Origin of the sequence: Litorerythrobacter xanthomarinus (genome assembly GCF_046254955.1) — a bacterium.
Lineage (GTDB): Bacteria > Pseudomonadota > Alphaproteobacteria > Sphingomonadales > Sphingomonadaceae > Qipengyuania_C.
Genome location: NZ_JBJXRG010000001.1, coordinates 1165822 through 1223492, shown reverse-complemented (window position 1 = coordinate 1223492; position 57671 = coordinate 1165822). Strand labels below are relative to the sequence as shown.

Genomic DNA, 57671 nt, shown 5'->3' with positions numbered 1-57671 from the left:
TGTTCGCGGTAGGACTGCCGCGCCATGTCGGCGGCGCTCATTTCCTGTGCCAGCTGGCCACGACTGGTCCAACCCAGCACGCCTTCGGTCGCCTGGTTCACCAGCGGCCATGCCGGATAGAGGATCGTGTAGATGATCCCCCAAGCGATCGTGGCGTAGAAGGTCCACAGCCACCAGCGCGGCATCGGCGTATCGAGCTCTTCGATCCCGTCCCACTCGTGGCCGACAAATTCGGTCCCCGTCGGTTGGTCGATCCGTTTTTCGTCGCCAGTTTCATTCGCCATCGTCTTGATCCTTGAAGATGGAGTGCGCGGCTGCCTGGTTGTGTGACTTCGAGCCAGGGCGGAATGGCCACGCGCACAGGCAGAGGAACAGGAGGAACATCACCACCAGCGCATAGCTGTCAGCGAAATGGCGCAGGGTTTCGTAGAAGCTCATCGGCCCGTCTCCTCAGCCAGCTCCTGCTGTGCTGCAGCGCTGTTGACGTCGACAAGCGTGCCCAGCATCTGGAGATAGGCGAGCAGCGCATCCATTTCGGTGACGCGGCTGGGATCGCCGTCGAAATCGCGGATCTGCGCTTTGGGATAGCGATCAAGCAGGTCTTCTTCGAACACGTCGGGATCGGCCTGTGCGATCAGGTCGGCCTGTGCCATCTCGATATCGTGATCAGTATAAGGCACGCCGACCCGGCTCAGCGCAGTCAGCATGGCTGCGGGATCGGCAATCTTCAGATCGGTTTCAGCCAGGAAACCATATTGCGGCATGATGCTTTCAGGAACGAGGCTTTGCGGGTCCTTGAAGTGCTGGACATGCCATTCATCCGAATAGCGCCCGCCAACACGCGCAAGGTCTGGCCCGGTCCGCTTGGAGCCCCACTGGAATGGGTGGTCGTACATGCTCTCGGCAGCGAGACTGTAGTGGCCATAGCGCTCGACCTCGTCGCGGAACGGACGGATCATCTGGCTATGGCAGGTGTAGCAACCCTCGCGGATGTAGATGTCACGCCCCGCCTGTTCGAGCGGCGTATAGGGCCGCATGCCCTCCACCTTCTCGATCGTGTTGTCGAGATAGAACAGCGGTGTGATCTGCACGAGGCCGCCGATGGCGACGGTGATCAGCGTTGCCACTGCCAGAAGCGTCACATTGCGTTCCAGCTTCTTGTGGCGCGAAAAAGGTGCGGAATTGTCGCTCATGATCTGCGCTCCTATTCGGCCGGAACGGCGCTGAGGGGACGGTCGGCGGCTTCGTCATAAGGAGCATCGCGCAGCGGCGGCTCTTCGCGCAGCCTGCCTGCGATTGTCATCCAGACGTTGTAGACCAGCACCACCGCACCGGCGAGGTAGAGCAGCCCGCCAAATGCCCGCATCACGAACATCGGTTCGAGCGCGGCGACGGTGTCGACAAAGCTGTTCACGAGGTAACCGTCCTCGCCGTATTCGGCCCACATCAGACCTTGGGTGATCCCGGCCACCCACATGCTGCCGGCGTAGAAAACGATCCCTGCCGTCGCGAGCCAGAAGTGCCAGTTGATCATCCGCAGCGAATACATCCGCTCGCGCTTCCACAGCCGCGGGACGAGGAAATAGATGCAGGCAAAGGTGATCATGCCGTTCCAGCCTAACGCTCCGGAATGGACATGGCCGATTGTCCAATCGGTGTAGTGCGAGAGGCTGTTGACCCACTTGATGCTCATCATCGGGCCTTCGAAGGTGCTCATGCCGTAGAAGGCGAGCGCGATGACCATCATGCGAATGATCGGATCGGTGCGGACCTTGTCCCACGCGCCGTTGAGCGTCATCAGCCCGTTGATCATCCCGCCCCAGCTGGGCATCCACAGCACGACCGAGAAAACCATGCCGAGCGTCTGCGCCCAATCGGGCAGCGCGGTATAATGCAGGTGATGCGGCCCGGCCCAGATATAGAGGAAGATCAGGCTCCAGAAGTGGATGATCGAGAGGCGGTAGGAATAGACCGGTCGCTCTGCCTGTTTCGGCACGAAGTAATACATCATCGCCAGGAAGCCGGCGGTGAGGAAGAACCCGACTGCATTGTGCGCGTACCACCACTGCGTCAGCGCATCCTGCACGCCGGCAAAAGCGCTATAGCTGCGCGAGCCCAGCAGGCTGACTGGCATCGCCAGGTTGTTGACGATGTGAAGCATCGCGATAGTGATGATGAAGGCAAGGTAGAACCAGTTGGCGACATAGATGTGCGGTTCCTTGCGGCGCACGATGGTGCCGACGAAGACCACAAAATAGGCGACCCAGACCACGGTCAGCCACAAGTCGACATACCATTCTGGCTCTGCATATTCCTTCGATTGGGTGACGCCGAGCAAGTATCCGCTCGCGGCGAGTACGATGAACAGCTGGTAGCCCCAGAACACGAAACGTGCGAGGCCAGGGAAGGCCAATGTTGTGCGACAGGTGCGCTGGACGACATAAAAGCTCGTCGCCAGCAAGGCATTGCCGCCGAAGGCAAAAACGACTGCCGACGTATGCAGCGGGCGCATCCGCCCGAAGTTGAACCAAGGCTCGAAATTAAGCTGCGGGAAGACCATTTGCAGCGCGATGAACACCCCTACCGTCAGTCCGGCGATCCCCCAGAAAATAGTCGCGATGACGCCCCAGCGGATCGGATCGTCGTCATAGCGCGAAGGCCCCTCGGGCATCCGAAATATGCTCTGCGCCCGGGCCAGCGGCTCATAGCGCCCCGCCGTGATCCAGATCAGCGCAAACGCCACGATCGCAATGATCAGGGCATGCGCCGCAAATCCCGCATCCTGGGCTCCGACATAGGCGATGAGCGCCAGCATCAGCACAACAAACCATAGGCCGATGCGGCCGAGTACTGCGTCCATGGTCAGCTTCCTCCTGTCTGTATGCGCGCTAGGCGGCACGCATCAGCGCGTCATTGATCCAGATCAAATTTCGGAAAGTTCGCTCATCTTGACTCTAGGCTGCGTAATGACCTGCGCATCGTGTGAGCATTTCAAGGTTTGGAATGGCGACCTGCGAGCGGCCTTGAGTCTCGACTAAGCCTGCCTCCCGCAAGTGGCTCAGCTGCCGGCTTACCGTTTCGATCGTGAGCCCGAGCGAGTCGCTAATATCACGCCGCGACATCGGCAACTCGATGATGCAGCCTGAACCTTCAAGACGTCCGATGCGCTCGGCCATAGCAATCAGGAACCCGGCAAGTCGTTCGGCGGCATTCTGGCGCCCTAGAGCAACCGCCTTGTCCCGGCAGCGGTGCAATGCCGATGGAAGGACGTCGAACAGGCGCCGAGCCATAGCCTCATCGCCCGCAGCAATGTCGAAGAACTCGCGCGCCGGAAAGACCAGGATTTCAGTATTTGCTAGCGCCGCGAGCAGATAGCTGTGTACTCCGTCGGCAGGGATCGAGATGATATCGCCGGGGAAATGAAACGCAACGATTTGTTCCCGATCATCCGATACGGCTGCGGCCAGCTTTGTGGCTCCGCTGAGGAGATAGACGATCTGGTCACGCGAGCGCTCGATCATCGCCGCCCGTCCCCGTTCGATCGCCATTGGCGCGGCGATTGCCTCCAGCCCTGAATTGCGCATGGCGCAGGGGTCTGCCCCGAAGGCGGCGCGGGTGAAATGTTCGAACGACGCGTGGATGCCCATGTCTTTCCTGCCTGAAATTGCAGGTGCGAAGCTGGATCAGACCTGATGCAAAGTCTTTGATCGAGATCAATGATGGGAGTGGGCATTGCGACCTATCGCATGCGGGACGTCATAAGAATCCTGGACCGCAAGGCGCGGTCGCTGCGGCGCTGGGACATAATCGATGAAACTTCTTACCACCGCAACAGTAACGGCAATCGCAGCGCTTGCTACTCCAGCAGCGGCACAGGACAATAACGGGCCGATACAAGTGAAACTGCTGGGCACCGGCGTATTGCCCGATGGAAAGATCAGCGCGGTGCGCACCGATATCGTCGGCCTGCCCGCCGATACGCAAACAGAAGCCAACGACAATTACGTGCCTACAATCGCTATCGAGTATTTCGTGGCCGAAAATTTTTCCATCGAAACGATCTGCTGCCTCACCCAGCATGATGTCGACGCCATCAGCGGTCTCCCCGGCGCAGAGCTTGTCTCCAACGCGAAACTTATCCCTGCGACCGTCACGCTCAAGTATCATTTCGACCTTGGGGGCGTGAAACCCTATGTCGGTGCGGGTCCTGCCTATTTTCTCTGGATCAGTGACAAGCCCGGGGCTGCAACATTGCCCCTGGGCGTAACCGACACCGATTTGTCGGATGAACTAGGCTTAGCCCTGCAAGCGGGCATCGATGTACCCCTCGGCGATAAAGGCTTTGGAATCTCCTTCGATGCCAAACGCTACTTCATCGGCACTACCGCGCGCTGGTTTGCGGGCGACACGCTGGCGATCGAGACCAAGCACAAGCTCGATCCGTGGGTGCTGAGCGCAGGCGTTAGCTACCGGTTCTGAGAAAGGAGATAGGGTCGTACCCGGAATTGCCGGTCCTTGACGAACCCGTTCGTCATCTTCTCAACAGATTTGCAAGAAACTATCGTCACGCGCGAGACACACGAGGCTCAGCCCTGCGGCGCGCGCGCGATCTACAGCCATGGTGGTTGGTAGCGAGACAGTGACAAGGCGCGTTCCTCCCGCCTTAACTACCTTCTCGACGATTTCGTAAGAGCAACGGGCGGTCGAGATTACTATGCCCTCGGCAATGTCCGTCCCGTTTGCCGCCAGTGCGCCGATGAGCTTGTCGACCGCATTGTGCCTCCCAACATCCTCGCGCACTTCGATCACGTTGCCCTCGAGATCCGCAAAGCCAGCGCCGTGGGCAGCTCCCGTCTGCCGATTGAGTGTCTGGCGCTCGCGCATTGCGCTGGCGGCTGCAAATACGGCCTTTTCGCTTGCCGCATCATGGCGCGCGACTGCCGGTAGCGGCTTGGCGACAATCTCCAGGTTTTCAACACCGCACAGACCGCAGGAGCTTTCAGCGACCCGCATGCGCACACGCTCGGACAACTGCTCAATCCCCAGGCCGGACAATTGCGCACGGGCGATGACGCCCAGGTCGGTCTCGGCAATAGCGATGGAGTCAATCTCTCCGATATCTGCCGCCAGCCCTTCGGTCAGAGCAAAGCCACGCACGAAATCTTCCAGATCGGTCGGGGTTGCCATCATCACGGCATAGGAAAGGCCGTTGAATTCGAGCGCCACCGGGACCTCAGGCACCCATTCGCGCTCGACCGGGCGCGAGGTTCCATCGCGCAAGACTTCGCGCGCGTTATCCAGCATCCGAGTTATGAAGTCCGCCATGGGTGGAAAAATCCGTCGCCCGGGTCTGTGAGCCCGGATCGCCCTTTTCCTCCAGATGCGCAATGGCATCGGCCGCGATCGGATCAAGCCCTGCCCTGTCGCCTGCGAAGATCGCCGCCTTCATCCGCGGATCCCAGAAACTCTCGATATGATCCGCCGTCGCCAGCACCGCCTTGTCATGACCGATCGCCACGAAGTTCTTCGCGATCTGGTTAGCGTAGCGCGTCACTCTTTCGAGCTGGTCGTAGCTCACTCGGCCGGCTCCCGCTCGGCTACGATCCGGCGCGATTTCTCGGACCAGCTTTCATAACTTTCCTGCCAGTCGGTCGGGCCGTTGGACGGCATGACCTGCACTGCGGTGACCTTGTACTCGGGGCAGTTAGTGGCCCAGTCCGAATAATCGGTCGTCACGACATTGGCCTGCGTCGCGGGATGGTGGAAAGTGGTGTAAACCACACCCGGTGCGACACGGTCAGTCACTGTTACCCGCAAAGTTGTCTCACCGGTGCGGCTCGCGAGCTTGGCCCAGTCACCGTCTTTGAGGCCGCGGTTCTCCGCATCAACAGGATGCACTTCGAGCAAGTCTTCCTCATGCCACACCGTATTGGCGGTGCGGCGCGTTTGCGCGCCGACATTGTACTGGCTGAGAATGCGACCGGTCGTCAGCAGCAGCGGGAATCGCGGCCCGGTCTTCTCATCGGTTGGCACGTAATCGGTGACGACGAACAACCCCTTGCCGCGCACGAAGCCTTCCATATGCATGACCGGGGAACCGTCTGGATGTTTCTCGTTTACCGGCCATTGCACGCTGCCGCGTTCCTGCAACATCTCCCAGCCGACACCCGCAAAACTGCCGGTGAGGCGCGCAATCTCATCGAGGATCTCGCTCGGATGCGAATAGTCCCAGCCCGCGTCCATCGCATTCGCGAGCAATTGGGTGACTTGCCAGTCTTCGTAGCCATTGGCGGGCTCCATCACCTTGCGGACCGGCTGGATCCGCCGCTCGGCATTGGTGAAAGTGCCGTTCTTCTCAAGGAAGGTCGAGCCGGGCAGGAACACATGTGCGTAGTTTGCAGTCTCGTTGAGGAACAGATCGTGCACGATCACGCAGTCCATCGCCGACAGGCCGGCGGCGACATGCTTCGTATTCGGGTCCGATTGGAGAATATCCTCACCCTGAATGTAGATCGCCTTGAAGCTGCCATCGACCGCGGCATCAAGCATGTTGGGAATGCGCAGGCCCGGCTCGGGATCGAGCGATACGCCCCAGTCCTTTTCGAACAGTTCACGGGTCACGTTGTCCGATAGGTGGCGGTATCCAGGCAGTTCGTGCGGGAAGCTGCCCATATCGCAGGCGCCCTGCACATTGTTCTGACCGCGCAGCGGGTTCACACCCACGCCCTTGCGGCCGATATTGCCCGTCACCATTGCGAGGTTGGCAATCGCCATGACGGTGGAGGAACCCTGGCTATGCTCCGTCACGCCAAGCCCGTAGTAGATCGCGCCGTTGCCGCCGGTGGCATAGAGCCGCGCCGCGCCGCGCAATTCCTCCGCAGGAACGCGGGTCACGGGTTCGAGCATTTCAGGGGAGTGGCGCTCGTCCGAAACGAAACGCGCCCAATCCTCGTAAGCTTCAACATCGCAGCGCTCGCGGATGAAATCCTCGTTGGCGAGCCCTTCGGTAACGATGACATGCGCCATCGCAGTCAGCACGGCGACATTTGTCCCTGGCTGGAGCGGCAAGTGATGACTCGCCTCAACATGCGGCATGCGCACGAGGTCGATCCGGCGGGGATCAATCACGATGAGTTTGGCGCCTTCTCGCAGGCGTTTCTTCAGGCGGCTGGCGAAGACTGGATGCCCGTCTGTCGGGTTGGCCCCGATCACCAGCGCGACATCGGTGTGTTCGACGCTGTCGAAGTCCTGGGTGCCCGCGCTGGTCCCAAAGGTCGTCTTGAGGCCGTAACCGGTTGGCGAGTGGCAGACGCGTGCGCAGGTATCGACATTGTTCGCGCCAAACACGCTGCGAACCATCTTCTGGACCAAGAAGGTCTCTTCGTTTGTGCAGCGGCTCGAGGTGATGCCGCCCAGCGCGCGGGGGCCGTGCTCTGCCTTGATCGCGTTCAGGCGATCGGCGGTGAAGGCAATCGCCTCCTCCCAGCTCACTTCGCGCCAGGGCTGGTCGATTGTGTCGCGGATCATCGGCGACGTGATGCGGTCTTGGTGATTGGCATAACCCCACGCGAAGCGCCCCTTCACGCATGAGTGGCCGCGATTGGCCTTGCCATCTTTGTAAGGCACCATGCGAACGAGCTGCTCGCCGCGCATCTCTGCGCGGAAAGTGCAGCCAACCCCGCAATAGGCACAGGTTGTGACCACCGCGCGTTCCGGCTTGCCGATGTCCTTGACCGCCTTCTCCTGCAACGTCGCGGTGGGGCAGGCTTGGACGCACGCACCGCAGCTCACGCATTCGCTGGAGAGGAAATCATCGCCCGATTGGCCGGCGCTGATCTTCGAAGCAAAACCGCGCCCGTCCATGGTCAGGGCGAATGTCCCCTGCACTTCATCACAAGCGCGTACGCAGCGCGAACAGGCGATGCACTTGCTCGGATCGAAATCGAAATAGGGGTTGGAGGTATCAGCCGCTTCGCCGAGATGGTTCTCCCCCTCGTAACCGTAGCGGACATCGCGAAGCCCTACTTCGGCGGCAGTATCCTGCAGTTCGCAATCGTTGTTGGCGCTGCAGGTGAGGCAATCGAGCGGATGATCGGAGATATAGAGCTCCATCACGCCGCGGCGCAGCTTGGCGAGCCGGGCATTCTGGGTATGGACGACCATCCCCTCTTCCGCAGGTGTGGTGCAGCTGGCGGGCGTTCCGCGGCGTCCGTTGATCTCGACCAGGCACATGCGGCACGAACCAAAGCTCTTCACATTGTCGGTGGCGCACAGGCTCGGGATATCGCCGCCGCTTTCGCGCGCGGCGCGCATCACGCTGGTCCCTGCAGGAACTGTGACTTCGCGGCCATCGATCGTCAGCGTTATGTGTTGGTCCGACCGGCTGGCGGGAGTCCCAAAGTCTGCTTGGGGCTGAAAAGTCATGCTTGTACCCTCTCGTAACCGGCTTCGCGCGACGACCCGTCCGGCACCAAATCTAATCCAGCGGATAGAGCGCTGATATGCTCAGGCCCTACACCGCAACAGCCCCCTATGATCGAGGCTCCCGATGCGACCCACTGCCTGGCAAAAGCCAGATATCGCTGCGGGCCAAGATCTTCGCGCATATCGCTCAACCCTTCATTGGCTGGCAATTCCGGCTCGTACTGATCAAATCCATTAGCATAGACACCGATCTGAACTGCGGCTCCGCCCAGCGCTTCACGAGCCTGCCTTACCGCCAGGTCCATAACCTCGGGCGCGCTGCAATTGAATAATAGCGCATCGACGTCCAATTCGCGAGCTAACGTCGCAGCGGCAACAATGCTTTCTCCTGAACGTAGCTGGGCCGGGCCTTCATCGTCGAGCGTGAAGGACAACCATAGCGGTCGCTGATCTTCCGCGAGCAGGTCGCCGGCAATCCGCGCTTCTTCGAGGCAACTCAGAGTTTCGGCCAGCCAGATATCGACATAAGGACCTAGACCCTTGATCAGGATTGAGAGGATCTCGCGCGCCGCATCAGCATCAAACAATTCCGGCTGGTACGAGCCCATTGCCGGAGGTAGCGATCCTGCAACCTTTAGCCCATGCCGATCAGCTACTTGGCGGGCGCAGTCTCCGGCCAGATCTGCCAGTTCCTGCCCGCTCTCCGCAAAGTACTCGTCACCGATGTGAAAAGGGACGACGGCATAGCTGTTGGTGGTGAGCACCTGTGCGCCAGCTTCGGCGAACCGCTCATGCGCATGCGAGACAAATTCGGGTGCCTCGATCAGCGCCAGCGCCGACCATTCGGGCTGGCGAAACGGCGCTCCCAGCCGGTGCAATTCGCGTCCCATGCCGCCATCGAGGATCAGCGTCATGCTCCGAAGTCCTCGGGCCAATGCTTGAGCGCGCTCATGACTGGATATGGCGTGAAGCCGCCGAGCGCGCAAAGCGAGCCGTCTTTCATCACCTCGCACAGGTCGGTGAGGAGTTCGATCTCCTCCGCCTTTCCGCGCGGCGCCTTCACCGTGTTGTGCATCTGCGGAGCCAGTTCGAGCCGGTCCGGCTCGCGGCCTCCGGCCCTTATGCGGTCGACGATCTCGACACCGCGCACCGCGCCGATCCGGCAGGGCGTACACTTGCCGCAGCTTTCCGCCGCGCAGAACTCGAATGCGAACCGCGCCATAGCGCCCATATCGGCGCTGTCGTCGAAGACCGTGATCCCGCCGTGGCCGATCAACCCGTCAGCAGCAGCATAGGCTTCGTAATCGAAGGGCAAGTCGAACTGGGAGGGATGAATGTAGGCGCCCAGCGGCCCACCCACCTGGACGGCCTTGACCGGCCTTCCTGATGCGGTCCCACCGCCGATATCGTTGACCAATTCGCCCAGCGTGATCCCGAATGCAGTTTCGTAGAGCCCGCCATACCGGATGTTGCCGGCAAGTTGGATCGGCATGGTGCCCTTGCTGCGCGCGATGCCCAGCCCTTCGTAGAGCGCTACCCCGCCTTCGGCGAGGATATGCGGCACAGCTGCCAAGGTCAGTACGTTGTTGACGACCGTCGGTTTGCCGAAAGCACCCTCCAGAGCGGGCAGTGGCGGCTTGGCCCGAACTTCGCCGCGCTTGCCTTCCAAGCTGTTGAGAAGGCTTGTTTCTTCGCCGCAAACGTAGGCACCTGCCCCCACACGGACCTCGAGCGTAAACGGCGAGACGACCCGAGATGACAGGGAGATCGCCTCCTCCATTTTGGAGATGGCATCGGGATATTCGCTGCGCAGATAGATGAAACCATGGCCTGCGCCTACGGCCAGCCCTGCAATCGCCATGCCCTCGATCAGCGCGTAGGGATCGCCTTCCATCAGCATGCGATCGGCAAATGTCCCGCTGTCGCCTTCATCGGCGTTGCAAACGATGAACTTTTGCTCCGCTTCGGCCTTGGCGACTGTCTGCCATTTGATCCCGGCAGGGAAACCCGCACCGCCCCGTCCGCGCAAACCCGATTGGGTGACCTCTTCCAGCACTCGATCTGCACCAATTTCGCGGGCGCGGTTGAGGCCCGCCCAACCGCCTGTTGCCTCGTAGTCCTCAAGGTTGGTCGGACGGGTCTTGCCGGCGCGCGCAAATGTGAGACGCTGCTGCCCGGCGATGAAGGGATGATCCTCGATCCGGCCGACTGCCTTGTCCGAAGTCCCATCGAGGATCGCTGCGACGTCATCGGCAGAGGTCGGGCCAAAACCCTCACCATCAATCTCGACTAGCGGCTCGAGCCAATGCATGCCCCAGCTCGAAACCCGCTCTACGCTCGCGCCTGCCTGCTCGAAGGCTGCAGCAACAGCATCGGCGCCGCACGCCTTTGCCAGGCTGTCGTCAGAGATCCGCACCCGGCTCATACGGCTTCGATCAATTGCTTGATGCTCGCACGGTCAAGGCGGGAATGCATGGCATCGCCCACCCGCGCATTGGGTCCAACACTGCATAGGCCAAGGCAATAGACCGTTTGCAGCCGCACCCTTTTGCCAGCCGACGCTTCTGCCTCGGGCATCAGGGCCTCCACCCCGCGCGCCTTACAGGCCTCGGCGCGGCAGATCTGGACTTGCGGACGCTCGTCGGGTGCTTGCTCGAAATCATGATAGAAGCTGACCACCCCGTGGACTTCGGCTCGGCTCAGATTGAGCGCATCGGCCACCACGCGCTCGGCTTCCTCGCTGATACAGCCGAATTCGGCCTGCAAGTCATGCAAGATGGGCAAAAGCGATCCCTTGCGACCGGCGTGCGCCGAGCAAATCTCTTCGATGCGAGCAACTGTACTCAAGTCAGGTCCAATCGGTTGTCGCGCAGTGCGGCCAAGTTTCGTCTGGGAGAAGTGACGCAAACGGCGCAGAATGACAATGAATTGCAGTCGCGGCGCGAAACGCACCCTCTCGCTTCACTGGCCTGAATTTGTTAATTTATCTATTGCAACCAATCTCTTAGATATCTTGATCTGTGGTCGAGATGATCCAAGATTAGTCAAATCTAACCTGCTGATTACTCAGCCTGCTTTTGCTGGCTCCGACCACCTGACTTTTTGCTCGAGCCAGGGATAAGCTGCAAAAAGAGCTATCAGCCCTACATTCTGGATCGCGCCGCAAATCGACGTCGTTAGTTTTGCTGGAAGGTCGCCAAACTCACCCCGGCGCGCGATCAAGGTGAAGTACCGGCGGAACTGCGCCTGGCGCATCGGCTCGACCCTAAGACGGTCGAAAAGAGCCGGATGACTTGCAAGGCACAGGGGCGTAGTAATGCCCCAGCCCAGACCCTCGCTGATGGCAGTCAATTGCTGCGCCGTTGAATCGACTTCGACGGAATTCTTAAGTCTGCTACGCATGCGCGAAAGCTGGCTTTCAATGCGCATTCCGATCGCCGATTGCAGTGAATACCGGATGAAGGGCAGTTCGGGGATATCGCCGATCTGATCGATTTCTGCGGTGTAGTTAGCCGGGAAGGCGAGGACGAATTCCTCATCAAAGATCGGGAGCTGGTCAAAATTGCCGGTCCCATCCAGATCGAAACTGGCCGTCACCAAGATATCGATCTTGCGATTGAGGAAATCTTCCTGCTGGGTGAGTGATGTTCCTGAGCGGATCAACCATTGTCCGGCATTGCCACCGAGCTCGCGCAGCAATGGAACCGTTACGAGATTTGCCATGCTCTCGGCCATCGCGATGGTGACACTATTCATCGGCAGGTTGCCGATACCCCTGATTTCTGTCGCAAGCCGCTTGGCATCAGCGACCAATCGGGCTCCGTCATTTAGCAGGTAACGCCCGCTAGCCGTAAGCGTTAGCGGGCGAGTGGTACGATCAAACAGGCGGGTATCAAGCGCGCTCTCCAGCTTTGAGACGATTTGCGAGACCGCCGACTGCGTCATGCCCAGGTACTCGGCACTCTGCGTCATTCCGCCGAGCTCAGCCGTCAGCATGAACACCTCGAGCGAGTGGATGTCGAAGCCTATCGGAAGTTTCAAATCGTGCCCTCCCCGCGAGCGAGCGACTCTAGGCGAGCGATCAGGAAAACTCCATCGCTGCATCGAAAAGCCAGTGACAGAAGGAGTCGGCAAAGCTATTGTAAACGAGCAGGTCGAAGCTTGAACTTCCCCGCTTCAGTGCAGTCAGTCCGATGTCATGGATCGAAGACTGAAATAGCGAGCCTACGGGAAACCGCGTTTCGTCAAGATCGATCGCTACGCCCTTCATCAAGAGCTTTGCGGCCTGCTGCCCTTCCAACCGGAAAGCCTCGCGACTGTGATCAAGCTGGACCATCGAAATAAGTTCTGGATCGCACTGTTCCCGCACCCGCTCATACAATGTGCCGGCATCCGCCAGGATCAGATAGCGCCCCGGGCTGAGGCAGGCTGCGATCCGGCCATCACGCTCGATAAAACGATTTGGCTCAACCGGGATCTCGGATTGCAAGGCAGCCGAGAGCTGCTGCGCGCCGTCAGCTACCGTGCTCCGCCACATGTTCGCCATGAATACGGTTTCGAAGTCGGTCGCTTCGATGGTTACGTCAGCCATGCATCCGCTCCCCTTGGGGATCATAGAAAACCGGATCGACCAGCTTCACCGATTGGGTTTCGCCTCGCATGGGAAAGCAGGACAGCATCTCGCTCCCAATGCACGCCCGTCCCGCAGATACCAGCGCGAGAGCAATAAACTCATTGAGCGCAGGGCTGAATGTGGTCGAAGTGATATGGCCGAGCGCTCGGTCGGGCTGTGCCGGATCGACGATCTGGGATCCAGCCAGCAGCGCCCGCTTGCTGGATGAAACCAGGCCGACAAGCTGCAAGCGATCTTCCTGCTGTAGCCCTTCGCGGTCGAGCAGGACCGAGCCGACATAGGCCTTGTTGCGCGAGGCCATCTTGCCCAGCCCGATATCGTCGAGTGTCGTGCGCCCGTCGAGCTCTGGTCCGCTGATATGCCCCTTTTCGATACGGAGTGTTCCAAGTGCCTCGGTACCGTATGGAGTGATTGCGAATTCTTCGCCGGCAGCCATAATCGATTCCCAGACGCGCGTCCCTTCATTACTTCCGCAATAGACCTCGTAGGCCAGCTCGCCGGAGAAAGAGAGGCGTGCGACCATCACGTCGATACCAACGATCCTGCCCGTGCCCACTGCCATAGAGGGGAAGGCCTCGTTCTCGATATCGAGTCCATCGAGTACCTTCTCCAAAGTGCGTCGGGCCTTGGGTCCGGCCACTGCCATGGCTGCCCACTGATCGCTGACCGAAGTGACGTGCACTCGCAGCTCAGGCCATTCAACGGCTAGCAGGCGCTCCATTTCAGCAAGCACGCCGGCAGCTCGCGCGGTAGTAGTGGTGGTGAGGAAGCGATCCTCCGCCAGCCGCCAGGTGGTCCCGTCATCGTACAGGATCCCATCCTCTCTCAGCATCGCGCCATAGCGCGCCTTGCCAACCGGCACCTTGAGAAAGGGATTTGCGTAGATACGATTGAGGAACTCGGCCGCATCGGGGCCCTGCACGTCGATCTTTCCGAGTGTTGTTACGTCGACAATGCCGACGCTTTCGCGGACCGCGCGCGCTTCACGCACGTAAGCTTCGAACAAGGTTTCATCGGCGTGGATGCGATAGACGCGCGGACGGACCCATAGGCCGGCATCGATCATCTCTGCCCCGTTTGAGACGTGCCAGTCGTGCATTGGCGTACGGCGCAGCGGTTTGAAATCCTGCCCGACTTCGCGCCCCGCCAGCGCGCCCAGCGCTACAGGGGTATAGGGCGGGCGGAAACGCGTGGTGCCGACCTGGTCGGGCGCAAGGCCCTGCAGCCCTGCCATAAGCGCTATGGCATTGACGTTGGAGGTCTTGCCCTGATCCGCCGCCATACCGAGCGTGGTATAGCGCTTGACGTGCTCGATCGACCGGAAACCCTCGCGGTGGGCGAGCTCGATGTCCTTGACGGTCACATCGTGCTGCAGGTCGACGAAGCTTTTGCCGGGTGCTGCTATGCAAGCCGGTGCGCCGGGATTGGCTTGAACAGGGCCGCCGGTCACTTCCGGAGCTGTTGAGTTGTCCACGCCAGCCACGGAACTTCCGGCAGCATGGCCCGATGCAATGGCCGCCGCGAGGTCCATGGCTCCATTTGCCGCGCCTGCCGCGATCCAGTCCTGCAGGGGCTCACCGGGCAGGAAACCGTCGATCTCAGCGTCGTACACAGGAGGCGTGCCAGCCTGGCTGCACAGATTGACCATCGGAGTGAAGCCACCCGAGACGAGCAGCGCATCGCAATCGAGCCGGATCGTGCCCCCGGACTGCACCGCGCCATCTGCAAACGGCTCAATCTCGATCGAGCTGAGCTCCTGGAAACCGCGCGCGCGGCGGATCGCGTGGCCAGCAAGAACGCGAATGCCGAGCTGTTCGATCCCAGCTGCAGGCTCTGCAGTTGGATCGGGCCGCATGTCGACGAGGGTCGTAACATTCATGTCCATTCCGGCAAGTGCCCGCGCGACGGCATAAATGCTGTCGTTATTGCCGGTCACAACCACCTTACGGCCAACAGCCACACCATAACGATTGGCATAGCGCAATCCGGCCTGCGCCAGCATCACGCCGGGCTTGTCGTTGCCAGGAAAAACCAGAGGCCGCTCGACGCTGCCGGTGGCGATGACAACCTTGCCAGCGTAGATCTTGAGGTGCCGCAATCGCGGTTGCCCAGCCTCAGGCGCCGCGACGTGATCCGCCACGCGCTCCACCCCGCCCAGCACATTATCGTCGAAGTAGCCGTAGACTGTGGTTCGCGGCATGACGGTGACATTCGCCAGCGCGTCGAGAGCTGTGGCGGACCAGTCGTGCGGGGAAAGCCCATCGATCTTCCCGGTATCTTCCGGCAGAGATCCGCCGATCGACGCATTCTCGTCGACCAGCAACACCTTGCCTCCGGCAGACGCAGCAGCACGCGCGGCTGCAATGCCTGCCGCTCCGCCTCCGATCACCAGCACATCGGCGAACAGGTTCGCGCGCTCGTAGCGGTCCGGATCAGGCTCGGTGCCCGCAGCTCCCATGCCTGCTGCGCGCCGAATGAAGCGCTCACAGAAGTGCCAGAAGCGCTGCCCCGTGCCCATGAAGGTCTTGTAGTAGAACCCTGCAACAAACAGCGGGGCAGCAAGCTGGTTGACTGCCATCAGGTCGAAGCGCGGCGACGGCCATGCGTTCTGACTGCGCGCCTCAAGGCCATCATAAAGCTCGATCGCGGGCGCCTTCGCATTGGGCTCGGTCCGACCGCCGCTGCGCAATGTGACGAGCGCATTGGGCTCTTCGTGGCCCGCGCCAAAGATGCCGCGCGGGCGGTGGTACTTGAACGACCGGGCGACAACCGTTTGGCCGTTCGCAAGGAGACCCGAAGCCAGCGTATCTCCGGCGAAGCCCCCAAGCTCCTTGCCGTCGAAGGAGAAGCGCAAGGGCGCCTCGCGATCAATTCCGATCCCGCCGGTAGGGAGGCGATAGCCCGCCATCAGCCCCACTCTCCTTCAAGCGCGACCGACACAATCTTGTGCGAGAGCGTATCGCGTTCGACCCGCAAGATGGCACGGCAGCCAGCACTGTGCTGCCAATGCTCCTGATGCAGACCGCGCGGATTGTTACGCTGGAACACATATTGGTTCCATGCTTCCATATCGGTCGAGCCGTGCTCAGGCCGCTTGACGCTGGCATCGCCGAGATATCCAAACTCGCCATAGTCGCGCAGACCGCAGTAGGGACACTGGATACGCATCAGTGAAGCCTCGGATGGGGGCCCATGCCCTTTTCATCGAGCGCCCGCCCAGCCGCGAAACGATCCAGCGCGAAGGCTTGATTGAGATCGTGCGGGCGGTCCTGCGCAATGGTGTGGGCGAAGCACCATCCGGCCGCCGGGGTCGCTTTGAACCCGCCGTAACACCAACCGGCATTGAGATACATTCCCGGCAGGGGGCCGACATCGATGATCGGGCTCCCGTCCATCGACATGTCCATAATGCCGCCCCAGTTGCGTAGCAGGCGAAGACGCGAAAGGTTCGGAAGAAGCGTCACAGCAGCGGCGGCGACATGTTCGAAGACCGGCAGATTTCCGCGGCTAGCATAGCTGTTATAACCATCGATATCACCGCCGAAAACCAACCCTCCCTTGTCCGATTGCGAAATATAGAGATGGCCCGCCCCGAAGGTAACAACGGTATCGATTAGCGGCTTGAGCGGTTCCGAGACGAAGGCCTGGAGGACGTGAGATTCGATCGGCAGGCGCTCGATCCCCGCCCTCCTCATGACTTCGGATGTGCTGCCTGCGACCGAAACGCCGACTTTTGGCGCGCGGATATCACCCTGATTGGTTTCGACCCCGACGACCCGTCCACCCTCGCGTATGAACCCGGTGACCTCGCAATTCTGGATAATGTCGACTCCCAGCGCGTCCGCCGCGCGGGCATAGCCCCAGGCCACCGCATCGTGCCTGGCGGTGCCCCCGCGCGGCTGGCACAGCGCGCCGAGTATCGGAAAGCGCGTATCAGTCCCGATATCGATCGAGGGCACGCGGCGCTTGATCTCTTGCGGTGACAGCATTTCGGCGTCGATGCCTTCCATCCGCATGGCATTGCCGCGCCGCGCAAAGGCATCGATCTGCGCCGGGCTATGCGCCAGATTGATGACGCCGCGCTGTGAGAACATCACGTTGTAATTGAGATCGAGCGAGAGCCCTTCCCACAGCTTCATCGCGTGTTCGTAAAAGCGGCTGTTCTCCGGCAGCAGGTAATTCGAGCGGATAATGGTCGTGTTGCGACCGATATTGCCGCCGCCCAGCCAACCCTTCTCCAGCACAGCGACATTGTGAATACCGTGCAGTTTGGCGAGGTAATAGGCGGCCGCCAGACCATGCCCGCCGCCTCCGACGATGATCACGTCATAGGATGGCTTGGGCGTCGGCGCACGCCAGGCCCGTTCCCAGTGGTGGTGTCCGGTGGCTGCATTCTTAAGCAGTGAGAGGATCGAATAGCGCTGCATCGATCTGCGAAATTACGCGCCGCGCAGAAGATAAGATAGCCGATGAGGCCATCTAAGTCGTTCCATTAGAGCGCCTAATTCAGTCTTTTAGGAGGCCCTATTCACCCGCCCCGCGCCGAGAATCCTCAGTCGCTTCGACCAGTATGCGATCCGCTACAGCGTTGAGCGCTGCAAGATCGCTGACTGGGATCCCGTTGCGCAGACAATCAGCATTGCAGTCCGCGAGCTGGCCAGGCGTTATCGTCGGCTCAGGCCATTGCGGATCGAGAGAGTTCATCGCTTCTTGCAGGGCATGCTCGTTGGCTGCACAGACCACGTTTAGCGAGACTAGTGCGCCGCAATCCTTCGTTTCTTGAAAGCCCGAAAGCACCGGGAGAAACGCAGAGCTCGAAACATGTGCGTACCAACTGGTGCCGTTGCTTGGGTTTGTGATCCGCGCAGCTGCAAAACGACCCGCCAGCGCCATGCGATGCAGTTGCGGGATGATTGCCTGGCCCTCGCGCAGATTGGCAATTTTGACCCTGCAACTCTCCCGATCTGCGCAGCGTGCGACAAGCAAATCGGCAAGCACGTCTCCGAAACAAAGTAGGCTCGCGCCGCCTGCATCCAAATCGTTCACCACGCTGTCTGCAGAGCTTGCCTCAATCAGCAAACCGTCGGAAGGATGCTCTTCGTTATCGAGCCGGTTAAGGCAAGCACAAAGCAGATCGAACCCGCCTAGGCCATGGCACTCGAGCCAAGCGATCTGTTCCGCCATGGCTTCGTAGTCGCAGCTCTTGCCGAAAATAGCTTCGAAAACGCGCCGCAGTAGAGCAAGCAACTCGTTGCGAGAAAGGGCATGGCGCTCGTTCACACCCGAACCAGGCATCACGCGAACTGCGGTTTAACCGGGAAATACCATTCGTCTTGGCCAGGCCCGCCCAGCTCCTCGGGCAAAGGAGCACCCTGAAACATGGTGTTACGGACCCACAGTCGTGAACGGGGATCGAATTTTCCTACACCGAAGAACGAGAGCTTGCAGCGTAGCAAATGGATAGGAAGGACCTGCCCATCGAGCAGGTTTGCGCGGATTTCGCCATATCGTGTTTGCGCCATGGTCTGGATGCGCCGCAAAATGCGCCGGTGCTCAGGGTGCGCAATGACGAAGGCTGCTACGCTGGTCGAATCTGCTGCCGCAGGGAACCTAACCAGGTCCGTGTGGCACTGCTGCACGGCATAGGCGATGCCGAGCATCATCTCGCGGTCCTCACCCGGTTCCTGCCCGCGCACACCCAGTCGCGGCTCCATCTTTTCTTCGGATCGGTACCAGAATGTCGCACGTGCATCGTCTTGCTCGAAATCATAGGCCAGTGCCCAGTCATATCGATCCTCGATCACGCGGCGCAGTTCATCGAGCGGCATCTCCGGGACGAGGCGATAGTCTTCGTCCTCGCATAGCCGGTTTTCCAGATCATCGACCAGTTCGGGATGCAACTCCATCATGATCGAACTGGCAAGCTCGCGCGCCTCGGTTCCGACAGTATCTTCGGCGAGATCCATAATCTCCTGCCACGAAGAGGGCGGCGTGCCCGTCTCGATCCGCGAGAGGAGAAGTGTCAGCTCATGCCTTGTACGATCATTGATCGCGTTCTGGTCGAGATTGTCGGTGGCAATTTCCTCAAGGTGCTGGATCGCTTGGCGAGCGATCCCACAAAAACGCTCGAAACGCCTCTCGTCGAACACGCCATCGCGCAGCATCCGAGCGAGCGCTGTTTCACGCGCTTCGACCCAGCGATTGATCAGCAAGGGGTGGTTGATCAGGTAAGGGGCCATGCCCAGACCTGTCGCATTGCCGATCCCGATGTAACGTTTCAGCGCCGGATCAAGCGGCGCATGCCTGCCGCCGGTGCGGTGATGTGCTATGTGTTCGGCCTGGTCGAGGCTGAACTGCCGGATCAGGTAACACACCAGCATTTCCGCCATGAATGGGCGCGAAAAATCGGGATATTCGGAATGGACCTTGCGCCAATCGGCTAGACCGAACTTGCCGCTGCCGTACACCGCCGTTGTGCGATAAAGGTATCCGACCTTGGCCAGGATATCGACCGAAGGCTGCACGCCTTCACAAAGGCAATCAACGACATAGTCGAAGTTTCGAACGCTCTTGTTGGCGCGCGAGAGAACCAGACATGTCGCATCGACCCGGCCGTTCTCTTGCAGCGGCACATTGGCACGTAAACGCTCGAGCCGTACCGCATCGACCTCGCCCTCACAGAGCGTCGCCGTCATGTCCCAGTCTTCTGCGATCACGCGATCACTGCGGCTCTCGGGCTCAAGATGCTTGGCAAAGGCGACGAAGCTGAAGAGCTGCCTTGGGGTCCGGATTTTGTAGATTACGTGGCCGTGGCCCCGAGGGTCCAACCCGTGGTCGGCGCGCGCAATTTGCCAATTCTCGCGCCCGATCTTGCGGATAAGCGAGCGCATGAAGCTGAGCCGGTAGGGGTGCAGCGTACCCAGCCGCTCAAGGTCCATCACGACAGCTGGAGGCCGCAGGTTTAGGCCCTCATCGGCATCGGGTTCGCGCTGCCTATCGAGCATCACATCATATCCCAGCGCGGCTCAGGAGCTCGCACCAGCAGCCGGAACAAAGGCATCGCGGAAAAACTCAAGCCAGTTCAGCCCCATGACCTTGCGCACTTCGTGGTCAGAGAAACCCGTTTCGCGCAAACCGTCGGCGATGTTGATGAAATCACGGCTGTCTCGGAACCAGTCCGGCTGGCGCGGCCAATCAGCATTCGCAGCGCTGCCTTCGCCGTAATCGGGCTTGAAGGTCCACTTTCCGCTACGCATCCATTCCAACGTTTCGTAACCCCAGTTCTGGCACAGGTCCGAGCCGATACCGACTCGGTCGATGCCCATAATATCGCAGGCATCGTATACCATCTGGCAGAATTCCTCGCGCGTGCAATCTGAACCATTGCGGAGGTGGAAGGGATACAGGCTGACGCCGAGCATGCCGTCCGATTCCGCCAAGGCCTTGAGCACAGTGTCCGACTTGTTGCGCAGGGCATCGTGGAAGCTAGCGGGGTTTGCGTGGGTGATTGCAATCGGGCGCTGCGAGTACTCGATGGCCTGCAGGGTCGATTTCTCGGCGCTGTGCGACATGTCAATCAGCATGCCCACGCGGTTCATTTCCTTGATCACCTCACGTCCGAACCGGGTGATGCCGGCATCGTCATCTTCGTAGCAGCCGGTCGCAAGAAGGCTCTGGTTGTTGTAGCTGAGCTGCATGATCCGCACGCCCATACCGTGCAGCCGTTCGACATTGCGCAGATCATCCTCGACCGGTGAGCAATTCTGGAAACCGAGAATGATGCCTATTTTGCCAGCCGCGCGCGCCGCCTCAATATCGGCGGCTTCGCGCACTGGCATGACAAGATCGCCGCATTCGGCGAAATGACGCGCCCATTGCGCGATATTCGCTTCGGCCTCGGCGAAGTTTTCCCAATATGTGATCGTCACATGGATCGCGTCGAGGCCGCCAGCGCGCGCCTGCTCGAATAGCTCCCTGTTCCAGTTCACATACTGCAGGGCATCGATGATCAGCAGATCGTCCTTGGTCATATCCGCTCTATCCCTATCCGCCGATGTAACTGGTTTTGACGATCGTGTAGAAGTCTTTGGCGTAAGTGCCTTGCTCACGCGGACCGTAGCTTGATGCCTTTCGTCCACCGAAGGGAACGTGGTAGTCGGTGCCCGCCGTCGGCAAGTTGACCATCACGCAGCCCGATTGCGAGTGCCGCTTGAAATGCCGTGCACGGCTAAGCGAATTGGTCATGATGCCTGATGTCAGCCCGAAGTCGGTGTCGTTGGAGACGGCCAGCGCCTCGTCGTAATCTGCTACCTTGATGACGCTTGTGATGGGGCCGAAAATCTCCTCGCGATTGATCCGCATCGAATTGTCGGTGCTGGTAAAGATCGCGGGTCGCATGAAATTGCCCTTGGTGGCGAGTTCCAGAAGCTCGCCCCCGGTCGCAACCTCGCCCCCCTCGCTCTTGCCGAGCTCGAGATAGTCGAGGTTCTGCTGCAGTTGCCGCTCGCTCACGACTGGGCCGATCTGCGTCGCCTCGTCGAGCGCATGGCCGACGACCAGCGCTTCCGCTGCTGCGATCATCCGCTCGACGAATTCGTCGTGTACCTGCTCCTCTACCACCAATCGCGAGGATGCGGTGCATTTCTGGCCAGTGCCGAAGAAGGCACCGCCGATCGCGCATTGAACAGCAAGGTCCATGTCCGCATCGTTCAGCACTACGAGCGCATTCTTGCTGCCCATTTCGAGTTGGATTCGTGCCATATTGGCAATCGCCGACTGCGCGATCTCGCGCCCGACAGCGACCGAACCGGTGAAGGTTACGGCATCGATACCGGGGGAACTGGCCAGCGCATTGCCAACATTGTGTCCTTCGCCGATGACCATGTTGAATGTGCCAGACGGGAGACCGCTGCGGTGGACAATGTCGGCCAAGATGGCCGCGCTGGCAGGGGTCGTTTCGGATGGTTTGAGGACGACGCTGTTGCCGAAGGCGAGCGCTGGCGCGATCTTCCAGGCGGCCACGGCGACCGGGAAATTCCACGGCGTGATCACCCCTACGACGCCCACTGGCTCACGGGTTATCTCGACATCCACGCCCGGGCGAACCGATGCTGCCTGCTCGCCGATCTGACGCAGACATTCGGCGGCATAATACTGGAAGAACTGCCCCGAACGAAAGACCTCGCCCTTCCCTTCTGCGATTGTCTTACCCTCTTCCCGCGCGATGACCCGTCCTATCTCCTCACTGCGTGCGATCAACTCGTCACCGATGAAGTCGAGCGCGGCCTTGCGCTGTTCAAGCCCGGTTTCGGCCCATGCGGGACCCGCGCGCCGCGCCGCAGCAATCGCCTGCTCGACATCATCGACTTTAGCGGCCGAGTAGTGACCGATAATGTCCGAATGATCCGACGGGTTAATGTTTGCGACGAGTTCGCCGCTCGCAGTCCATTCGCCGTCTATCAGGTTGCGGTAAGTTTCCGTCACGCGAGGTCTCCCGAACCGATCCACCACGACGGTCCTCATTACGTTCTCCTCAGTCGAACCAAGGCACGCAAGTCAGATAAAGATATGCAATAATAAGGAAACGGTATGTATTTGAAAGATATTCAGAACCAACTGTTTATCACAGATCACCAGCCCTGTATGACGAGAATATCTTATTTGATAAGGAAAGTTTATTCGCCGCCTGCATTGCCAACCGGAGTCGATATGAGGTCCCGAAAGTCTTCGTCAGAATAACGTATCTCGACATTGTCGAGCTGTAACTCGTCTGCGACTGCTGGGATGGTCGCCAATAGCGTTTCAATCATCGCTTCTCCGGCTGGCGAAAGCGTCCAGCCCTTTTTGGTGATCAGGAAGATCGAGCGTGACTCTTCCGGTTCGATCAGCGGCCGCGAAACCAACAGCGGGTCGGCATTCTTTGCCGCAAGCGAGGGCAACGCGGCGATTCCAAAATTCGCCTTAAGCATGGCAAAGAGCAGTGTCGTGGTCGAGAATTCATACTGCGTCTTGACCAGGGGATCCTGCGGCTGCGTCAGGTTATGCAAACCGGAATCGAGAAATCGATGGCCGCGCAATTCCTCCCAAGAGATCGGGCCTGGCTCCTGCGCTAGGGGATGATCGCGGTGGCAGATCATCTCGATCCGATCTTCTATCAGCAGGCGATAATCAAGTTCAGTCCGGCCACGCGAACGCCCTCCTATCCCAAAGTCAACTTCATTACGGGCGAGGCGCTGTTCGATTCCTCTGGAGTTGTCGTCGATCATGTGGACAGAAATACCGGGATAGTCTTCGGAGAACTGGCGACATACCTCCGGCAGCAACCGCGTTGCGACCGAGGGCAGGACTGCCAGGCTGACATGACCGCTGCGCCGCTCAGACGTCGCGTTGAGATCGGATAGAGCTGAATCGAAATCGCGTATCAGCCGGGCAGCAACCGGCATGAAATGCTCGCCCTCAGTGGTCAGTAGGACCTTGCGCGTGGTCCGTTCGAGCAATTTCACTCCGACGGCTTCCTCGAGCTGGCTAATCGCCAGTGAGACGGCAGGCTGGGTTCGCAGGAGTTCGCGCGCAGCAAGCTTGAAACTCTCGAGCTGACCGACTGCCACGAATGCGCGCAAGTGCCGCAGGGTGATGCCAAACTGCTTGATCGCGCGTCTCTCTAAAGCTCCAGGATCTTGTCGTATACTGCTTGCGACAGGGAAATCCCATCACGCAAATTGCGTTCCCGATTGTCATGGCGGCGGTCACCCGGCAGGCGCGTACCCTCCTGTGCCATGATCTGCTCAAACAGGGTCTCGCTGTGATCGAGCCAACCGTCGCGGTTGCCGAACATGCCAGGATCCATGGCGAGGATAAATTCTCCGCCCTGCGGCGGTCCGCCATCATTGTTATCGCGCGCAGCCGCCTCGAAGCTGAAACTCTCCCCAATCAATCCACCCGCGAGCAATTCGACCATCATTGCCAGCGATGAACCCTTGTGACCACCGAACGCGAGCAGCGAACCATCGAGAATTTTGTTGGGATCGGTCGTCGCATTGCCATCGGCATCAACTCCCACACCTTCTGCCATCTGGTGTCCTTCGCGCGCCGCCAGCATGACCTCCCCGCGCGCAACCACCGATGTCGCCTGATCGAACACAACCGGTGGACCTGACTTGCGCGGCCAGCCGAAAGCAATCGGATTGGTGCCATAGAGAGCCTTTTTGCCGCCAGCCGGGATCACTGCGGGCTTGTAAGAGGTGCAAGCGAGCGCGCAGAGCCCCGCTTCGGCAAGCGGTTCGATCTCGGTCCAGAGCGCGGCAAAGTGATGGATATCGACCAAAGCCATCGCTGCAATCCCATTCTTGCGGGCGCAGTCTATGAGCGGCTGGCGACCGGTCTCAAGAGCCATCGGCGCAAAACCCCCATCGCCGTCGACCCGCACAACCGCGGGTGCGATCTGCTCGACCTTCGGCCGCGCATTACCATTGACCTTTCCCGACCTGAGGGTCGCGGCATAGCCGGCGAGCCGCATGAGTCCATGCGAATGGCAGCCATCGCGCTCGGCCGCGGCGATGACGCTTGCAACCGCTGCGGCATTCTCCTCATCGCAGCCATTGCGCATCAGCGTATCGACCACCAGCGTGTGTACTCTTTCCAGTGTCAGCTTAACTTCGGTCAATCTTTTGTCTCCCCCCTGTGTGTCAGTTGCTCGCGGCGATCGGATAGCGATCGAGCACCGGCCCAAGCGCGTCCTTCAATGGGTCGAGCCAAGGCTCGAAATTTCGCCATTGATCGACGGCAGATTTGTTGATCGGTAGACGCACCTGTTCCGAGCTGGCGGTCCGAACAGCGCGCTTGGTCTTGTGAAATTCAACACAGCTCTGTTCGAATTTGACGCCAAGAAACTCCAGAATTCGGGCGACCTGCCCTTCCAGATCGTCAAGGACATCCTCGTGCTGAACGCGCAGGATCTTATCCGGGAGCACTTTGTCCCAATGATCCATCAACCCAACATAGTCACGGTAGTAGCTGCCCACTTCGTGCAGGCCATAAGTAAACTCCTGCCCCTCGGCGAAAAGCTGCTTGAAGCCAGAGAAGCAACACGCCATCGGTTCGCGCCGGGCATCAATAATCCTGGCGTTGGGCAGGATGAGTTGAATCAGGCCGATATGGCGGAAATTATTGGGCATTTTGTCGACGAAGAAAGGGGCACCTTGGCGGTGGATCGCGGTATTCTCGATGTATTCCTCACCCAGCTCAGTCAGCTGCTGAGCATTCAGATCATGCAGTATCTTGGGATAATCGGATGCACCACTGACGCGTTTGCGCCCTCTCAAACGGTGCGAAATGGTGAGGATATTGGGCAGCTCGAGCGTGCCATCGATTTGCGAATGAGACGCTAGTATCTGTTCTATCAAGGTTGATCCGGCGCGCGGAAGGCCAACCACGAATATCGGATCGGGTGCCGGGCAGCCATTGCCGCTATTTTTGGCAAGCAGTTCGGCGTCGCAATATTCTTTCTGCGCCTCGAACTCGTCCGTCATCACTTGCGCTTCATAGCGCGATTGCTTGCGCTTGAGCCCGTTGCCCTGATCGTAGAAGCGGAACGCAGTTTCAAACTCCTTGCGATCTTCATGCGCCTTACCCAGCGCGAAGCACAGATGGACCTGATTGAGATAGGTCAGCTGTCCAGATTCGATCTGATCATGCATCCGGCTTAGCTCGGCGTCGCTGAAGCGGTAGGTTTTGAGGTTAGCCAATCCATAATAGGCATCGCCAAATCCGGGATCGACTTCGAATGCTCTTTGATAGGATTTTACGGCCTCATCCTGACGACCGAAGGTCTTCAACGCATGCCCGCGAGAGGTGAGCGTGGATGGATCGTTCGGCGCAACTTCGAGGATTTCCTCGAACAGATCGAAGGCACGCTGATAGTTGCCGGTCTGCATCGATTCGATTGCGTAAAGCGATTTGAAAATGGGACTCTCGCTATCGCGATCGAATAATATCTTGGCCTGCTCGAGCGCCTGCTCAAACTTCTGGCGCCTACGCAGCACCTGAACATAGTCGATCCGCACCTGAACATTTTCAGGTTCAAACTCCAGCGCGCTTTCAAGCAGGAATTCCGCATCATCCATCACGCCCAACTGCGATCCGATTTCTGCGAGAAGCCGCATGCCTTCGACATTGGTCTTGTTCGCGATCAGGAACTTGCGGCACAGATCCTCCGCCCGCAGGAGCTTTCCTTCATGTAGCAGCTGCGAGACGGCCATGAGTTCCTTGGGCAGGTCCATCAAGCGATCGGCCTGAGCCTTAGCTGCCTGAGCTCCGGCAAGGTCACCTTGCTTTTGCAGAATTGCCGCCTGCGCGTTCCAGCTTCCATGCAGTGCCGGATTGGATTGGCATGCCGCGCGATAAGCCGCGAGCGCCTGTTCCATCCGGCCGGCATCACGATTGATGTGTCCTTCTTCCTGAAGCGCGCGCCCAAAATCAGGCATCAGATCCTTGATCCGTTCGACCAGAGCCAGCGCCAGTTCCAGCTGCTTGAGATATCGGCGACAAACCGCCGCCATATAAAGCGCTTCGATTTCAGGTGGATCGGCACGCAAAAGTGGCTCCAATGCGCTAAGCGCACCATCGAAGCTGCCCTTATACATAAGCGCTTGGGCTTGAGGAATTATATCGGCGCTGGACTGCGCATTGGTGGCCATAATCAGATCAAGTTCCGCTGCCAAAACGAAGGGGGCCAGCCGCATCCGGCCAGCCCCCCAGTGAATAAAGCAGTCGCAAGCTAATTCAATTTAATAGCGGAAGCTGACGCGTGCCCCCACCGTAAGCGGCCGTGAAATGATTATGCGTGAACGGTCGTTGATGAAGTTTCCGCTTATGGGCGCCCTCGCATTGGTGAGGTTGTCGCCGTAGACCTCAAATGACCAGGAGTCATTGCTGACCCCCATCGCCAGATTCACCGTTGTCCAGTCGGGCAGCGTGATGCGATTGATCTCGATGATGTCGGTTTCCTGCGAAGCAGAATAGGTGAGTTGCGGCTGGACATGCGCTACCAACCGATCCGAGAGATCCCACTCATAGCGCGCCAGCAGATTACCCTGGAAACTTGGCGCGAAGGCAAGACTTGATCCCAGAACAACGTCATTCGTCGGCGTCAGGACCTCGGTAATCTCACTATCGAGGATGGAAAATGCAGCAGAAAGCGTCAGACCTGGGATGCTGTAAGGTGCCAGCGTAATATCCGCTTCGACACCGAGAATCTTCGCATCCGCCGCGTTGTCCGAGAAGAACAGATTGGCGATGTTCGGATCGAAAATCGTTGTCTGCAGGTTCTGGATATCGACATAGAAGGCGTTGCCGTTGATCCGCAACTGATTGTCCATCAGATTGGTTTTCCAGCCGATCTCATAGTTGGTCACTTCATCCGAACCGATCGCGAAGGGGACAGTGAACGTGCCTGACGCGTTGGACACACCACCAGGACGATTAAGCAAGCCTGGACGGAAACCTTCCGAATAGGTCGCGTAGAACAGCAGGTCATCGTTCGGGGTCCAATTGAGCGTACCCTTGTAGATGAAACCATCGGTGGAAGCTGTGTCTGGAGCGCGAAGCGCATTGAATACCAGATTGGCTTGCGATGCGCTGAGGCCAGCAGCCTCAATGTCCGCTACGCTTTGATCGAGGGTAAAGGTCTGCCGCAAAGCATCGTTACAGCTGAGAATGAATGTGAAGCTGCCATCACCGTCAAACAGATCGCTGATATTGGTGCCGAAGGCGTTTTCGTCGACGCCGCCGGCGTTACAGAAAGAGCCATTCGCGCTGCCTTCGAAATCAACCTCAACATCAAAATAACGAGCGCCGAGTGTGACCGAGAATTGCTCGCTCAGATCAACGGTGACTTCGCCGAAGATGCCAAACTGTTCGTCAGTCCGGCGGATATCGTTGCGGAAGATCGTTTCATCCGGGAAGGGTCCGGGATCGGAATTGTAGACCCCCGGTTGCGGGAAATTGTCCGGGAAACCGCCGAAGGGATTTGCAAGCACGTTTCCAAGATACTGGAAGTCCACGCGCTCTTTGAGTTCGAGATCGCTGTAGAAGCCGCCAACGGTTGCCCGGATAAAGAAATCTTCCGGTGTGTTGAACCGTAATTCCTGAGTGAACACTTGGGTTTCCGACACAGCAGTAGTCTGGGATGTCGGCGCCTGGCAAGTTCCCGAGGGAGCTGCTCCGCCCGGATAGGTGACCGATCCATCGCAGATGTAATAGGGATGGTACTGACCAACAAACAGGTACTCGGTGTAATCGGCCACCTGGTCGGAATCGCGATCCGTATAGGCACCGGTGTACAGTACATCGAGGCCCGCAATCCGGCCTTCTAGCGTCCAGCTGGTGTTGTGGAAATCATCCTTCAAACGCTCCGGTACAAAGCGCTGAATGTCGTCGTCGCCCAGAGTGGGGTCGATTGCGAAAACCCCATCGGTGTCAAGCCCCTGCCGCGCGTGCGCAACGGTCAGAGACCAATCTGGGTTGAATTCGTATCGGGCCGAAGCACGGATACCGATATACTGTGAATCGTTGATGTCATCTTCGACCAGGGCGCTGTTGTCCGCGAGGATGAAGTTGACTGCCGAAAGATCTGCGCCTGCCTGAAAGCCCGCACGCGCCGGGCTCACCGGCACACCGTTCTCGCGCACCGTACCAGCCGGACGGAACCGGGCACTGTCTGCCACCGTCCGGGTCCCGGGCACATTATCGATATATCCGCCTTGGTTATCGAGATAGCCGACCACGCGGACCGCCAGGTTGTCGCCAAGAGGAATGTTGACCATAGCCTCCAGATTCTGACTGGATTCGCCGCCCTTCGTAAAGGCAAGACCAGCCTTAACCTTGGCCTGGAACTCTCCAAGCACCGGCTTGTTCGTAATCAGGCGAACCGTACCAGCTTGAGAACTGGCACCGAACAGCGTGCCTTGGGGGCCAGAAAGAACTTCGACGCGTTCAAGGTCGGCCGCGTAGACATCGAGGTTACGGCCCGGCTGCGAGACAGGTTGTTCATCGAGATAGAGCGCTACGTTCGGCGCAAGACCAGCGACACCGGCAATCGAGTTAGCGGGGGTCGTCGAGGCAAGCCCACGAATGTAAATGGTACTCTGGCCGGGTCCGCCGCCGCCCGCTGAAACGCCGGGCAATTGGACGAGGTAGTCGTCAAACGTAGCGATGCCGAGTTCATCGAGCGCTTCTGCACCAATCGCCTGAACCGAGACTGGAACGTCTTGCAGATCTTCTGTCCGCTTTGTCGCGGTGACGACGATCTCCTCAATGCCACCTTGCCGAGCTTCGCTCTGCCCGTCATCTGCTCCCACATCCTGCGCGAATGCGGCGGAAGAACCGCCTCCAATTGCCAAGGCACAGAGAGCCGCCCCCTGCATCAAGTTACGCTTCGACATCAACTACCTCCCTAAAACACGACCTGTTCACTCGACCGCTTGTTCGCGGCTCGGGCACTATTGGCTTTATCAGAACTCCTGATCACTCTTGAGCCAATCCATTTGCAAGTCAGATAAACGAACCAATTAATAATGAAATGGTATAAATCTCACGCTGCAATAAAAAATCCATTTAACGCTGATATTTATCGCGATTTTCCCAGAGTGTGAATTTAGCACAGCCACGGCCTCAAATTCAGTTCAACAGGAAAAATAAGCAAACTTGATATAATGCATCACTCGGAGAGCATTCTCTCAGGGACTGCTGGGCGATCCTCCATCCGAGTATCCGCCATCGTGATTGCCGCGCACTATGGGGTGTCGCCACGTCCAAGAAGAGCCTTCGCGAGAGCCACCATCATCAGCACCATGACAACCGAGAATGGAAGCGCGCCAACCGTCATAGCGGTGTTGATCGCATCGAGCCCACCTACACTCAAAAGCACTGCGATGACCGCTGTGATCAGGAGGCCCCAGCCAGCAATGTGTGCGCCGTTGCGCTGGCCGATCCGGCCCGCCGACGAGATCGTATGGATAACCAGGATTCCAGACTGCGCCGAAGTGACCAAGAAGGTTATCAGCAATACGACAACGGCCGCGCTCATCGCCACCATCGCCCAACCTGTGAGCATAACATCGAGCGTCGCGAACAGCCTTGCAGACAAATCTGCATCCAGAATGCTTCCTCCCGCCCGCCCCGTAACCTCAAGATCGAGCGCAGTGCCGCCGATAAACGCGAACCAGCAGAAACACACGAGAGTGGGGACAAGCATCGCCCCCAGCACATATTCGCGGATCGTCCGTCCGCGAGACACCCGGGCCAGGAACATGCCGACGAAAGGCGCAAAGGCGATCCACCAAGCCCAATAAAAAATCGTCCAACTACCTTGCCAGGCCGAAAGCGCTTCGCCCTTCGCGCTGCCGTCGACAGAGAAATGCTGCGTCGCCATACTCACGAAGCCGGTTAGATAATCCCATATCGCGAAGCCGAGTGTCTTCAATTCGACTAGGGTGGGACCGAATGCGAGGAAGAACACCAGAAGGAAAATCGACAGAGCCATATTCACATCGGCAAGCCATTTGATACCTTTCTCGACACCCGAGAAAGCCGAGGCGGTTGAAATTGCCATCACCACTATGAGCAGAATCAGCATTGCTGCCAGCGCAGGCTTGCCATCGCTCGTCATGACCCACTGCCAGTCAGTGATATAGAAAAGACCGGAAGAGAACTGCGCCACGCCGTAGCCAATTGTGATCGCCACGCCGACAATAGTTGCCAATACCGCAACCACATCGACGACATGCCCAACCGCACCGGACAACGCCTTGCCGAACAGCGGATAGAGCGCCGAGCGCATACTCAGCGGAAGTCCTCGGTTGAAGCTAAAGTACGCCAGCGAAAGACCGACAAGAGCGTAACAGCCCCATGCCGAGAAACCCCAGTGGAGCACAGACCACTTCATCGCTGCACGAACATTCTCTGGCGAATTCGCTTCGACCAGTCCGTTTATGACGTCAGGGTTCGATGAGAGATGGAAGATCGGCTCTGCCGTAGAATAGGTCAGCACGCCCATGCCGATACCCGCCCCAAACATCATCGCGATCCATGAAAAGTTGGAGAATTCCGGCCGCTCGTCCGCCTTACCCAGTCGCAACCTGCCTGTCGCCGGCCAAGCCGCGACGATCGCGCAAAACAGCACAAAGGCGAACATCGCATAAAGGTACCAGGCACCGAAGCGAACGGTGACGAACGCGTTGACCTCGGCCAAGGCCGCCCCGGCCACCTCGGAATAAATCGCGGCCCAGGCGATGAGTGCTACTGCAATACTTGCGGACGCGATGACCACGGTTGGGCTGTAACCCTTGAGCGCCCCTCGCTCATTGATCTGAACGTTCAATTGACCGGTTGGATCTATGATCGGCCTTGCTCCCGGATGGTTTTGGTCAGAATTCTCACGTTCTAGGCCAGCCCGACTATCTCTCCGCTATTGTCGAGTCCAATTTCGTAGGCTGCCGGCTTACGCGGCAGGCCGGGCATCACCATAATGTCTCCGCAGATCGCCACCACGAACCCGGCACCGGCGGAAAGCCTCACCTCACGCACCTCGAGCGAATGCCCGGTTGGCGCACCGTTCCTGGCCGGATCGGTCGAGAAACTGTACTGCGTCTTGGCGACGCAAATTGGCAGATTGCCGTAGCCCAGCGTTTCGAACTCGGCGAGGTCACGCGCAGCGGAACTGACGATCACAACTTCATCGGCACGATAAATTTCACGCGCGATCGTTTCGATTTTCTCAGCCAGCGGCAGCTCGCAGGGAAAGAGCAATTCAACCTGAGCCGCGCCTTGGTCGAGCGCAGCCTTGACCTCCTGCGCTAGCTCGCGCGCACCCTCGCCCCCCTCGGCCCAGTGCTTCGACACGGCACATCGCACACCTGCTGCGTTGCAGATCTCAACGAGAGCCGCGACTTCATCGTCGCTATCCTTGACGAAGTGATTGATAGCGACCACCGGCGTGACGCCATATTTACGCAGGTTTTCGACATGGCGCTCCAGATTAGCAGCGCCGCGCTTGAGCGCTTCGACATCTGGCGTGCCGAGATCGTCCTTGGCCACGCCGCCCTGCATTTTTAGCGCACGGATCGTCGCAACCAACACCACCGCATCGGGGCGAAGACCTGACTGACGACATTTGATATCGAGAAACTTCTGCGCGCCAAGATCAGCGCCAAATCCGGCTTCAGTCACGACGACATCTGCCAGCTTGAGCGCGCTTTTGGTCGCCATCACCGAATTGCAGCCGTGCGCGATATTGGCGAACGGGCCGCCATGAATGAACGCCGGATTATGCTCGATCGTCTGCACAAGGTTGGGCGCCAATGCGTCCTTGAGAAGCACTGCCATTGCGCCATCGGCACCGATGTCGCGTGCGGTCACTGGCTTCTTGCCACGCGTCCGCGCAACGATAATGTCACCAAGGCGCTTCTGCAGGTCTTTCAAATCGCTGGCCAGACAGAGGATCGCCATTATCTCCGAAGCGACCGTGATATCGAAGCCGCTTTCGCGCGGGATGCCGTGCGCAGGTCCGCCAAGGCCGATCGTGATATTGCGCAGGGCGCGATCGTTCATGTCGACAACTCGGCGCCAGCTGATCCGGCGCGGATCGATGTCGAGCTCATTACCCCACTGCAGATGATTGTCGATCAGCGCGGCGAGCAGGCTGTGAGCCGAGGTGATCGCGTGGAAGTCACCATTAAAATGGAGGTTGATGTCTTCCATCGGAACCACTTGGGCCCGGCCACCGCCAGCTGCCCCGCCCTTCATCCCGAAGCAGGGCCCGAGCGAAGGTTCTCGCAAACACACCATGGCGTTGACGCCTATGACATTGAGACCATCGGTCAAACCGACGCTGGTGGTGGTCTTACCTTCGCCGGCCGGCGTCGGAGTAATGGCGGTTACCAGCACCAATTTGCCATCCGGCTTTTCTTGTAGCGAGGAGATATGTTCCAGGCTGAGCTTGGCCTTGTGATGACCATAGGGGACGAGCGTTTCAGGAGCGAGGCCAAGACGGCGCTCGGCGAGCGAAAGGATCGGCTCCATCTGCGCAGCGCGCGCGATCTCGATATCGGGTGCGCCCGGAGGCGGCAGGTTGTCTTGCTGCATGGGAAGTTAAGGCAATGCCCCTCCTGGGTCGAACTGCTGACGCGAGCTCTTGTTGAATGCGGCTTTTCTGAACGAATTGGTGCGGCGAACAAACTGTAATGTCGCGAGCGCGGCCATTCTAATCGAGATCATGACGGATTGTTATTCTACGCCGTTCATACCGCACCCAGTCCCCAGTTCAGCATGATCAAGACCAATTCGCAGCTCTATTCCTCGCCAACGCTGAGCATCTCCTCAAGCCAGGGCAAGCGCGCCACCAGCGAAGGCATGACATCGTCGGCCAGGATTGCCCGACATTCATCGGTGATCATTTTCGTGGCGCTGCCCAACGAGCCCTCGCGTGCGACCAGCGACATTCGCCGGTAGAAACTGCCGCGACTGATCGGCTTTACTATCAGATCGTCGAATACTCCCGGGGTCTGCGCAAGACAAAGCGGTGTGGTAATTCCCCATCCATTCCCCAATGCAACCGCGCGCGAATGGCCTGTCACCGAATCGAATTCGATCTGTTCAGGGAACTTGAGTTGGAGACGGTTGAGCTGCGCCTCGGTCTTGCGTCCAACCGAAGACCGTAGCGAGAAACGGATGAACTTGCTCGCCGCCAGATGCGGCCCAAGCTCGGTTTCCAGCTCAAAACCCTTCGGGAAGATCAGCACATAGGGCTCAGCCAGGATTGTATAGCGTTCGACCCCAATCATCCCCGAGACGTGGCTTTCCTCGGTAATCATGATGTCTGCTGCATGTGAATTGAAGCGGGACAGCTGGTCGGGAAAAAGCGAGTTGGATATCCGCCAGGACCGCGCCATCGGACCTGCGCGGTGATAGAGACGCGGACCCAGCACATTGGCAAGGCTCTCCGGCATCGTAATAGAAATTTGAGCGAGCTGTGCCTTCTCGACCTGAGCGGCCTCGAGATAGGCTTGTTGGACGTCAGCGAGTATCGTCTTGCCGCGCTCAAGCAGTGCCCGACCGGCTCCCGTCAGCACAATCGGGCGTACCGTACGATCAAACAATTGACGCCCAACCGCCTCTTCCAACGAAGCGATAGTCTGCGAAACACCAGATTGGGTCATGCCGAGCACTTCCGCTCCGCGCGTCATGCCGCCCTGTTCGGCAGTGGTGACAAACACCTGTAGTGTGCGAAACTCGAAGCTTCCGAGGGCTTTTCCGTGCTTCATCCTATGATCAGCCCTCCAGCCTGAAAGCGACCCTGTTCCCAACCATCCCGCTAGGCTCTTATGTTGCGAAGTTGCAGCCTAAGGCTTCGATAGTTAGCATTACTATCTCTTATCATGCGCGTCTGCAGCCTTGCAACGGTTCCACCCCGCTTCATTGCACATTACCCCTGCTCCGATAAGAGATCTGCCCGCCGGCGCGGATCGCAGCCGAAACGGTCAGAAACTTCCAGAAGGACTTCCAAGTGAGCGAGACGGAACCGAATAGAATTGCACCGCCGCTGACCGAGCTGCCGATTGCAGTATCGAAGCGCGGATTTTATTCGGGTTTCAGCAAGCAGGTAACCATCCCAGCCAAAACCATTGTCACAGTCTTCATTCTCTGGGCCGTCGCCTTCCCGACAACTGCAGCCGATGCGCTAACCGAAGCTAACAACACAATCATCGCCACATTTGCCGGCTGGTATATATACCTTGTCGCAGCGATGCTGCTCGCATCGCTCGTGCTAGCCCTGATCCCTCGCTTCGGCCGCCTGAAGCTCGGCTTGCCCGATGAGCAACCAGAGTTCTCCCGGCTATCGTGGTTTGCCATGCTCTTCGGTGCCGGCATCGGGATCGGGATGCTGACTTACTCAACCGGTGAGCCACTTTCTCACTTCAGCAACAATCCAGAGATCATTTCAGGCGCGGTAGAGGCGCGATCGGCCGAAGCTGTGGCCTCCGCCTATCGTTACTCTTTCCTGCATTGGGGCTTCTCGGCCTGGGCCACCTATGCGATCGTCGGCCTGGCTGTTGGGTTCATGTCCTATCGCCGGGGCTTGCCGCTGACGATCCGTTCGGGGCTAGCGCCGCTGTTCGGCAAGCACCTTTCGGGCAACCTCGGTCACCTTATTGACATCGTGGCTGTCGTCGCGACCGTCCTTGGAATTTCAGTGACTCTGAGCATCGGGGTCAACCAGTTCATTGCCGGGCTTCACACCGTGTTTGGGGGCGATTGGCTTCTCGATAGCGAGGGGAATTCTTCGCCTATCGCTATCATCGCCATGCTGATTGTGATCGTCGGCAGCTCGACCCTTTCAGCGCTTTCAGGAGTGGGGCGTGGAATCAAATGGCTCTCAAATCTCAACTTGGGGCTGACATTCATCCTCCTCGCAACATTCCTGTTTGCGGGAGCGGCACTATTCTCGCTCAAAATCCTGGTGAGCGGTATGATTGACTATGTGGCAGCGCTCCCACGGTTATCGCTCACGCTTCTTGGCAGCGACGGAACGGAGACCGGCGATGCTATGGCACAATGGCAACTTGACTGGACAGTTTTCTATTGGGCCTGGTGGATAGCGTTCGCGCCTTTTGTAGGGATGTTCATCGCTCGAATTTCGCGAGGGCGGACACTTCGCGAGTACCTTCTTGGCGTGGTCATCGCGCCTTCTCTCATGTGCTTTCTTTGGTTCGTAATAGTCGGCGGAACGGCAATCGATCTTGAACTTAGCGGTTTGGCAGGCGGCTCGATCTTGGACGCCTCTTTAGCCCAGCAACTCTACGCAACGCTCGACGTACTGATGAGCCCGGCCATGGCCAACATATATGCGCTCCTGGTGCTGGCATTGCTTCTGACATATGTCATCACCTCGGCAGACAGCGCGATCCTGATCGTCAATACGATTAACGCAGCCGGCGACGACAATGGCGACCGCCATCATCACATCATGTTTTGGGGGTCCGCTATAGCCCTGATGGTCGGAAGCCTGCTCATCATCGGCGGCATGGATGCTGTCAGCACTGCGATGATACTTGGCGCGCTCCCGTTCTCGCTCGTTGCGGGCTTGATGGTCGTGGCACTAGTAAAGGCCGTGATACTGGATACCATTCGCATCAAGCATGGTGTGCCCTGTACCAAGGATGGGGCAACGACCAGCTAGCCTTTGGATCGAGCGCCCAATGGCATACCTCGGCGGATCTGATGGGGAGTCAAAGCCACAGTGCTCGCTCCGGCATTGACAAACGGACCACACTATCAGCGGAATTGTTGTTGCCTATGATGGCGCGGAGTGAGACCTCTGCCTCAATTCCTTTGTGAGAAGGCCGTGCGCATGTCGTCTGTTCTCGATACCGAAGCGCTGAAGAGAGTTTGCCTACCCATCGAACAGGCACGCGGCCTGCCCAACGAACACTATGTGAGCCAAGATCACTTCGCGGCCGAGCGGGATCGGGTGCTATTCCGCAACTGGTGCGGAATCGGCTTCGGCAAGGATGTCTCGCAAGTTGGCGAGGTTCATCCGGTGCAGTTCCTTGGCGTGCCTCTGGTCATGGTGCGCGATCGCGACGAGCAGTTGCGGGTTTTCCAGAATGTCTGCCGTCATCGCGGCACGGTGCTAGTGGATTCGCCGTGCAAGGTTCCAGGAAACCTCATCCGCTGCCCCTATCACAGCTGGTCGTATCAGCTAGACGGAGCGCTCGCAGCGACGCCGCATGTTGGCGGACCAGGCAACAACGGTGATCCGGGCTTCGACAAGAGCGAGTTCGGATTGATCGAAATCGCCTCCCACGTTTGGCAGGATGTCGTTTTCGTCAATATCTCGGGTACCGCGCCTCCTTTCGAGGAGTACGCCGCCACGGCAATCGACCGGTGGGGCGAATTTCATGGACCGGTCCACTTCTGCGGGCCGGAAAGCGCGTTCACCATCGAAGTCGCGACCAATTGGAAGCTGGCGGTTGAGAATTATTGTGAGGCCTATCACCTTCCCTTCGTCCATCCCGGTCTGAATACCTACTCGCGTCTGGAAGATCACTACGACATCATCGAAAGCGGCCGTTTCGCCGGCCAGGGAACCCGGGTCTATCGACAGCTGGCAGACGAGGAATCTCGGCGCTTCCCCGATTTTCCCGATCTGTCGGAGCGCTGGGCGACGCAGGGCGAATACATTGCGCTATTCCCCAATGTTCTTCTCGGCGTCCACCGCGACCACAGCTTCGCAATTGTGCTTGAGCCTGATGGGCATACGCGGACGCGCGAGCATGTGGCGCTGTACTATGCTTCGCCCGATGTCAGTGGTGACGATTGGCTTGCCATGCGGGAGAGCAATGCGGCTTTGTGGCGGACGGTGTTCGAAGAAGACATCGCCTCGGTAGAAGGCATGCAGCGTGGCCGCAGTGGAGTGAAATTCGACGGCGGCAAGTTCGCCCCAGCGATGGACCGGCCGACCCATGCATTCCACCAGTGGATGGCGGGCGGTCTCCTCGAGCAGGCAGCGTGAATTCACACTCATATCTTTCGCAACCTCGTCGGATCCGTGGATGATCGTAGAGCAAATAAGGAGCGACGAAAGATGACCATTCCTGAACACGCACCTTTTGTGGTGGTAGGCGCAGGCGTCCACGGCCTGTCCACCGCATACCATCTCGCCGTCCTGCTGCGTGAGCGCGGCCTCGGGTCGGGCAAGGACATCGTCATCATCGACAAGGGCGACGTCGGCTCCGGAGCTTCGGGCATCGCCTGCGGAGTGGTGCGCAATAACTACTTCCAGCCGGCCATGCGCGAGCTGATGGCGCATTCGGTCTCGGTCTGGGAAGAGGACGCAGAAACCTACAGCTACCACCCGGTCGGCTATATGCAGATTTCCGCCGAGAGCATGCATGCCGACGTCGCCTCGATCTACGAGCAGCAGAAGGCCATCGGCTACGAAAGCGAGTTCATCGAAGGCGAGCAAGACAGCGCGCGCTACATGGAATCGATCTTCTCCGACTGGCAGGCCAAGGGAGTGACCTCGGTCCTGCACGAGAAGAAGGGCGGCTATGCCAACAACATGCTTTCGATGCAGGGGCTATGGAGGAAGGCTGAGAGCGAAGGTGTGCGGCTTTGCAGCGGCACCACGGTCACCGGCTTTCGCGCTGCAAGTGGCAATTCCTCCGCGATCAGCGCAGTTCTCACCGATCGGGGCGAAATTGGCTGCGATCAACTTGTGATCGGCGCCGGGCCGTGGGTGCGTGACATGTGGTCCATGCTCGAACTGCCGCAGACCATCGAAGTGCTGGGGAGCGACGGAACGCTCCATCGGGACGTACCGATGTGGAAGTTCTGGCAGCTCGAAGAAGGCGTGCTGTCGGTCGATCCGGAGATCCAGAAGACCAATGACGGTTCAATGCCGCCGGTCATCCATATCGATACCGACGCACCGCTCTATTCAACGGTCGACGGGTCGCTGATCACCGACGAGTTGTGGGGCATTTATTACAAGCCCGACTTCAACTTCAACGGCATCCAGGGCGGAGCCATGCCTTACGAGGTGACGACCCCGGCCGAAGAGCTTGCGATCGATCCCTATGGCCCGGCCAGCCCGGAATGGATTTCATCGCCCGATTTCGCGGTGATGTGGGTCTCTGCCCTCGCCCATTGCCAGAAGCGCTTCGAAGGCCGCATGGCCGACTATCACAAAGAGCCATCGGGCGGGGTCGGCTGCTTCACACCCGATAGCTTCCCGGTGATCGACGTCTTCCGCGAAAACGCCTGGGTGATCGCCGACAGCAATCACGGCTACAAGATGATCGGCGTCGGCAAGCTCCTGGCGCAGGAAATCCTTGGAGAGAAAAGCCGCTTGCTCGAACCCTTCCGCTTCGCACGCTACGCCGAAGGTAAGCTTCACCCGATCTCCAACAGCCCCTACCCGTGGAGCTGATGGAGCGCGGTTCATCCGGTCTTAGCTGATATTCGAATCCGGGAAGCTCGCCTTGCGGGTTTCCATGAACTCGACCAGTCGCTCATCGATCTCAGGATCAAGCTCAGGCGCGACGTAGTCGGCCAGCAGCTGCTTATAGAGCTTCTCCGCGCGGTCTTCGGCGCTGAGCGAACCATCCTCGACCCACTGCTCGTAGCTATTGTTGTCGGCAATGGTCGAACGGTAGAACGCGCTCTTGAAGTTCGCCTGAGTGTGGCTGCAACCGAGGAAGTGCTGGCCGGGGCCGACTTCGCGCAAGGCGTCCATCGCTTGCCCGTTTTCGCTCATGTCGACGCCCTTGGCATAGACCGCCATCATTGCCGCCTGATCACAGTCCATCACGAATTTCTCGTATCCCATGGCGAGGCCGCCCTCGAGCCAGCCCGCCGTGTGAAGCATGAAGTTCACGCCGGCGAGCAACCCCTGCTGCAGTGTGTTAGCTGCCTCATATGCTGCCTGCGCATCCGGGACTTTCGACGCGGTAAAGCCGCCCGCACTGCGGAAGGGCACACCAAGGCGCCGGGCAAGTGCCGCCCCTGTGTTGATAACCAGCGAAGCCTCGGGCGAACCGAAGGTGGGGGCGCCCGATTGCATCGACATCGAGCTGACGAAATTACCGTAGATCACAGGCGCTCCGGGACGCACGAGCTGGGCGAGCGACATACCGACCATGCCTTCGGCCAGTGACTGTGCCGCGACCGCTGCCACCGTTACTGGGCTCATCGCACCTGCAACGATAAACGGGCTGACCATCACCGCCTGATTGTGGCGTGCATAGACCTTGAGCGAACCGAGCATCGTGTCGTCGAAGGTCATCGGCGAGTTGGCATTGATCAAATTGATCAAGACACAATTGTTCTCGACGAACTCGTCACCAAACACGATCTTAGCCATAGCGACCGAATCTTCGGCACGTTCGGGGTGCGTGACCGAACCCATAAATGCCTTATCGCTATATTTGATGTGGCTGTAGACCATGTCGAAATGGCGCTTGTTGACCGGCAGATCGACCGGTTCGCAGATTGTGCCGCCCGAATGGTGCAGACTGTCGGCCATGTAGGCCAGCTTCACAAAATTGCGGAAGTCCTCGATCGTGGCGTAGCGCCGCCCGCCCTCGCGCGAATAAACGAAGGGCGATCCATAGGCCGGCACCAACACGGTGTTTTTGCCGCCGATCTCGACATTATTGGCTGGGTTGCGGGCATATTGCGTGAACTGTTTCGGCGCGGTCGCCTGAATCAACTCACGGCACATGCCGCGCGGGAAGCGCACCCGATCTCCTTCAACGCTAGCTCCAGCCGCCTTGAAGAGATCGCGGGTCTCGGGGTCGTCCTTGATGTCGATCCCGATCTCTTCAAGGATTGTTTCCGCATTGGCCTCAATCGTGGCCAGATCAGCATCGCCGAGCACCTCGTAAGGCGGGATATTGCGTTTAATATAGGGAGCGCGCGGCTGCGCATCGGCAGCATTGGCTGCAGCGCGGCCGCGGCGGCCTCCGGAACGTCCTTCTCTCGCCATGATACTCGTCCTTCCTATGCTGTCCTGTCGCGAGAGCGACGCCGGCGGCCTCGCCCCTGCTGGTTGTTATCACCCGCCTGCGGCGCGGTTGGAAAAGCCATCGCCTCGACGAAATAGTCCTGGAATTTGGGTTCGGTCGCTGTCTCGACCTTCTCGATCAGCCGCACCGCCTCGACCAGCTTGCGCTGCTCCGCACGATTGAACATCGCCATCGCCGCACCCATGCCTGCGGCATTGCCGATCGAGCGGATCTGCGAGGCTTCTGCCCCGGGGATGATCCCAATCCGCGCTACGTATTCAGCGTCGAGATGGTTGCCAAAGGCGCCCGCCAGCAGCACTTCGTCAAAGGTTTCACACCTGAGATGATCGGTGAGCAGTCGCACACCCGCCGCCAGCGCGGCTTTGGCCAGTTGCACGCTGCGAATATCGGTCTGCTTGATCCAGATCTGCGCGCCGGGCTGATCGACCAGCAGGAACTTCCAGCTCTTGCCGTCCTCGACGAAGCGCGCCGGGCATGCCTCGGGCCGGAACAGGCCTCCGCGGTCGATAAAACCCGCATCAGCCAACTCGACCATGACTTCGAATATGCCCGAACCGCATATGCCGCTGATGCGGTGCGGCAGGGTTGATCCGTCGCTGTCCGACAGCCAATCATCCCGTCCGATGATCCGTACCCTGCTATCACCGGTCGCGGGATCGATCCGCACGCGCTCGATCGCGCCTTTGCTTGCGCGCACGCCGGCGCTGATCTCCGCCCCCTCGAATGCCGGACCGGTGGGCGAGGATGCCGCTGCAACCTTGCCGCCGTGGCTCAGCACAATTTCGGCATTGGTGCCGATATCGACGAGAAGGACGCTGCGTCCATCCATCGCATCTATCTGGGTGAGATAGGCTCCGGTGGTGTCCGCCCCGACATGCCCGCCGACCAGCGGCAACATTGTGACCCTGGCGCTCTCGGATAGCCCCAAATCAAGCAACCGGGCTGGTATCTGGAACTGCTCCTTGACCGCGAGAGTGAACGGCGCCTGCCCCAATTCGACCGGCGAAATACCCAGGAAAAGGTGGTGCATGATCGGATTTCCGACCGCGACAACCTCAAGTATCTGATTCTGGCCAAGGTTGAGCGTCACCCGCGCCTGTTCAAGCATGGCGGCAATCTGCTCGCGAACCGCCTGCGTCAGTTTGTCTTCGCCGCCCTTATTAAGCATACAGTAGGACACCCGGCTCATCAGATCCTCGCCGAAGCGGATCTGCGGATTCATTGCAGAGGCCTCGTAGGCCAACTCGCCCTGCGAAAGGTCGTAGACATAGAGCGCAATGGAGGTCGAACCAATGTCGATGGCCGCGCCGTAGACATTGAACATTTCCGGCGGCCAGATATCGATAATCTGATGATCGTCACGCACCACCGCGATCAAGCGGCGATCGTTCTTTGCGAGGATCGGTTGCAATTTTACCAGCGTACGATGCTTGGGGCTCGTCTCCACACCGAACTGGCGCAGCGCGGCGCTCAGCGCCTCGGCATCGGAAGGATTGTCGTCTAGCCCCTGCTGCGGGAGCTCGAGCATGTAGAGCTTCACCGCCGGATCGAGCTCGGTCAGGAAGGCGACCGAGGCCTTCGAAATGCTGGTCTCGTACTCGCGCGCATCGGCGGGAACATCGACCACCACATCGCCCATAACTTTTGCGCGGCAAGCGAGGCGGCGCCCGGGCGGTAAGCGCCCTTTGTCGACCCCTCGCTGTTCACTTTCGGTCCATTCCGACAGCGCATCTGCTTCGACAGTAACGCCATATTTCGCGTGGCTTCCCGGCTCAACCTCGACCTGGCACCGGTTGCACATTCCCTTTCCGCCGCATATCGACTGCAGGTCGACCCCGGCTGAAAGCGCGACATCATAGACGCTCTGTTCGCCGTCTGCTGTGGCGCGAATGCCCGATGGCGTGAAGATGACCTTATGCTGCGTCATCTTTGCCTCAACAGATCTTCTCGCGATGTTCAATCCACTGCGGCAGGCCGTCGGGAAGGGGGTAGTAGCTGCCTTTCTCGGCAGTGAAAATGTGACCCAGGACATCCATTCCCTCTGTTTCGTCGAGACTGCCAGCGAGGACACTGATGGTCGCGCTTTCGGGCTGACGCCAGAACAGCGGGCTGCCGCATTGACGGCAGCGGGCAATTTCAGAGCTGCCCGAGTGCGCAGTCCATGAGATCAGCCCGTCCCAAACTAGGTTTTCTTTTTCAGTTCGGCAGGCTGCCATAAAATGTCCGGTCGCATAACGGCACTGGCGGCAATGGCAGTACCAAATGTCGCGCAGCCCTTCAGCGCGGTAGGTCACGCTACCGCACAAGCAATGCCCGGATCGAGAGTCAGCCACGACGCCTGCGACTGCCACGACGCCCACCGCGTCCTTCGCCTTCAGCGGGCGGTTCGCGAAAGGTCTTGATCCAGTTGGCGCAATTGGGATCGTTGCCGTTCAGCACATCCGCCGCCTTGATGGCGGGGACCAGGCCGTCATGAAGCGGGTTGAGGATCGCGCTGGTCATCCCTGCGCATTGCAGCATCGGGAGGAACGAATTGTTGATCGCGTGGCGGTTGGGCAGGCCGAAACCAATGTTCGAAGCACCGCAAGTGGTGTTCACGCCCAGCTCCTCGCGCAGGCGACGGATTAGTCGAAAGACGTCCTTGCCCGCCGAGTTAATCGCGCCGATTGGCATGACCAGCGGGTCCACAACCACATCTTCCGGCTTGACCCCGTGATCCTGCGCCCGTTCGACGATCAATTTAGCGATCTTGAAGCGCTCGTACGGATCCTCCGAAATGCCTGTCTCGTCATTCGAAATGGCTACTACGGCAGCATCGTACTTCTTCACCAGCGGAAGTACGCGCTCCATCACTTCGCTTTCGGCGGTGGTCGAATTCACCAAAGCACGTCCCTGATAGACCGACAGGCCCGCCTCGAGCGCTTCGATAATCGAACTGTCGATGCAGAGAGGCACATCGGTGATCGACTGGACAAGTTGGATCGTCTCAGCGAGAATTTTGGGCTCGTCCGCCAGCGGGATGCCGGCATTGACATCAAGCATCTGAGCGCCCGCTTCGACCTGTGCCAGAGCATCAGCCTGGACGCGCGAATAATCGCCTTCCTTCATTTCAGCAGCGAGCAGCTTGCGTCCAGTTGGGTTTATCCGCTCCCCAATCATCACGAAAGGCTGGTCAAAGCCAATCACGACTTCCTTAGTGGCGGAACTGAGTACTGTACGTGACATGCGGGCGTGATCCTTATCCTTGAGCCGCCTGGTATTGGTGTCCGATGTTGACTTGCAGCGCATCCTCGGCGCTAGCGAGTGCCCATGGCTTGCGGTCGCCGAGCACTTTGGAGCGAGTGACGATCTCGCCTACGAATTGCTCCTGCTTATAGGCCATCAAATGGATGCCGCTGATGCCTTCTATTTCGGCCAGCTGCTGCATCAGTTCGACCGCAATCGCTCGGCCTTCCTCGCGCGGCCTTTCCGCCTGTTCGAGGCGGCGGACGATCTCATCAGGTATGTGCACACCAGGGATTGCGCTGCGCAGCCACATCGCAGTCTTCGCGCTGGCCAGCACGCCGACGCCCATCAGGACGAAGCACTTGTCACCGAGCCCCCTGTCGACCGCGCGCTTCATGAAACTGCGCGCCATTTCCATATCGAAGCAATATTGCGACTGCACGAACTGCGCGCCTGCCGCGACCTTCTTGGCGAATTGATCGACGCGGTTGGCGATGGGCGGAGCAAAAGGGTTGATCGAAGCACCAAGGAACAGGCGCGGCCCTTCGTCGAGCTTGCGGCCTGAAAGAAAGCGCTCCTCGTCGCGCAGGGTGCGAATCGTCTGCAGCAACGAGACACTGTCGAGATCGAATACGGGCTTGGCTTCGGGATGGTCTCCCACACTGACATCGTCGCCCGAAAGGCAAAGGACCGAGCAAACTCCCAGCGCCGCGGCACCCAGCGCTTCGCCCTGAATCGCTATCCGGTTGCGATCGCGGCAGGACATCTGGATGATTGGTGAGTAGCCCACGCGGGTCAACAGCGCGCAAACACCAAGGCTGGACATATGGCAATTCGCTCCTGATCCATCGGTCGCGTTGATCGCATCGACATAGCCATCGAACAGCGCGGCGCGATTGAGCACTTCATCAGGATCGGCACTATCTGGCGGAGCGATCTCGGTGGTGATCGCAAATTCACCGGCACGCAGCACGCGTTCGAAGCGGCCGTGCGAGCTGTATCCTTCGCGCATCGGCAGCGGATCGCCCGGGTTCGCGCCATATTCGTCAAAGGTATAGTCCTCAGTCATCGCGCGCGAGCTTCAGCCAGGAAGATTTGCCCTTGTTGCGCTGATCGACCGCAAACTGAACTTCGTGGATAGCCACACTGCCTTCGCGCATACGGCTCGCGCCATCCCACGCGGCATGCCAGACGCAGCGCATCTCGGGCTTGACCTCGCACATGCCATTTTCGCGCACCCCGCCGCAGGGGCCGTTGCGGATCGTCTTCGGGCAGTTCATTGGGCAAGACATGCCGGTGCTCGACAGCACGCAATTGCCGCACATCTTGCAATCGAAGAAAAATTCCTTGCCCACGCGCTCGACTGCGGTGATCGGCCGGTCGAGACTGCGACCGAAGACCTTGGTCACGCCGCGCAGGAAATAGACGATAGCCGGATTAATCGCGTGGTAGACTCGCTCCAATCCGCGCGAATGGCGCACCGACCACAGGCGGACGCTATACATGTGCATTCGTTCCGCTGGCGATAGACATCGAAGCAATGGCTGAAGCCAGATCGCCATAGCCGACATCGCGGAAAACGTAGTTCAACCCCAGCCGCTCGGCCGCTTCTTGGGCCTTGATCCGCAGCAGCGGGGTGTCGGTCTGGGCAAGGTATACGAGGTCGCGATAATTTCCGAACAAGGTCTCGAGCATTTCGGGATGCCGGTCGAGCGCCAGCCCTTCCCAGATGAGCCGGTCAAAGTGCTTGACGAGGAAATCGGTCACGAAGAAGCTGCCGACTTCGTTGTCCGTGATCTCCTGGAACATTGGGCTGGTGGCGTAGAATTCGTAACAATGCGCATGCGGCAAACGCTCGGCATCGTGCCGCTCGAGCACTGCATCAAGCGCGCCGCCGGTCCCGCAGTCACCATACCCGATCAGCACCTGTGAGTATTTCGCGCGGTGCATGGCGAGAAATTCGTCCACCCGCGGCGCGATCTGCGCCGGGCGGTTGTGCAATTCGGCCGGAAGGCAATGCAGAACGAGCTGATCCTCGCTGATTCCCAGTTGTTCGCGCAAGGCAATGATTTCATTGGCAAGCGCACCGCAGGCCAGGATCAAAAAAGGTCCGTCAGGATCGCGCGAAGTTCTGGCAAGGCTCGCCCCGACCGTCCCCGCTTCGCCTTGCGGCTTGGCGCGGCGGGCAAGTCGCGACTGCCGTCCGCCCGATCGGCGAGCGGCGCCTCCCATCAGTGGTTCTGCCCGACCAAAGCGCGGGCAAGCTCGGCGCTCATCGCCGCATCGCGGCCATACTGCGTCGCCCCGATTGCATCAGCAAATTCCTGGTTAAGCGGCGCGCCGCCGACCATCACCGGGAGCTCTTTCATGATACCGCGCTTGTCGAGTTCCTCGATAACCACACCCATGTAAGGCATGGTGGTAGTGAGCAGAGCCGACATGCCAAGGATCGCTGGCTCATGCTCGTCAATTGCGGCTAGGTAATTCTCGATAGGATTGTTGATACCGAGGTCGATGACTTCGAAGCCGGCCCCTTCGAGCATCATGCCGACAAGGTTCTTGCCGATGTCATGAATGTCGCCCTTGACCGTCCCAATGACATATTTGCCAAGGCTCGCCTTGTTCTCGCTTGCGGCAAGGATCGGGCGCAGCAGTTCCATGCCCGACTTCATGGCGCCTGCGCATTGCAGCACTTCGGGCACGAAAAGGATACCGTCGCGGAAATCTATCCCGACAATCCGCATTCCTTCGACAAGCGCGTCGCTGAGAACCTGGTTGGCATCCCAGCCGCGTTCGAGAAGTATTTGCGTGCCTTCGTGAACCTCGTCCGCCAGTCCGTCGTAGAGGTCGTCTTTCATCTGCTCGACCAGATCGTCGTCATTCAGATCGCGCAGAATGATATCTTCTTGGTCACTCATTGGCCGCCTCTCCCGATTGCGACCGGGACGGCACTGCGCCACCCGGGAATCCCCCTGTTTCGGAGGTTGCCAGGAAAATGGTCCTCCCCGCCGAATCTGTCTATTCCGGATGCGACATCTGATGCTACGAAAGCGACAATTCCGCAGTCCGCCGGACTGAGGCAGCGGGAGTCGAACTGGGCATGGTAAAAAGCCAAGACATCGCCAACGACATTGCGCCTGCGCGCAACTTCACATTCCTGCTCGTACCCGAGTTTTCGATGATTGCCTTTACCGCGGCAATCGAGCCATTGCGCGGAGCAAACCGCGAGGCGGGACGCCAACTCTATTCATGGAACGTCGCCACACTCGACGGCGGCGAAGTTAAAGCCAGTAATGGTGTGAGCGTGGTTGCGGACCGCGCTATCAAGGATATCGCCGCCGGGGGCATACTACTGGTTTGCGCCGGTCTTTCCGCTGACAAACATGCCGATCCGGAAATCCTTAATGCGTTGAGATTGCAGGCGCGGCGTTGCGAAGCTTTGGGCGGCGTGTGCACCGGCAGCATCGTCCTCGCCCGTGCCGGTCTGCTCGATGGCTATCGCTGTACAGTCCATTGGGAAGACCTTGTCAGTTTTTCCGAGAACTTTCCCGAGCTGGAGATCACCTCGCGCTTATACGAAATCGACCGTGACCGGGTGACCTGTTCCGGTGGGACTGCGCCGCTCGACATGATGATCCACTTCATCGCGCTAGACCATGGCCGCGAATTGGCAACCGGCGTCGCCGAGTTGATGGTCCATCACTTTGCGCGCGAGGCGCATGAGCCGCAGCGCCTCTCGATTCTGGAGCGGACGGGTGTGCGCCACCCCAAGTTGCTCCAGGCGATTGCGCTGATGGAAGAAGCGATCGAACTGCCCGTTACTTTGGACCAGATTGCTGAAGGAGCCGGGCTTTCACCCCGACAGATGGAGCGGCTGTTCCAGATGCACTTCCAGAAGACGCCTTCTCGTTATTATCTCGGCTTGCGGCTCGCCCGTGCACGGCACCTGCTTGGGCATACCGCGCTGCCAGTTGTACAGGTTGCGCTGGCCACTGGTTTCGTTTCGCCCGCCCATTTCACCAAATGCTATCGCGAGGCGTTCGGCAATACTCCGAGTGCCGAGCGGCAAGCGCCGGTCAAGGCGCGCCTCGCGCTAGGCAAAACGTCCTCCTAGTCCTGGCTGCGCGGATCGAATTCGAACACTGCGGGCGTGGTCGGCCGCGCGATAACGAACCCGTCCTGTTCGCTTGCCGGAACATTGCGCCGCCGCACGATGCGGTAGAGACCGAACAGAACCAGTCCGGCATGCATCATCCCAGTGTAGCCGAACAGGGCTGATGGGCCGAAGCTTGTCATTATCAGGGGTGAGGCAAGGGGCCCGGCTACCGACCCCAGCCCGTATACCAGCAATAATCCGCCACTGATTGCGACAAAATCTGCCGTTTCCGCATGATCGTTGGCATGAGCCGCTGCCAATCCGAATATGGCCATGGCGAACACACCATAGGCGGCCGCGCCGGCCAACATGGCGAATTCAGAGATTGCCCCTGTCATCATGAGCACAGCCCCGGATACCGCTGCTCCCAAAGCCGCAAGGATAAGGATCGAACGCCGATCAATCACGTCAGACAGCAACCCAAGCGGATATTGCGCCGCTGCTCCGGCCAAGATCGCCGCGCTCATAAAGCTTGCGATCATCGCCGAACCATATCCCATCTGCTGGACATAGATCGGCCCGATCGACCAGAACGCGCCATTAGTGAGGCCAACCACGAAGCAACCGGCGACTGCCAGAGGCGAAACCGCCCACAAACGCCTAAGGTTGAGTTTTGCTTCGCGAGGCGGCGCGGGATGCTCGATCCGAGTCAAAGCCACTGGAACAATCGCCAATGCGATTAGTACCGCGACAAGCGAGAACAGCACAAAGCCGCCGGGATCGGCCAGCAGCAGCAGGTATTGCCCCACAGTCATCGCGGCGAAATCGATGATCCGGTAAATTGCCAAGACCTGCCCCCGATTGGCATTGGTCGCGCGTTCGTTGATCCAGCTCTCGATCAGCATATAAAGGCCGGCGAAACTGAAGCCGACGATGACGCGAAGCCCGGTCCAAAGCCAGGTCGAAGGTTCAATGGCGAAGATCAGGCTCGAAGCTGCAGCGATGGCAGCGAGCGCAGCGAAAACACGAATGTGACCGACCCGTCGGACCATTTCCGGAGTCATTGCGCAGCCGAGGATGAAGCCCGCGTAATATCCCGCCATGACTATGCCGATCGACTGCAGTGGAAAGCCTTCGATATTGGCCCGGATCGAGGTCAGAGTTCCAAGTAGCGCGCCCCCGGCAAGCAAGATCGCTGAGGAGACAAATAGCGAACCCAGCGCTAGGAAAATCCGGGTCATGTCGATCCTTCCGCAACGAAACGACCCACTGGCCGCGAGCAATTTACGCGTCGAACCGCGTCACATATCCAGGCCGCAGATTGTCTTCGAGCCAAGCCTCGCGCAAGAACACCTCTTCAACTTCTGGCGCAAAACTTTCCAGATCGTCGCTTTCAAAGGCTGGGTCAAAGCTCGTCTGGTCCCAGACCTCGCAGAAGTGAGCAGTGGCTTCGAAATGCGGGCAGCCGCGATATTTCTCACGTGCTTCGGGATCGAGGCCAACCTTGTCACCATAGTACTTGAACTGGAAAATTCCGTGGTGCTGGACGGCCCAGGTGCATTCCTCACGCACATAAGGTGCGATCATTGCAGCAGCTAGCGTGTCATGGTTCTGCGGCGCGAGTTCGTCACCAAGATCGTGGATTAGAGCGGATACCACCCAATCGGCATCCGCTCCGGCACGGCGAGCGCGAGTGGCAGTCTGGAGAGAATGTTCAAGCCGCGAAACTTTGTAACCCGATAGACCTTCGCCCATGGCCGCCAGTCGAGCGAGAATGCGGCGCGGTAGGTCAGACTTGAACGCGGTTTCATGCGCATCGAGTAGCGCGTAGTCCTCGGCAGTGCCTTGATCCATGCGAGTGAAGGAGACGGTCCGATGCTTGCTCATGCCGCCTCCCGGCCCAAGCTGGCCACCCCATCGCGCATAAGTGTACGCCACAAGCTACGCGGCCCGTCATGGTCAATATAGCAGCCTTGCAAGTGCCTCTTGCCGCTGGTTCCGTCGAAGGCGGTGCGGCCATGCAGTGTGCGCCGATTGTCCATCATGAGCAGCAAGCCAGATTCGAACGGAAAACTCAGCTGGAATTCGGGATCATTCGCCATCCGCTGCAGCCGCCTGCGCCCGGCGTAAAAGAGGTCCAGCTCTTTGGGGTCTGCCGGTAACACGTAGTCGAGCCGCGAACTCAGCCGAACTCCGATAAGGCGACCGAGATTGTCACGCTCGATCAGCGGGCTCGTATCTTCAACGATGCAGCTTGAAGTGTCATAGCGGAAGCGCACCGGCAGTTCCTCCAGCGCACGTGCTTCTTGCGGCGCAATTTCGGCGATACGCTCGACCAGCGCTAAACCGTCAACGACGGTTGAAAAGCCGCCTGCAACGCTATTCTCAAGGCAGTGCAGGAACTGGATGCCCGGAACGGGAAACCGGTAAGGATTGTCAGTATGCGCCGCCAACGCCAGGCCCGTGTAGGCAAGATCGGTGGCAACCGGTTTGGAATAGACATCGAATAGTCTGCCCCAGTTTGTCTCGCGAATGTAGCCGAAGCGCTGTGCAAGCTCATCAAGATCGCCTGCTTCGCAGGGCGTACCGCGAATGATACAGAAACCTCGCGTAAAGAACCCTTCGAGAAGCAGGCGCATCCCGTCAGGATCATCGAGTTCAGAAAAGTGTGCAACCGGGATTTCTCCCGAACTTCTCGTCCAGGCAATGGGAGGTGGTGGAGCCTCCAAGTCGCTCTCCCAACCGCACTCGATCAGCAAGCGCTCAGGGTCGAAATGGCCATTATACCCGTCGCTGAATGTGATGGTGAAACCATCCACGCCGCCCACATCAACTACACGCAGGTCGTCCGGAAGGTCGTTGGGCTCGTAAAGGCGCTGGTGATTGAACGAGTCCACTGCATGGGGTTCGCTCACTCGCTCGCGTAGCCACACAGGATGCAAGACAACACGCTGCGCATTACCTTTGGAGAGTATGGCACCGCCCGAATGCGGATCAGTAGCAAGAACGACACTACTCACATGCATAGCAACTCTCGCTGCCGTTGGAACTGGCGAGCGGTCTGCCTGAAACCCTCAGAATAGAGAAGCCATTCAAACAATAGCGCTTCCTGCTACATCCCGCTCCACGGCGGAGGCCAGGTCGAATCTACCATATCTTTCAGCATGTTGAGCGAGATCGGCAGCCACTATCAGTCACCTTTCAACTGTCGATAATTTCGGCTTATCTCGAATGGGGCATCCACATGCCGCTCGACCGCTGAGCCCGATCAGTGCATTTGCAGCCAACCAAAGGAGAGGACGCCTGATGAGCGTAAGCCTGTTCGAATTGTTCAAGGTCGGGGTCGGCCCGTCGAGCTCGCATACGACGGGTCCGATGGTAGCCGCGCAACGCTTCAGCGCCATGCTTCGCGAGATGGATATGCTCGGGCAAGTCGCACAAGTTTCGGTCGATTTCTATGGCTCACTGGCGCTGACCGGAAAAGGGCATGGATCGGACAGCGCGGCGATGCTGGGTCTTGCTGGGCACGAGCCGGCCAGCCTCGATCCGGACCGCGTGCCGGAGTATCTTGAGGCCATGCGCCAGAAGCAGGAGATCGCGCTCCTCGCGGAGCAGCCAGTCGCTTTCGAAGAGGAGCGCGATCTGCGTTTTCACTTCAAGGATCGCATGCCGTTTCATTCGAATGCAATGGCTTGCGAAGCGCGCGATAGCGCAGGCAAAATCCTATTCCGCCGCATGTACTATTCGATCGGTGGCGGCTTCGTGGTCGACGAAGTCGAAGCTGGGAACAATGCGCCCTCACCTATGGATACAGGGGTGCCATTCTATTTTGCATCAGGCGCGGAATTGCTCGAGATGTGCCAGAATGAAGGCCTCTCAATCGCACAATTAATGCTGCGTAACGAATGCGCACGGCAACCCCTTGAGCAGGTCGAGCAAGCGATCGACGCCATCGGCGAAGCGATGATGGCCTGCATCGACAGGGGCTGCCGCGAAGAAGGTATTCTCCCAGGCGGGCTCCAGGTGAAGCGCCGCGCGCCGCAGATTGCGGCGGAGCTGCGCGCGCGGCAGGAAGCCTCGCTCAGCGAGCCGCTCGGCACGCTCGACTGGATCAATCTTTGGGCGATCGCCGTGAACGAGGAGAATGCCGCCGGCGGCAGGGTCGTAACCGCCCCCACAAATGGCGCGGCCGGAATAATCCCGGCGGTCCTTCGATACTACGAGCGCTGCTATCGCGGCACCACCGAGGGCAAGCGGACATTCCTGCTCACTGCGGCCGCAATCGGGGCGCTGTACAAGCGCAACGCCAGCATCTCGGGTGCGGAGGTCGGTTGCCAAGGCGAGGTCGGGGTCGCCTGCTCGATGGCGGCGGCTGGTCTGACTGCGGCTTTGGGCGGCGACATCTGGCAGGTCGAGAACGCGGCGGAGATCGGGATGGAGCACAATCTTGGCCTCACCTGCGATCCGGTCGGCGGATTGGTGCAGATTCCGTGCATCGAGCGCAACGCGATGGGCGCGGTCAAGGCGATTGACGCCAGCCGCCTCGCGCTGATGGGCGATGGCAGCCACATGGTCAGCCTCGACAAGGTGATCGAGACCATGCGTCAGACCGGGCGGGACATGCGCCGCAAGTATAAGGAAACCTCGAAGGGAGGTCTCGCCGTCAACGTGGTGGAATGCTGAGCCTTAGAGTTCGCTTGCCGACTTGGTAAGAACACCCCAGACGAATTCGGCGAAACTGCGCCAGACTTCGATGATGTAGCGGTTTTCGCTTTCCCGAATGAGGATTATTTCCACGCCCTCAAAGATCGTGCGCTTGCCGTTTCCGACCGGAAACTTCGAAAGATCGAGAGGGTTTCCGCCCTGGATCACCTCGGCGGCGCGCTGACCCTCAACGGCAATGGCAATCTGCCGATCCGACACATCGACGACGCTCACCGGATCGCCAAGTTTCCCTGGTGCGGATGTTTCCAAAGGCATGCGCATCAGCCATTCGTCGGGGCCGAGGCAGATTATTCCGTCGCTGGACGATCCGATCGCGCGCGGCAGCCCTCCACCGATCAGGCGTTCGAGCAGGTCGGCATCGCGAGCGCGCAGCGAATAGCGCGCCAAAGGCGGTTCGAGTGCGACCTTCGCGCCAGCGAACTCGACGGGTGCCAGCGGCACAGGCTCGATGCGGCGGACTGCGTCAGCCATTCAGCCGCTCTCCCTTCTCGTCATAGAACACCATGCCAGTTACCTTGGCAGCGATGGTCTTGCCGGGCATCGGGATATGGAGCGTGTCGCCCATGCGCTCATGCCCGCCGGCAACCATGGCAATCGCAATCGAACGGCCCAAGGTTTCGCTCCAATAGCTCGAGGTGACATGGCCAAGCATGGTCATCGGCACGGGCTGGTTGGGATCGGCGACCACTTGCGCGCCCTCCTCCAGCACTTCGTTCGGGTCGTCGGTCAGAAGGCCGACGAGCTGCTTGCGCCCCGGCGCAACGATGTCCGGCCGGGTAAGGCTGCGCATGCCGACGAAATCGGCCTTCTTCTTGCCGATCGCCCAGTCGAGCGCCGCATCCATCGGGGTGATTGTCCCGTCGGTATCCTGGCCGACGATGATATAGCCCTTTTCGGCGCGCAGCACGTGCATGGTTTCGGTGCCATAAGGGGTGATGCCGTGATCCTGTCCTGCTTCGAACAGCGTTTCCCAGAGGGCGCGGCCATAGGCAGTTGGCACGTTGATCTCGAATCCGAGCTCGCCGGTAAAGCTGACGCGGAAGAGGCGGGTTGGAACGCCGCAAATCGTACCCTCTCGCACGGCCATATGCGGGAAGGCTTCGGGCGAAAGGTCGATGCCTTCGACGAAGGGTGCGATGACTTCGCGCGCCTTGGGGCCTTGCAGCGCGATGACCGCCCATTGCTCGGTCGTGCTGGTCAGCCAGACATCGAGGTCGGGCCATTCGGTCTGGAGGTAATCCTCCATCATGTTCAGCACAGGCGGCGCACCGCCGGTAGTGGTGGTGAGGTGGAAGCGATCCTCCGACAGCCGTGCCGATACGCCGTCGTCGGTGATGAAGCCGTCTTCCTTGAGCATCAGGCCATAGCGGCAGCGGCCCGGCTCCAGCATCTTCCACGGGTTCGTGTACATGCGGTTGAGGAATTCCGCCGCGTCGGGTCCGACGACCTCGATCTTGCCCAGCGTCGACGCATCGAAAATGCCGACACCGTTCCTGACCGCCAGGCATTCGCGATTGACAGCAGCATGCATGTCCTCGCCGGCTTGCGGGAAATAGCGTGCGCGCCGCCATTGAGCGACCGGCTCGAACACCGCGCCCTGCTCATCCGCCCAGCTGTCGATATTTGTCTTGCGGGTGGGCTGGAACAGCGCATCCTTCGCATGGCCCGCCATCGCGCCGAAGGTCTGCGGCGTATAGGGCGGACGGAAGGTCGTCAGCCCGATCTGCGGGATCGGTCGGCTGAGCGCCGTGGAGGCAAGTTGCAAGCCATTGAGATTGCTCGTCTTGCCCTGATCGGTCGCCATGCCGGTGGTGGTGTAGCGCTTGATATGCTCGATCGACTTGAAGCCTTCGCGCACCGCGAGCGCGATATCCTTGGCGGTCACATCGTTCTGGAAGTCGACGAAGGCCTTGATCGTGGCCGGATCCTTCGGCGTCGGGAGACGGTCGAGATTGATGCCGTCGCCGAAGCTCCATTCGCCGCCGCATGCGCCGACACAGCGGACGTTCTCGTGCGGCTTGTCGGGCAGATAGGCGCCCCAGTCTTCGTTCCAGGCAATCGAGCCCTTTGAGTGCGACCACAAGTGAATGCTCGGGGTCCAGCCGCCCGCCATCAGGAGCGCGTCACAAGCGATGCTCGCCCCGCGCGTGCCATCGTTTCCGGCGACGCTGATGCCCGACGCCGAGTGCCGCCCCTTCACATCGATCACGCTGGCATCGAGCTGGACGGGGATACCCCGATCGCGCGCTCCAACAGCCAGTTCTTCCGACACCTCGGCACGATATTCGACGATTGCGGCCACCTGCACGCCTGCATCGTGGAGCGCGAAGACATCGTGCCAGCCGCTGTCGTGGCAGGCCATCAGCGCGACGTTCCGCCCGACCGCGACGCCATAGCGATGGAGATAGGTTCTTGCCGCCGAGGCCAGCATCACTCCGGGCGTGTCATTGCCTTCGAAAACCAGCGGTCGCTCGATCGCGCCTTGCGCCAGCACCACTTCGGCAGCGCGGATACGCCAGAGCTTCTCACGCGGGCCGCTACCGGTATCGGAGAGGTGGTCGGTCAATCGCTCGACTGCGGTGATGAAATTGTCGTGATAATAGCCCAGCGCCGTGGTGCGCCGCAGGACGCGTACATTGGCCGCTTTGTCGAGATCGCGCACTGCCGCCTCAAGCGCATCCCACTGCGCCGGATCGCTCAGCGCGCCGCCGCCGAGTTCGTCCTGCTCGTCGACGAGCACCACCCTGCCCCCGGCCTTCGCCGCGGCCAGCGCTGCTTCCAAACCAGCGGGGCCAGCGCCGATGAGCAGCACTTCGCAGTGGAGATATTCGGCGGTATAGTGATCGGGATCGGGCAGTTCGGGTGCGTCGCCCAGCCCTGCCATATTGCGGATCGCGGGCTCATAAAGCTTTTCCCAGAAGCTGCGTGGCCACATGAAGGTCTTGTTGTAGAAGCCCGCCGGGAAAAACCGCCCTAGCCGGTCATTGATCGAGCCGATATCGGTCTTGAGCGAGGGCCAGCGATTCTGGCTGCGCGCGTCTAGACCCTCGTATATCTCGACCGCTGTCGCTCGCAGGTTGGGCGTGAAGCGCCCCGGTCCGCGTGTCACAGAGACCAGCGCATTGGCCTCCTCGGTCCCCGCCGACATCACGCCGCGCGGACGGTGGTATTTGAAGCTACGGCCGAACAAGGTCTCGCCATCGGCCAGCAAGGCGCTTGCCAAGGTATCGCCCGCAAAGCCGTGGCGGGTCTTGCCGTCCCACTGGAACGCGACCTGCTGCGAGCGGTCTACCCGGCCCATTCCCTCTACGCGCCAGCCGCTCACTTGCGTGGCTCCCCTGTCTTGTACGTCACCTCGAACCGGTCGCTCACCGTGTTGCGCACGGCGTTGAAGAAACGTCCGCAGCCGAAGCTGTGGCGCCAGCGTTCATGATGGCGACCGCGCGGATTGTCGCGGATGAAGAGGTATTTCTCCCATTCCTCGTCCGAAAGTGCGGAAGGATCGAGCGGGCGCGCAATATGCGCTTCGCCGGCATAGGTAAACTCGACCTCGGGCAGCGTCTGTTCGCAGTAGGGGCAGCGGATCAACAGCATATCAGTGCGCCACCGCCGCGGCAGCAGCCTCGTCGATCAGCCGCCCGTTGCGGAACCGTTCGAGCGTGAAAGGTGCATTGATCGGGTGCGGTTCGTCCTTGGCGATGGTGCAGGCGAGCAGGTCCGCCGCGCCTGGCGTCGCCTTGAAGCCGCCCGTGCCCCAACCGCAATTGACGTAAAGGCCCTTCACCGGCGTCTTGCCGAGGATCGCGGAGCGGTCAGGCGTGACGTCCACCGTCCCGGCCCAGCTCCTGAGCATGCGCATGCGGCGAAAGATCGGGAAGATCTCGCAGATCGCGGCGATATTGTGCTCGATGATGTGCGAAGCGCCGCGCTGCGAATAGCTGACATACTGGTCGGTGCCCGCGCCGATCACCAGCTCGCCCTTGTCCGACTGGCTCATATAGGCGTGGACCGTGTTCGACATGACCACGCAGGGGAACACCGGCTTCACCGGTTCGCTCACCAGCGCCTGCAGCGGAAAGCTTTCCAGCGGGAAGTCGAGCCCGGCCATCTTCATGATTAACGAGCTGTTACCCGCCGCCGAAACGCCGATTTTCTTTGCACCGATGAAACCACGCTCGGTTTCGACGCCCTCCACTGCCCCGTCAGCCCCGCGGCGAATGCCAGTGACGGCACAGTTCTGGATGATTTCGACCCCGAGCGCGGCGGCCGCCCGGGCATAGCCCCAGGCAACACTGTCATGCCTCGCCGTGCCGCCGCGCCGTTGCAGCGCAGCACCGAGTACCGGATAGCGTGCGCCCGGATCGATCGAGAGCGGCGGGCAATATTCCTTGGCCTCCTCCGGCGTCAGCCATTCATTGTCGACACCGTTGAGGCGGTTGGCGTGGATGTGGCGTTTGAAGCTCTGCACATCGTGGACATTGTGCGCGAGCATCATCACACCGCGCTTCGAATACATGACGTTGTAGTTGAGCTCCTGGCTCAAACCGTCCCACAGCTTCACCGCATGGTCGTAGAGATGCGCGCTCTCGTCATAGAGATAGTTCGAGCGGATGATGGTCGTGTTGCGGCCCGTATTGCCGCCGCCCAGCCAGCCCTTCTCGATCACCGCGACGTTGGTGATGCCGTGCTTCTTCGCCAGATAGTAGGCCGCGCCAAGCCCGTGCCCGCCGGCGCCGACGATGATCACGTCATATTCCTTCTTCGGGGCGGCGTCGGGCCATTGTTCGGGCCACGACTTGTGGTGGCCGAGTGCCTTGGCAAACAGAGAAAGGGCGCTGAATTTCACCATGGGATCAGGCGCGCAAAGCCTCGTTCTCGGGGTCGAAGGGACTGTCAGGGATGATCACCGCCTTGTGGCGCTTGCCCAGGATCGCAATCTCGAGCTCGGTGCCGACTTCTGCCAGCTCCGGGCGGACCATCGCCA

General features: G+C 59.6%; 49 protein-coding genes (2 of these 49 only partly in view). 6 read left to right on the top strand and 43 right to left on the bottom strand.

Annotated elements, in window-relative coordinates; translation table 11 throughout:
- The 5 genes from ccoP to ACEWMW_RS06190 all read right to left on the bottom strand — a co-directional run.
- Positions 1–284 carry the 5' end (the start) of a cytochrome-c oxidase, cbb3-type subunit III gene (ccoP, locus tag ACEWMW_RS06210; protein WP_409413024.1) on the bottom strand. It extends 637 nt beyond the left edge of the window, so the window shows 284 of its 921 coding nt (coding positions 1–284); the start codon lies at positions 282–284; its stop codon lies beyond the left edge, outside the window.
- Positions 274–438, bottom strand: coding sequence for a cbb3-type cytochrome oxidase subunit 3 (locus ACEWMW_RS06205; RefSeq protein WP_409413023.1), 165 nt, complete (start codon positions 436–438; stop codon positions 274–276). Before ACEWMW_RS06205 ends, ccoP begins: the two co-directional genes overlap by 11 nt.
- Positions 435–1193, bottom strand: coding sequence for a cytochrome-c oxidase, cbb3-type subunit II (ccoO, locus tag ACEWMW_RS06200; protein WP_409413022.1), 759 nt, complete (start codon positions 1191–1193; stop codon positions 435–437). Before ccoO ends, ACEWMW_RS06205 begins: the two co-directional genes overlap by 4 nt.
- An 11-nt stretch (positions 1194–1204) precedes the next feature.
- Positions 1205–2860 (bottom strand): cytochrome-c oxidase, cbb3-type subunit I, encoded by a 1656-nt coding sequence (ccoN, locus tag ACEWMW_RS06195; protein ID WP_409413021.1) that lies wholly within the window; start codon positions 2858–2860, stop codon positions 1205–1207.
- A gap of 94 nt (positions 2861–2954) precedes the next feature.
- Entirely contained in the window at positions 2955–3647 is a 693-nt protein-coding gene (locus ACEWMW_RS06190) for a helix-turn-helix domain-containing protein (protein WP_409413020.1), read from the bottom strand.
- Between the two features lie 163 nt (positions 3648–3810).
- Between ACEWMW_RS06190 and ACEWMW_RS06185 the strand changes: the two genes are divergently transcribed.
- On the top strand, positions 3811–4479 hold the full coding sequence (locus tag ACEWMW_RS06185) for an OmpW/AlkL family protein (RefSeq protein ID WP_409413019.1): 669 nt from the start codon (positions 3811–3813) through the stop codon (positions 4477–4479).
- 60 nt (positions 4480–4539) lie between these two features.
- Here ACEWMW_RS06185 and fdhD read toward each other — a convergent pair whose 3' ends face one another.
- The 22 genes from fdhD to ACEWMW_RS06075 form a co-directional block, all read right to left on the bottom strand.
- A complete protein-coding gene (gene fdhD / locus ACEWMW_RS06180) occupies positions 4540–5325 on the bottom strand; it encodes a formate dehydrogenase accessory sulfurtransferase FdhD (RefSeq protein WP_409413018.1) in 786 nt (261 codons plus the stop codon).
- Positions 5294–5578: a formate dehydrogenase subunit delta gene (locus ACEWMW_RS06175; protein WP_409413017.1), complete on the bottom strand. Its 285-nt coding sequence runs from the start codon at positions 5576–5578 to the stop codon at positions 5294–5296. The genes fdhD and ACEWMW_RS06175 overlap by 32 nt, the downstream gene beginning before the upstream one ends.
- The gene (gene fdhF / locus ACEWMW_RS06170) at positions 5575–8424 is read right to left on the bottom strand and encodes a formate dehydrogenase subunit alpha (RefSeq protein WP_409413016.1); all 2850 of its coding nucleotides are present in this window, start codon (positions 8422–8424) and stop codon (positions 5575–5577) included. Before fdhF ends, ACEWMW_RS06175 begins: the two co-directional genes overlap by 4 nt.
- Entirely contained in the window at positions 8421–9338 is a 918-nt protein-coding gene (locus ACEWMW_RS06165) for a homocysteine S-methyltransferase family protein (RefSeq protein ID WP_409413015.1), read from the bottom strand. The genes fdhF and ACEWMW_RS06165 overlap by 4 nt, the downstream gene beginning before the upstream one ends.
- Positions 9335–10849 carry an NADH-ubiquinone oxidoreductase-F iron-sulfur binding region domain-containing protein gene (locus tag ACEWMW_RS06160; protein ID WP_409413014.1) on the bottom strand — a complete coding sequence of 505 codons (1515 nt, stop codon included), beginning with the start codon at positions 10847–10849 and terminating at the stop codon, positions 9335–9337. Before ACEWMW_RS06160 ends, ACEWMW_RS06165 begins: the two co-directional genes overlap by 4 nt.
- The gene (locus ACEWMW_RS06155; RefSeq protein WP_409413013.1) at positions 10846–11271 is read right to left on the bottom strand and encodes an NADH-quinone oxidoreductase subunit NuoE family protein; all 426 of its coding nucleotides are present in this window, start codon (positions 11269–11271) and stop codon (positions 10846–10848) included. The genes ACEWMW_RS06160 and ACEWMW_RS06155 overlap by 4 nt, the downstream gene beginning before the upstream one ends.
- Before the next feature lie 219 nt (positions 11272–11490).
- Positions 11491–12465 carry a LysR family transcriptional regulator gene (locus tag ACEWMW_RS06150; protein ID WP_409413012.1) on the bottom strand — a complete coding sequence of 325 codons (975 nt, stop codon included), beginning with the start codon at positions 12463–12465 and terminating at the stop codon, positions 11491–11493.
- A 40-nt stretch (positions 12466–12505) separates the two neighbouring features.
- Positions 12506–13015: a sarcosine oxidase subunit gamma gene (locus tag ACEWMW_RS06145; protein WP_409413011.1), complete on the bottom strand. Its 510-nt coding sequence runs from the start codon at positions 13013–13015 to the stop codon at positions 12506–12508.
- Positions 13008–15965 (bottom strand): sarcosine oxidase subunit alpha family protein, encoded by a 2958-nt coding sequence (locus ACEWMW_RS06140; RefSeq protein WP_409413010.1) that lies wholly within the window; start codon positions 15963–15965, stop codon positions 13008–13010. The genes ACEWMW_RS06145 and ACEWMW_RS06140 overlap by 8 nt, the downstream gene beginning before the upstream one ends.
- Positions 15965–16225 (bottom strand): sarcosine oxidase subunit delta, encoded by a 261-nt coding sequence (locus tag ACEWMW_RS06135; protein ID WP_409413009.1) that lies wholly within the window; start codon positions 16223–16225, stop codon positions 15965–15967. The genes ACEWMW_RS06140 and ACEWMW_RS06135 overlap by 1 nt, the downstream gene beginning before the upstream one ends.
- Positions 16225–17484: a sarcosine oxidase subunit beta family protein gene (locus ACEWMW_RS06130; protein WP_409413008.1), complete on the bottom strand. Its 1260-nt coding sequence runs from the start codon at positions 17482–17484 to the stop codon at positions 16225–16227. The genes ACEWMW_RS06135 and ACEWMW_RS06130 overlap by 1 nt, the downstream gene beginning before the upstream one ends.
- A gap of 97 nt (positions 17485–17581) precedes the next feature.
- Entirely contained in the window at positions 17582–18352 is a 771-nt protein-coding gene (locus ACEWMW_RS06125; protein ID WP_409413007.1) for a DUF3726 domain-containing protein, read from the bottom strand.
- The gene (locus tag ACEWMW_RS06120; protein WP_409413006.1) at positions 18352–20061 is read right to left on the bottom strand and encodes a hypothetical protein; all 1710 of its coding nucleotides are present in this window, start codon (positions 20059–20061) and stop codon (positions 18352–18354) included. The genes ACEWMW_RS06125 and ACEWMW_RS06120 overlap by 1 nt, the downstream gene beginning before the upstream one ends.
- A 21-nt stretch (positions 20062–20082) precedes the next feature.
- The gene (locus tag ACEWMW_RS06115) at positions 20083–21087 is read right to left on the bottom strand and encodes a membrane dipeptidase (protein ID WP_409413005.1); all 1005 of its coding nucleotides are present in this window, start codon (positions 21085–21087) and stop codon (positions 20083–20085) included.
- A gap of 13 nt (positions 21088–21100) precedes the next feature.
- Entirely contained in the window at positions 21101–22540 is a 1440-nt protein-coding gene (locus ACEWMW_RS06110) for an aldehyde dehydrogenase family protein (RefSeq protein WP_409413004.1), read from the bottom strand.
- Between the two features lie 191 nt (positions 22541–22731).
- A complete protein-coding gene (locus ACEWMW_RS06105; protein WP_409413003.1) occupies positions 22732–23676 on the bottom strand; it encodes a LysR family transcriptional regulator in 945 nt (314 codons plus the stop codon).
- A gap of 41 nt (positions 23677–23717) precedes the next feature.
- Positions 23718–24719, bottom strand: coding sequence for an Ldh family oxidoreductase (locus ACEWMW_RS06100; RefSeq protein WP_409413002.1), 1002 nt, complete (start codon positions 24717–24719; stop codon positions 23718–23720).
- A gap of 22 nt (positions 24720–24741) precedes the next feature.
- The gene (locus ACEWMW_RS06095) at positions 24742–26751 is read right to left on the bottom strand and encodes a tetratricopeptide repeat-containing sulfotransferase family protein (RefSeq protein ID WP_462937817.1); all 2010 of its coding nucleotides are present in this window, start codon (positions 26749–26751) and stop codon (positions 24742–24744) included.
- Between the two features lie 90 nt (positions 26752–26841).
- Positions 26842–29496 (bottom strand): TonB-dependent receptor, encoded by a 2655-nt coding sequence (locus ACEWMW_RS06090; protein ID WP_409413000.1) that lies wholly within the window; start codon positions 29494–29496, stop codon positions 26842–26844.
- Between the two features lie 350 nt (positions 29497–29846).
- Positions 29847–31382 carry a BCCT family transporter gene (locus tag ACEWMW_RS06085; RefSeq protein WP_409412999.1) on the bottom strand — a complete coding sequence of 512 codons (1536 nt, stop codon included), beginning with the start codon at positions 31380–31382 and terminating at the stop codon, positions 29847–29849.
- Positions 31383–31495: 113 nt separating this feature from the next.
- Entirely contained in the window at positions 31496–33196 is a 1701-nt protein-coding gene (locus ACEWMW_RS06080; RefSeq protein WP_409412998.1) for a formate--tetrahydrofolate ligase, read from the bottom strand.
- 206 nt (positions 33197–33402) lie between these two features.
- The gene (locus ACEWMW_RS06075) at positions 33403–34374 is read right to left on the bottom strand and encodes a LysR family transcriptional regulator (RefSeq protein ID WP_409412997.1); all 972 of its coding nucleotides are present in this window, start codon (positions 34372–34374) and stop codon (positions 33403–33405) included.
- A 242-nt stretch (positions 34375–34616) separates the two neighbouring features.
- Between ACEWMW_RS06075 and ACEWMW_RS06070 the strand changes: the two genes are divergently transcribed.
- From ACEWMW_RS06070 to ACEWMW_RS06060, 3 genes are all read left to right on the top strand, one after another.
- A complete protein-coding gene (locus tag ACEWMW_RS06070) occupies positions 34617–36290 on the top strand; it encodes a BCCT family transporter (RefSeq protein WP_409412996.1) in 1674 nt (557 codons plus the stop codon).
- 171 nt (positions 36291–36461) lie between these two features.
- Positions 36462–37625 (top strand): aromatic ring-hydroxylating oxygenase subunit alpha, encoded by a 1164-nt coding sequence (locus tag ACEWMW_RS06065; protein ID WP_409412995.1) that lies wholly within the window; start codon positions 36462–36464, stop codon positions 37623–37625.
- A gap of 72 nt (positions 37626–37697) precedes the next feature.
- Positions 37698–39044, top strand: a complete 1347-nt coding sequence (locus tag ACEWMW_RS06060; protein ID WP_409412994.1) for an NAD(P)/FAD-dependent oxidoreductase — start codon at positions 37698–37700, stop codon at positions 39042–39044.
- Positions 39045–39065: 21 nt separating this feature from the next.
- On the opposite strand, the gene ACEWMW_RS06055 is transcribed toward ACEWMW_RS06060, so the two are convergent.
- Genes ACEWMW_RS06055 through ACEWMW_RS06020 form a run of 8 tightly spaced genes read right to left on the bottom strand, consistent with a single transcriptional unit; the run spans position 39066 to position 46784 of the window.
- Positions 39066–40601 carry a trimethylamine methyltransferase family protein gene (locus ACEWMW_RS06055; protein ID WP_409412993.1) on the bottom strand — a complete coding sequence of 512 codons (1536 nt, stop codon included), beginning with the start codon at positions 40599–40601 and terminating at the stop codon, positions 39066–39068.
- Positions 40602–40615: 14 nt separating this feature from the next.
- The gene (locus ACEWMW_RS06050; protein WP_409412992.1) at positions 40616–42568 is read right to left on the bottom strand and encodes an ASKHA domain-containing protein; all 1953 of its coding nucleotides are present in this window, start codon (positions 42566–42568) and stop codon (positions 40616–40618) included.
- A 7-nt stretch (positions 42569–42575) separates the two neighbouring features.
- Entirely contained in the window at positions 42576–42974 is a 399-nt protein-coding gene (locus ACEWMW_RS06045; protein WP_462937816.1) for a GFA family protein, read from the bottom strand.
- Positions 42967–43866 carry a methyltetrahydrofolate cobalamin methyltransferase gene (locus ACEWMW_RS06040; protein ID WP_409412990.1) on the bottom strand — a complete coding sequence of 300 codons (900 nt, stop codon included), beginning with the start codon at positions 43864–43866 and terminating at the stop codon, positions 42967–42969. The genes ACEWMW_RS06045 and ACEWMW_RS06040 overlap by 8 nt, the downstream gene beginning before the upstream one ends.
- Before the next feature lie 13 nt (positions 43867–43879).
- Positions 43880–44935, bottom strand: a complete 1056-nt coding sequence (locus ACEWMW_RS06035) for a methylenetetrahydrofolate reductase (RefSeq protein ID WP_409412989.1) — start codon at positions 44933–44935, stop codon at positions 43880–43882.
- Positions 44928–45371, bottom strand: a complete 444-nt coding sequence (locus ACEWMW_RS06030; RefSeq protein ID WP_409412988.1) for a methylenetetrahydrofolate reductase C-terminal domain-containing protein — start codon at positions 45369–45371, stop codon at positions 44928–44930. Before ACEWMW_RS06030 ends, ACEWMW_RS06035 begins: the two co-directional genes overlap by 8 nt.
- Positions 45364–46098, bottom strand: coding sequence for a DUF1638 domain-containing protein (locus tag ACEWMW_RS06025; protein ID WP_409412987.1), 735 nt, complete (start codon positions 46096–46098; stop codon positions 45364–45366). The genes ACEWMW_RS06030 and ACEWMW_RS06025 overlap by 8 nt, the downstream gene beginning before the upstream one ends.
- Positions 46098–46784, bottom strand: coding sequence for a corrinoid protein (locus tag ACEWMW_RS06020; protein ID WP_409412986.1), 687 nt, complete (start codon positions 46782–46784; stop codon positions 46098–46100). The genes ACEWMW_RS06025 and ACEWMW_RS06020 overlap by 1 nt, the downstream gene beginning before the upstream one ends.
- Positions 46785–46966: 182 nt before the next feature.
- On the opposite strand from ACEWMW_RS06020, the gene ACEWMW_RS06015 reads away from it, so the two are divergent.
- The gene (locus ACEWMW_RS06015; RefSeq protein ID WP_409412985.1) at positions 46967–47980 is read left to right on the top strand and encodes a GlxA family transcriptional regulator; all 1014 of its coding nucleotides are present in this window, start codon (positions 46967–46969) and stop codon (positions 47978–47980) included.
- Here ACEWMW_RS06015 and ACEWMW_RS06010 read toward each other — a convergent pair.
- The 3 genes from ACEWMW_RS06010 to ACEWMW_RS06000 are packed head-to-tail and all read right to left on the bottom strand — an operon-like array spanning position 47977 to position 50982.
- Positions 47977–49203, bottom strand: coding sequence for an MFS transporter (locus tag ACEWMW_RS06010; RefSeq protein WP_409412984.1), 1227 nt, complete (start codon positions 49201–49203; stop codon positions 47977–47979). The genes ACEWMW_RS06015 and ACEWMW_RS06010 overlap by 4 nt on opposite strands.
- A gap of 43 nt (positions 49204–49246) precedes the next feature.
- On the bottom strand, positions 49247–49849 hold the full coding sequence (locus ACEWMW_RS06005) for an HD domain-containing protein (RefSeq protein ID WP_409412983.1): 603 nt from the start codon (positions 49847–49849) through the stop codon (positions 49247–49249).
- On the bottom strand, positions 49846–50982 hold the full coding sequence (locus ACEWMW_RS06000) for a TauD/TfdA family dioxygenase (RefSeq protein WP_409412982.1): 1137 nt from the start codon (positions 50980–50982) through the stop codon (positions 49846–49848). The genes ACEWMW_RS06005 and ACEWMW_RS06000 overlap by 4 nt, the downstream gene beginning before the upstream one ends.
- A 286-nt stretch (positions 50983–51268) precedes the next feature.
- Here ACEWMW_RS06000 and ACEWMW_RS05995 point away from each other — a divergent pair, with 286 nt between their 5' ends.
- Complete coding sequence (locus tag ACEWMW_RS05995; protein ID WP_409412981.1) at positions 51269–52645, top strand: L-serine ammonia-lyase; 1377 nt, start codon at positions 51269–51271, stop codon at positions 52643–52645.
- Positions 52646–52648: 3 nt separating this feature from the next.
- On the opposite strand, the gene ACEWMW_RS05990 is transcribed toward ACEWMW_RS05995, so the two are convergent.
- The 5 genes in view from ACEWMW_RS05990 to ACEWMW_RS05970 are tightly spaced (at most 4 nt apart) and all read right to left on the bottom strand, a layout consistent with a single transcriptional unit that may run on beyond the window.
- The gene (locus ACEWMW_RS05990) at positions 52649–53158 is read right to left on the bottom strand and encodes a sarcosine oxidase subunit gamma (RefSeq protein ID WP_409412980.1); all 510 of its coding nucleotides are present in this window, start codon (positions 53156–53158) and stop codon (positions 52649–52651) included.
- Positions 53151–56012 (bottom strand): glycine cleavage T C-terminal barrel domain-containing protein, encoded by a 2862-nt coding sequence (locus ACEWMW_RS05985; protein ID WP_409412979.1) that lies wholly within the window; start codon positions 56010–56012, stop codon positions 53151–53153. Before ACEWMW_RS05985 ends, ACEWMW_RS05990 begins: the two co-directional genes overlap by 8 nt.
- A complete protein-coding gene (locus tag ACEWMW_RS05980) occupies positions 56009–56281 on the bottom strand; it encodes a sarcosine oxidase subunit delta (protein ID WP_409412978.1) in 273 nt (90 codons plus the stop codon). Before ACEWMW_RS05980 ends, ACEWMW_RS05985 begins: the two co-directional genes overlap by 4 nt.
- Position 56282: 1 nt before the next feature.
- Positions 56283–57536 (bottom strand): sarcosine oxidase subunit beta family protein, encoded by a 1254-nt coding sequence (locus tag ACEWMW_RS05975; RefSeq protein WP_409412977.1) that lies wholly within the window; start codon positions 57534–57536, stop codon positions 56283–56285.
- A 4-nt stretch (positions 57537–57540) separates the two neighbouring features.
- A protein-coding gene (locus ACEWMW_RS05970; protein ID WP_409412976.1) for a GcvT family protein crosses the window boundary here: on the bottom strand, positions 57541–57671 show its 3' portion. 2374 nt of this gene lie beyond the right edge of the window; only the last 131 of its 2505 coding nucleotides appear in the window; its start codon lies off the right edge, out of view; its stop codon occupies positions 57541–57543.

Excerpts from the sequence above, each read along its gene's own strand:
- ACEWMW_RS06205 (WP_409413023.1), bottom strand. The coding sequence starts at position 438 with ATGAGCTTCTACGAAACCCTGCGCCATTTCGCTGACAGCTATGCGCTG.
- ccoO (WP_409413022.1), bottom strand. The coding sequence starts at position 1,193 with ATGAGCGACAATTCCGCACCTTTTTCGCGCCACAAGAAGCTGGAACGC.
- ccoN (WP_409413021.1), bottom strand. The coding sequence starts at position 2,860 with ATGGACGCAGTACTCGGCCGCATCGGCCTATGGTTTGTTGTGCTGATG.
- ACEWMW_RS06190 (WP_409413020.1), bottom strand. The coding sequence starts at position 3,647 with ATGGGCATCCACGCGTCGTTCGAACATTTCACCCGCGCCGCCTTCGGG.
- ACEWMW_RS06185 (WP_409413019.1), top strand. The coding sequence starts at position 3,811 with ATGAAACTTCTTACCACCGCAACAGTAACGGCAATCGCAGCGCTTGCT.
- fdhD (WP_409413018.1), bottom strand. The coding sequence starts at position 5,325 with ATGGCGGACTTCATAACTCGGATGCTGGATAACGCGCGCGAAGTCTTG.
- fdhF (WP_409413016.1), bottom strand. The coding sequence starts at position 8,424 with ATGACTTTTCAGCCCCAAGCAGACTTTGGGACTCCCGCCAGCCGGTCG.
- ACEWMW_RS06165 (WP_409413015.1), bottom strand. The coding sequence starts at position 9,338 with ATGACGCTGATCCTCGATGGCGGCATGGGACGCGAATTGCACCGGCTG.
- ACEWMW_RS06160 (WP_409413014.1), bottom strand. The coding sequence starts at position 10,849 with ATGAGCCGGGTGCGGATCTCTGACGACAGCCTGGCAAAGGCGTGCGGC.
- ACEWMW_RS06145 (WP_409413011.1), bottom strand. The coding sequence starts at position 13,015 with ATGGCTGACGTAACCATCGAAGCGACCGACTTCGAAACCGTATTCATG.
- ACEWMW_RS06140 (WP_409413010.1), bottom strand. The coding sequence starts at position 15,965 with ATGGCGGGCTATCGCCTCCCTACCGGCGGGATCGGAATTGATCGCGAG.
- ACEWMW_RS06135 (WP_409413009.1), bottom strand. The coding sequence starts at position 16,225 with ATGCGTATCCAGTGTCCCTACTGCGGTCTGCGCGACTATGGCGAGTTT.
- ACEWMW_RS06130 (WP_409413008.1), bottom strand. The coding sequence starts at position 17,484 with ATGCAGCGCTATTCGATCCTCTCACTGCTTAAGAATGCAGCCACCGGA.
- ACEWMW_RS06125 (WP_409413007.1), bottom strand. The coding sequence starts at position 18,352 with ATGCCTGGTTCGGGTGTGAACGAGCGCCATGCCCTTTCTCGCAACGAG.
- ACEWMW_RS06120 (WP_409413006.1), bottom strand. The coding sequence starts at position 20,061 with ATGCTCGATAGGCAGCGCGAACCCGATGCCGATGAGGGCCTAAACCTG.
- ACEWMW_RS06115 (WP_409413005.1), bottom strand. The coding sequence starts at position 21,087 with ATGACCAAGGACGATCTGCTGATCATCGATGCCCTGCAGTATGTGAAC.
- ACEWMW_RS06095 (WP_462937817.1), bottom strand. The coding sequence starts at position 26,751 with ATGGCCACCAATGCGCAGTCCAGCGCCGATATAATTCCTCAAGCCCAA.
- ACEWMW_RS06090 (WP_409413000.1), bottom strand. The coding sequence starts at position 29,496 with ATGTCGAAGCGTAACTTGATGCAGGGGGCGGCTCTCTGTGCCTTGGCA.
- ACEWMW_RS06080 (WP_409412998.1), bottom strand. The coding sequence starts at position 33,196 with ATGCAGCAAGACAACCTGCCGCCTCCGGGCGCACCCGATATCGAGATC.
- ACEWMW_RS06075 (WP_409412997.1), bottom strand. The coding sequence starts at position 34,374 with ATGAAGCACGGAAAAGCCCTCGGAAGCTTCGAGTTTCGCACACTACAG.
- ACEWMW_RS06065 (WP_409412995.1), top strand. The coding sequence starts at position 36,462 with ATGTCGTCTGTTCTCGATACCGAAGCGCTGAAGAGAGTTTGCCTACCC.
- ACEWMW_RS06060 (WP_409412994.1), top strand. The coding sequence starts at position 37,698 with ATGACCATTCCTGAACACGCACCTTTTGTGGTGGTAGGCGCAGGCGTC.
- ACEWMW_RS06055 (WP_409412993.1), bottom strand. The coding sequence starts at position 40,601 with ATGGCGAGAGAAGGACGTTCCGGAGGCCGCCGCGGCCGCGCTGCAGCC.
- ACEWMW_RS06050 (WP_409412992.1), bottom strand. The coding sequence starts at position 42,568 with ATGACGCAGCATAAGGTCATCTTCACGCCATCGGGCATTCGCGCCACA.
- ACEWMW_RS06040 (WP_409412990.1), bottom strand. The coding sequence starts at position 43,866 with ATGTCACGTACAGTACTCAGTTCCGCCACTAAGGAAGTCGTGATTGGC.
- ACEWMW_RS06035 (WP_409412989.1), bottom strand. The coding sequence starts at position 44,935 with ATGACTGAGGACTATACCTTTGACGAATATGGCGCGAACCCGGGCGAT.
- ACEWMW_RS06030 (WP_409412988.1), bottom strand. The coding sequence starts at position 45,371 with ATGTATAGCGTCCGCCTGTGGTCGGTGCGCCATTCGCGCGGATTGGAG.
- ACEWMW_RS06025 (WP_409412987.1), bottom strand. The coding sequence starts at position 46,098 with ATGGGAGGCGCCGCTCGCCGATCGGGCGGACGGCAGTCGCGACTTGCC.
- ACEWMW_RS06020 (WP_409412986.1), bottom strand. The coding sequence starts at position 46,784 with ATGAGTGACCAAGAAGATATCATTCTGCGCGATCTGAATGACGACGAT.
- ACEWMW_RS06015 (WP_409412985.1), top strand. The coding sequence starts at position 46,967 with ATGGTAAAAAGCCAAGACATCGCCAACGACATTGCGCCTGCGCGCAAC.
- ACEWMW_RS06010 (WP_409412984.1), bottom strand. The coding sequence starts at position 49,203 with ATGACCCGGATTTTCCTAGCGCTGGGTTCGCTATTTGTCTCCTCAGCG.
- ACEWMW_RS06005 (WP_409412983.1), bottom strand. The coding sequence starts at position 49,849 with ATGAGCAAGCATCGGACCGTCTCCTTCACTCGCATGGATCAAGGCACT.
- ACEWMW_RS05995 (WP_409412981.1), top strand. The coding sequence starts at position 51,269 with ATGAGCGTAAGCCTGTTCGAATTGTTCAAGGTCGGGGTCGGCCCGTCG.
- ACEWMW_RS05990 (WP_409412980.1), bottom strand. The coding sequence starts at position 53,158 with ATGGCTGACGCAGTCCGCCGCATCGAGCCTGTGCCGCTGGCACCCGTC.
- ACEWMW_RS05980 (WP_409412978.1), bottom strand. The coding sequence starts at position 56,281 with ATGCTGTTGATCCGCTGCCCCTACTGCGAACAGACGCTGCCCGAGGTC.
- ACEWMW_RS05975 (WP_409412977.1), bottom strand. The coding sequence starts at position 57,536 with ATGGTGAAATTCAGCGCCCTTTCTCTGTTTGCCAAGGCACTCGGCCAC.